Raw genomic sequence first — 52,025 nt, 5'->3', positions numbered from 1 at the left:
CCGAGATAAAGCACCCCGAGACCGGGATAAGCGGGGGCGAGACCGAGATAAAGCACCCCGAGACCGAGATAAGCGGGGGCAAGACCGAGATAAGCGCCGTCAAGCCCGAGATAAACGCCTCCAAGCCCCAAATAAACCCCTCCCAATCCTTATACCTCTCGCACTTTCCCGTTCCCGACGGCAAAATGAGCGCAAAAAAGCCACCCGCCAAAGCGGGTGGCTGGCCTTCATGAGGCGAAGACGCTTTTCTCAATCTGCTTTAATTCATAAAAGTAACCGTGTGCTTCCATCAATTCCGCGTATGAACCGTTCTCCGCGATGCGCCCGTTTTCCATGACGATGATCTGGTCCATGTGCTCCAGCCCGGTGAGGTCGTGGCTGACAATGACGAACGTGTCATCCGGCCGCATCCGGAACAGTCGGGCATAAATGGAGCGGGCGGTGGCGGCATTGACGGATGACACCGGCTCATCGAGCAGCCAGAGGCGGGCGCCTTTCAGCATGGCGCGCGCGATGGCGAGCCGCTGCTTTTCGCCGCCGGACAGGTTCCCGCCTTTCTCCCCGACTTCCTGGGAAAGAGAGAAGGCGCCGAGTCCGACAGTTTCCAGCGCTTCCTGCAAGGCTTCATCCGGCGCATCTTCGTCGGCGATCAGCAAGTTGCTGCGGATGGTGCCGTAGAAGAAGTGGTTATGCTGTAAAACTGTGTTCATCCGGCTCCACAGTGATTCCGGATCGAGTGAATTGAGTTTCCTGCCGCCGATTGATGCTGTTCCGCTGTCCGCAGGGAGGATGCCGAGCAGCACCTGGAGCAGCGTCGATTTGCCGGAGCCGCTCGGACCAACGACCGCTGTCTTCGTGCCCGGTGAAATGCGGAAAGAGACGTCCCGGAGCGCCGGCCGTTCCTCTCCGGGATACGTGTATGCCAGCGTCTCGGCCTCCAGTCCCCAGGCGCCTTCCGGCAGCTGGCCAGACCCTGTTTCAGGGACCGGCCGTTCCGTGATTTGATTCAGTCGGGCCGCCGCCTGCCGGCTTTCCTCATAGTGGGAAGGGAACACGGCCATCGGCGCGATATTTTCGAACAGGGCGAGTGAAATCATGACGAGCATTGCCAAATACAGCCCGTCGAGTTCGCCTGCCGCGACGAAATAGGCGCCGAGGGCGAGTACAGTCCACGTAGTGAGGATTGCGATGAACGAATTGACCGACTGCATGAAGGTGTTCTGCAACCCCTCTTTCCGCTTTTCTTCCTCGTATGATTCAGCGAATGACTGGAGCTGCCGCTTTCTTGCATCCGCCTGCTGATATATTTTCAAATCACGGAAGCCATACAGGAACTCCGCGGCTTCCGCCGACAGGTCAGCCCGGCTGTCCCGGACGGCGGGCTTCGTCTTCCGTTTGCGCCAGGCGAATAAACCCGGAACCGCCACGACTGTCAGAAGCAGACCGGCCAGCAAGACGAAAGCGATGGCGGCCGAAAAGAAGGACGTGAAGAAAATCGTACTCGTGAAAACGAGCAGCAGCACGACAGGTGGGTACAGGACCCGCAGCAGCAAGTTTTGTAAGCTTTCAACATCGCCGACGATCCGCGACAGCAGATCCCCGCTCCGGTATTCATGAAAGATCCGGGGCGCGAGGGGCGACAGCTTGCCGAAGAACGAGACCCGCAGATTGCCGAGCATCGTGAACGTCGCCCGGTGCGAGAATAGCCGCTCTCCGTACCGGCTCACAGCTGCGGCGAGCCCGAACAGCTTCAGGCAGGCACCGAGCGCGACGAGGATGACCATCTGGGCGGCCAGCGCCGCCTGCGAAATCAGGTAGCCGCTCGAGGCGAGCAGGGCGACGCCCGCAAGCCCTGCAAGGAATCCGCAGAGGATCGCCAAGGTGATGTCCCGCCGTTCCCGCAGCGTCATGGAAATCATAGTTTTCAGCTCACTCACAGTGCCTCATCTCCCTGCTGGACCGCGATCGCTTCCCGGTAGGGCTTGAACGTGTCCATTAATGACGCGTGGCTGCCGGCAGCGAGCAGCGTGCCGCTGTCGAGGTACAGAATGACGTCCGACTGCCGGATCGTATGCAGCCGGTGCGCCACCGTAATGATGGTGGCGGATTTCCCGAGCTCATCAAGGGACGCCTGCAAAATCCGTTCCGTTTTCAAGTCCAGTCCCGTCGTCGGCTCATCGAACAGGATGACGGACGGTTTTTTCAGGAACGCCCGGGCGAGGGCGATGCGCTGCTTTTCGCCGCCGGACAGGCCACGGCCGCCTTCCCCGATCCGTGTATCGAATCCGTGCTCCAGCGACAGCACCATATCCGCGATGCCGGCTTTTTCCGCCGCCTCGCGCACTTCCTTGCGGGACGTTTCCCGATCCGCGCCGATCGCGATGTTCTCTTCGATGGTCCCCGCGAATAAATAAGGATCCTGCGAAATGTAGCCGAGCTGGCCGAACCACGATTTTTCGCTGATCATCTCCCTCGGTACGCTGTTGACGGTCACATTGCCCCGTGAAGCGGGCAGGAGGCCGGCAATCAGATGCAGCAGTGTCGTTTTGCCCGAACCGCTAGCGCCGATGATGGCGGCGCGGCTGTACGGCGGGATTTCCGCCTGTACCGGCCCGAGCGCGAAGCCGTCTCCGTACCGGAAACCGACCCCGTTGAGTGAAAGATGGGGCGGGACGGCGGACAGGGTCTCCCGGCCCCATACCACCGGCTGCCGTTCTTCCCGGAGCTGGCCGGCCAGCTGCTCGGAAGCGGCCACGCCGCCTCTGCCGCTGTGGAACGCGCTGCCGAAGTCCTTCAGAAGCGCGAAGAACTCAGGGACGAGCACCATGACGAAAAAGGCTGTGAAAAACGAGATGCTCTCGAACGCGATCAGGCTCATCCCGATTTCAAGTGCGATGATGCCGATGCTGAGCATGGAGATGTATTCGAGCGCGAACGAAGACAGGAAGGCGGACTTCAGGACGTCCATCGTGGCATCCCGGAAGTTCAGGCTGTTCGTCCGGATCACTTCCGCCTGTCCGCGGACCCGGCCATAGAGCTTGAGTGTCGTGAGTCCCTGCAGCACATCAAGGAAATTGCCCGAGAAGTGGCCGAGTTCCTCCATCTGGCGGTCCGCTTTCGTTTTCGTGCGTTTGCCGACGATCGCCATGAACAGGGGAATGAACGGCGCCGTCAGCAGGATGATGACGCCCGTCGGCCAGTGGAGGAAGAAGATGACCGCGAGCAGGATGAACGGAATGATGTAGGTCTGCATCAGCTGCGGAATATACAGGCTGAAAAACCCATCCGTCTCATCGACCGCATCCAGCAGCAGGCTCACTTTCCGGCCCGACTGCCCCCGTGCGGAAGCAAGCAGCGGACTGTCCGCGAACGAAGCGATGAGTTCCGAACGCAGCTCCTTCTTCACAGCTGCCGCCAGATTGCGTCCGGTGCGGCCGATCGCATAACCGCTGGACACCCGGAGAAGGATGGCTGCGAGCAGGCCGCCGAGCAGCGGGATGATGTCCCTGAAAGACGCCCCGTTTAAAAACACGCGGTCTGCGACCATGACGAAAAACAAGGCTTGTCCGACCATTGCGAGCCCTTTCAGGACGGATGCGGCCATCAGCAGGCGCACCATGCCTTTCTTTGCGAATGCCAGCTGTTTCAGGTTATCCATTACCGGTTTTCCCCCTCGGTTACTGTTATCTTTATTATAGGAGTTAACGGGCTGAAATCCGAAACAGACGCCTGTGATGCGGCGGGGGATGCGGCCGTTTATTACGAAGTTGTTCACAAATCACAGATTTTTCAGGCGGTGTTGGTGCCTGACGCTTGATTCCGTCTGGATTCCCGGAAGAAGCGGCAGGATGGAACGCAGAAAAGCCTTTCCCGGCAGAGACGGGAAAGGCTTTTCGATGATGCCGGGTTTATTCGGCTGGACTGTAGGACGTTTCCGGAATCGTTTCGTACACTTCCGGGTCAAGCTCGTAGACCGAGCCGTCCGCCACGCTCTCGATGATGCCGGTCAGGCCGCGTTCGACCGCTTTGACAAGTTTTCCTTTTTCACGGTGGCCGAGCGTGTGCGTCTGTCCGCGCACTTCAAAGAGTACGGTGCCGCTGCCGTTCAGCGCATAGGTGGCAAGCGCTGTGCCCGGGAGGTCAAGGTCCTGCTGGTACAGCGTGATGTTCGAGAACACGGAATTGCCATGCGACTGCAGCGACTCGTATGCGGCCACATTCAGCTGACGCGAGAAGTCGTAGTTGTACGTGTCCGCGAATTCCGCATATTCTTCGCCTTCCGCCGTGCTCGGATCCGGCACGAACTGACCGGACAGCGACAGTGTCACCGGATCATCGGTGCCTTCGACATAATAGAGCCCCTGGTGGTGCAGGTCGATGAACACGTCGACATTGCCGAATTCTTCCTGGAGGCCGGTGTAGACATCGCGGGATGTCTGCGCTTCACGGGTGATGAACCAGCCCGGGTCGCTCGACTGGCCAGGGAAGTCTTCCGCCTGCGGCACGTAGTCGAGATCCGGGTTGAAATCGCGGTTCACGTCGAAGCCCGGGTTTTCGCTGTAATCATACTGCTGAAGTGTCCGGGTATAGTAATTCCACGACGGTTCCGCGCCGGCGAGCTGCGGGAAGTCCGCCACGACGTCGGCCCATGTCATGCTGTTGGCCCGCTTGTCGCCTGCTGTGGCATCCGGATTCATCATCGGCATGGCGACGAGTGTGATTTCTTCACGGATGGCGCGGGATTCCGGTGAATTGTTCGACAGTTCCTTCAGCAGGTTGAGGAGCGCGATCGTCCCGGTCTTCTCATTGCCGTGGATCTCGCTCTGGATGAGGATGACTTTGTCACCCGTTCCGACGCGAGCGGTGTAGATGTCGCGGCCTTCAAACGACTGGCCGGCCACGTCGACTTCCACAACGCCCTTGCTCGTCTTCTCGATCTGGAACAGCTGCTTCTGCATTTCCTCATAACTGAGGAAACCGGAAATCGCCTGGTCGTGATGGTGCGTTTCAGGCTGTGCCGTATTGTCCGCGGCGTAAACCGGCATGACAAGCGCTGTGCACATTCCGAGAACACCGAGTGTCGTAAAGAACTTTTTTCTGATCATCATTCATCCACTCCTCTTTATCCAAATTGTTCGGCAGCCGAAATAGACTGTTGCCATAAAGAATAGCAGGAAGAGACAGAATGGTAAATACTTTTTAAAATTTCAGTTAATAGGTACCGGAAAGAGGAGGGGACGGGTGGGACTGAAGGCTGGCAAGACAGGAATCCCGGCACGGAATCAGAAGAGGGACAGGAAGTAAAGTACCAGGGAATGAACGTCCGCAGCCGCAAAGAAAAAAGCTTCCGGTGTCGAACCGGAAGCTTCCCCTGCGTCACTTTTCTGCTGCTTTTTCGGAAATGGGCCTCTTCGGAATAAAGTCGAAGATCTCGTGCGTATCGAACGCATCGATGAGCCGGCCGAGCCAGTCATAGTACTCCAGGCCGTCTTCAAGCTTCGAGAGGTCCTTATCGATCTGCTCGAGCGTCTCCCGGTCCGTTTCACCATGTGCTTTGAGGGCATTCAGCTCATCGATCGACTTGCGGAGGGCGACTTTCTTCGGCCCGATCACTTTCCGCCAATGGTAGCCGAAGTATTTGAAGAAGCTCTCGTAGTTGTCCATCTCCACGCGGTACAGGTCCTTCCGTTCGCCTTTGCGCCATACCTTCTCGACGAGGCCCATTTCATCCAGCTCCCGCACCGCATTGCTCATGCTCGCTTTGCTCATGCCGAGCAGTTCCGTCATCTCATCGAGCGTCATCGGTTTTTCGTTGTAGTACATCACCGACATCAGCCGCCGGACAGTCGGGGACATGCCGAACAGCGTCTGGCTTTCCGAATTCTGGTCGATGATCTTCCCGCGCGCTTCCTCGAATTTGTCGTTCACGTCCACTCCACCTTTTTCTCTGTGTCTGCTTCTTTCATTCTACCTCAATAGCGGCAGGAAGTGGCGTTTAAACCGGTTCAGCTGTTATCCAGCACCGCGGAGACGAACACTTTGCCGGCGAGCGGCATCGATTTTTCATCGACATCGAATTTCGGGTGATGGTGCGCATAGATGGCATCGATATCCGGATTGCCGCCGCCGACCCAGAAGAACGAGCCCGGCACTTTATCGACGTAGTAGGCGAAATCTTCGCCGCCCATATCCGGCGGCTTCACGACGACCTGATCTTTTCCCACAATGTCCTCGGCGAGCCGCTTGATTTTCGCGGTCTCTTCCGGATGGTTGTAGAGCGAAATGTAGCCGTGCTGGAAATCGACATCGATCTGCGCGCCGAACTGTTCGCCGGTCGTCCGGCAAATCAGTTTCAGTTCCTGTTCGGCCTGGCGCCGTACGTCCTGGTCGTACGTACGGATCGTGCCTTTCAAAAACGCTTTGTCCGGAATGACGTTGTGCGCATCGCCGCTCTGGAAAGCGCCGACTGTCACGAGCGCCGGATGGAGCGGATCGATCCGGCGGCTCACGATATTCTGCAGGTTCACCACGAGATGGCTGCCGACGACGAGCGGGTCGACACTGCGGTGGGGTTCGGCCCCGTGGCCCCCCTTGCCGCGGATCGTGATGTCGAACGCGTCGGAGGAAGCCTGCACATAACCTGTTCCGACAGCGACCTGGCCGACGGGGAAGTTCACTTCGACATGCACACCGTACACTTCATCGACACCGTCGAGGCAGCCGTCTTCCACCATCGCTTTTGCGCCGCCCGGAGCGAGTTCTTCCGCATGCTGGTGGAGGAAGACGACCGTCCCCGGCACTTCCTCCCGCATGCCGCTCAGCACTTTCGCCGCCGCCAGCAGGGAGGCGGTATGGATGTCGTGGCCGCACGCGTGCATGACGCCGGGAACTGTCGACTTGTACGGAACGTCTTTCTCGTCTTCGATCGGCAGCGCGTCAAAGTCGGCCCGGAGCGCCACGGTCCTGCCGGGTTTGCCGCCCTTGAGCGTCCCGACGACACCTCCGCCGCCGACGCCCGTGCGGACTTCGATGCCGAGTTCTTTCAGGTAGCCGGCAATAAAGGCGGGTGTCCGTTTTTCCTGGAACGAAAGTTCGGGATGCATATGCAGATCGCGGCGGATCTCCACCATTTCGTCATACAGGCCGTCGAGTTCCTCGAATGCCTGCTGCAATGCGTTTTTCTCTGTCATTTTTGTCAATGCGGAACGCCTCCTGATTCAACAAACCGGGCGCTGGCCGCCCGGTTTTCCTGGTTTATTCGAAATCGATGTTCGTAGTGATGACGCGGCCGGTCGGGTGCGGATCGAAGCCGGTGACGGACTTTTTCGCCGCAAGGGCCGGAGATGTGTGGACGAGCGGAATGATCGGCGCGTCCTCATGCATGATCTCCTGCGCCTGGCGGTACAGTTCATTGCGCCGCTCCTGGTCCGTGATCGTCCGTGCTTCCTCGAGGATCGCATTCAGTTCCGGGTTGTCGTAATGCGTCGAGTTCAGGGAGCCGATGTTGTCACCGTGCCACAGCGAATAAATGAAGTCATCCGCATCCCCGTTCGTGCCGGTCCAGCCAAGCAGGAATGCATCCGCCTCACCGTTCTTCGCTTTTTCGAGATAGGTCGCCCATTCGAATGTGACGATTTCGGCGGTGACGCCGATATCAGCGAAGCTCGACTGCAGGTATTCCGCAACGCGTGCGGCATCCGGCATGTAGGGACGGGCGACCGGCATGGCAAACAGTTCCATCTCGAAGCCGTCCGGGTAGCCCGCTTCCGCAAGCAGTTCCTTCGCTTTTTCCGGGTCGTACGGGTACGGATCGATATCGTCATTATACCCTTCGACTGCCGGCGGAATCGGATTTTTCGCCGGAATTGCCTGACCGCCGAAGAACGCGTCGATCATCGCTTCCTTGTCGACAGCATGGCTGAGCGCGCGCCGCACGAGCGGATCATCGAACGGTTCCCGTGTCACCGTCATGCCGAGGTAACCGATGTTGAGCGGAGGACGGGAGTACAGTTTCAGTTCCGGGTTGTCCTTGATCTGCTGGATATTTTCCGGGTCGACGCCGTCAATCATGTCCACTTCGCCGCTCAACAGCGCGTTCAGGCGGGCGGAGTTTTCCGGGATGGTCCGGAAAATGACTTGCTCGACTTTCGGGTGGCCGTCCAGCCAGTAATCTTCGTTTTTCGTCAGGACGATACGGTCGTTGCGTTTCCATTCTTCGAAGATGAACGGACCGGTGCCGACCGGGTTGCTGCCGTACTCCTCGCCGTGTTCTTCGATCGCTTCCGGGCTCGAAATGGAGAACGGAGTCAGCGCAAGGTCCTTCAGGAACGTCGGCTGCGTTTTCGTGAGGGTGAATTCGACGGTGTTGGCGTCGAGGGCTTCAACGGACGCGAAATCGTGCTCCTCGTCCCCTGCATATCCGCCGAACACGTTGCCATACATCGGAAAGTCTTCCGCGGAGCCATTCGCCCAGCGTTCGAAATTATAAACGACGTCTTCTGCCGTAAATTCCGTCCCGTCATGGAACACGACGTCTTCTCGCAGTTCAAACGTGTATGTCAGGCCGTCTTCCGACTCGGTCCATTCCGTGGCGAGCATCGGTGCGACTTTCGTCGAGCCTTCTTCAAAAGTTGTGAGCGTTTCCAAAATGCTTTGCGATACGTTTTCCGATTCGCTGTCGGTCACTTCCGACGGATCGAGGGAGACGGCGTCGCCGCCCCGGGCGAAGATGAAGGTTTCCTGTGCAGCCGCTGCAGTCGCTTCGCCTTCCGCTTCTTCGCCTGCACAGGCGCCGAGCGCAAGTGCTGAAACTGAAACCGCTGCAAGTAAGAGAGGGGATTTCCTTTTTCTCATTGTTCGTTCACTCCTAGTGGTCATGTAGTGCCTGCCGGAAAACGGGAGGCCGGGCCAAAAACGAGTCGGACATTGATGAAAGGTCTGCCGGAGAACCGGCGGTGGGGATGGATCGATAATGGATTATGAAGGATGATGGCGGGAAGCGCGGATCATATTGCCGAGATGCTTCTTTCTCCTGTAGCTGTCCATGCGAAAACCTCCTTCGTTTATTTTATTTAATACGTTTAATAAAAACTAAACGATTCAATATTCAGTATAGTACATGGCGGGACTGAATGGTAGGTTTTTTTGAATTTATTGAAAACGGGCACGTGTTAAGGGGTATGGGGAAGGGGGGGAGAATGACAATTGGCGCTGCAGCCGCAAAAATAGGACAGCCGAACATGCGAAAAAACCTCCTGCCGCAAAGAAAGCTCCGCTTGCGGTCAAGAGGGGAGAGGCTGGGCGTGCAAAAGGGGCATTCGGGATACGCCTGTTTATTTTGCATTTTTCAGTTGCCGTCGCCGGTCTGCTTCTTTCATGACAGCAACGTAGATTTCCCCGAATTCCTCACGCGTCATTTCTTCATAAGGCACCGGCTGCTGCCGAACGATCGGGGCGGCATCCGCCGGTCCGGGCATGAGATCGTTGAGCGGCCGTCCGGCAATCATCGCTGCCACTTCAGCTTGTTCAATGAAACTCGTCAGTTCCTGCGCAATTTCATTCATTTCATCCATTCCAAGCATTTTTTTCACTGTCTGGATTTTCGAACGGTCGGAAGTGACCATCGTGACGGCACCGGTCGGCGTTTTCTCTCCCGGTCCCATGGCAATGGTGAACGTGAACTGGGGTTTTCCGTTATAGATTTTGAAATCGAGTGTCGTTTTCACAGAAAAAATAGCGCCATCGGTTATCCGCTGCCCATAGTTTTCGACGGACCACTGCTCTCCCTGCCTCAGCCATTGCTTCGTCACTTGGCCGTTGCGCACTTGATGCATCCACACCTTTATTTTCGCTTTCGGGATATTCGACTGGAGGAACTGAGTGCGGTCGCCGTGTTCTGTGATCGATATGCGGATGCTCCCTTTATAGACCAGTTCGTTCGATTTGTTCTGTTTCCAATAGTGGAGATTCGACTGAAAATCGACGGTCGACTTCCTGTTCGACTTCTTGATGATTTTAATCCGCTGCATCGCGATTCCCGCCTTTCCGAATAAGAACGTTTGTTCTATTATACACGATTGGCCGGGGAAATCGACTGAAAATATATGTTCATTATCTTAAAGCGGGTACTCGGCGTTTTCTAAGACGGCAAACCTGCAGGTTCAGGCGTTTTGAAGAGCGGACCGCCTTTTTAGCTGTGTCCTGCTTCCTTCCATGATGTAAAACAGCGATCGGCGCTGTTTCGCAATCGATCGCTGTTTCATTGCCGGAAGAGCTGGCCGTCAGGAGCCGTTCTTATGCAGAAGGGGATTCGTCTCTTTTTCTTTTTTTATTTCCTCGATTAAGAAGGCATAGTCTGCCTGCGCCGCATACGTCTTTTCCACGGCTGTCAGCGCTTTAGTGTAGGCGGCACCAAACGCTTCATCAGCCGGTATTTCTACATCGGGCTCCACACCGGTTCCATCCCAATTCGAGCCTGTGAACGGACTGACCGGCATGCCGCTTGGGATAAACAGCCGAATGTTCTCGGTCACTTGATGGTAATTTCCCGCGTTCGCTCCGCCGCCAGTCCGTTCTCCGATGATTTCTGCCCGGTTCAAATGCTTCAGCGCGTAACTGAACAGTTCCCCGGCAGAAAACGTCTGCCTGCTCGTCAGGATATAGAGCGGTTTATCCCCATACAGAATGCCTGGAACGTAAGGGAGTGTCCAGATCTGTGAATGGCTGTCTTCGTCACGGCGGTAAAATGTATCGATATGGGTGGGTTCGCTGACAAAGTAACTGGCGAGAAACGCCACCATGTAAGGAGTCCCGCCGAGGTTCTTCCTCAGATCGATGATCAGGGCATCCGTATGAGCCAGCGCATTCATCGCATGTGCGGCGGTTTCGGAGGCGATTTCGTTCTCATAAAATACACGGAGATCCAAATACCCGATATTTCCGGGCAGCCGTTCGATGCGGTGGAAGCCGTAATTGGTCTTCCGGGCCTTCAGCTGGTGATCATCCAGCACAGTATCCGGTGAGATTTCCGTATGGGTCTCTGTCTGGTAGAAGATATGCAAATGTTTATCGTGATTGACGCTTTGCATCGCTTGTTCCACGGTCTGTTTGAATTCAGTCCGGCTGATTCCTTTGCTGAGATCCAGCTGTTTCACTTGCTCAGCCAGCTGGCGACAGATACTGTCCGCAGCTTCCGGGTAAACATAATTCTGCTTTAACAGTTCCATCCCTTTGTCATAAAACGCCAGCACTTCTTCTTTATTCAGTATCTCTTTCATTGAAGGTCCTCCTGAGTGGATTTGCACTATGTTTTCACAACAGCATTCTGAACAATTTAGGTTCCTTGAATTTCTAACGGAAGGTATTTCCGCAGCTTTTGCAGAAGAAATTCTGCCGTCTGCTTTGGGATTAACAATTTTCAAACAGTTTGTTCACAGTTTATAAACAATTGTACTCCATAATTGAATTATCCCGGAAATAAGGGGCCGGCATAATCCTGTACATATAGACCAAAGCTGTTCCGCCAGCTGAAAATGCCCGTAAGGAGTGACGGAAAAATGAGAATCATTAAATTGCAGAGTAAAAAGAAAAGTTCTGTCGAACAGATAGTGGATATCCTGCTCGAAAAAGGGGTGAATGCCGAACGTTGTAAAAGGCCATTACTGGCAGCAGAGAGAGCGATGGACAGCGGAAGGCAGCCGGTTCTCCTGAGGAAACAGCAAGAAAACACGACCGGCCTGACATAGGAACAACACAAATTCCGCTCCTATGATACAAGCGCCTTTTCAGGAGTTCCGCTGATTGCATCAACAGAGATAAAAAGCAAAAAAAGAGCCGGCTGCAGTACCAGCCGGCTCTTTTTGCTGTTCACATTCCTCAGTAAGCCCGGGCAAACCACACGGCATGTTTCGCTTCTTCGCCGCAGCAGATGCACGTGTTTTTCTCTGCCGGCGGGTTGAATGGAATGTTCCGCGTCGTGAATTTCGTTTCCTCTTTCACTTGCTCTTCGCAGGCGTCGCTGCCGCACCAGCCGGCGAGAATCCAGCCGGCGACCGTTCCGTTTTTCTCGGCTTCCGCGATGTGCTGCTTCAGATCATCCAGCGAATTGAGATGCGTATGCGAATTGTCGTCGCGGAACGCTTTCGCCTTGTCGTACAGGCGCTTCTGCATCATTTCGAGTTCCTTTTCGACGTGTTCGACAACCGCATCGAGCGGCACCGCAATTTTCTCGTCCCCGTCGCGCGCTTTCATGAGCGCCTGGCTGTTGTCCAGGTCGCGCGGCCCGAGTTCGATGCGCACTGGCACGCCTTTCAGTTCCCATTCGTTGAACTTGAAGCCCGGCGACTGGTCGGAATCATCCAGCCGCACGCGGTAGCCTTTCGCTTTCAGTGCCGCGAAGACTTCATCCAGCTTTTCAATGATAGCCGGATTCTTTTTCCACGGGCCGACCGGGATGAGCACGACTTGCGTCGGCGCGATTTTCGGTGGCAGCACAAGTCCCTGGTCGTCGCCGTGGACCATGATGACCGAACCGATCAGCCGGGTCGAGGTGCCCCATGACGTCGTGTGCACATATTCATGCTTGTTTTCTTTATTCAAGTAGCGGATATTGAACCCTTCGGCGAATTTCGTGCCGAGGTAATGCGACGTGCCGGCCTGCACCGCTTTGCCGTCCTGCATCATCGCTTCGATGGAGAACGTATCGACCGCACCGGCGAAACGCTCAAGCGGTGTCTTCTGCCCGTCGTAAACCGGAATCGCGAGCAAGTTTTCCACGACTTCTTTGTAGATGTCGAGCATCTGCATCGTTTCCGTGCGCGCTTCTTCCTCATCTGCATGCGCCGTATGGCCTTCCTGCCAAAGGAATTCGGATGTGCGTATGAACGGCAGCGTCTTCTTTTCCCAGCGGAACACGTTCGCCCACTGGTTGATCAGTACCGGCAAGTCCCGGTAGCTCTTGATCCAGTCGGAATACAGCTGGCCGACCATCGTCTCCGACGTCGGGCGCAGCGCTAGCCGCTCCTCCAGTTTTTCGCCCGCAGCCTCCGTGACCCACGGCAGTTCCGGTGAAAAGCCTTCAATGTGCTCTTTTTCCTTCTGGAAGAACGACTCCGGAATCAGCATCGGGAAGTACGCGTTGCGGTGGCCGGTTTCCTTGAACCGTTTATCCATCGCCGCCTGGATGTGCTCCCACAATTCGTAGCCGTCCGGCTTGAACGCGATGCAGCCGCGGACCGCCGTATAATCCATCAGGTCCGCCTTTTGAATCGTTTCGATGTACCATTTCGTGAAATCATTCGTCTTTTGAGACATGGTCTTCTCCTCCTGTTTTTGGGAATAAAAAAAGCATAAAGCGTCCAAAAGGACGTCTTTATGCGTAAGACGCGGTACCACCTTCGTTCAACAGGATCAAGCGGCGATCCTGTCCTCCAAACCGCCGATAACGGGACGGGCCGGCCAGTCTTTCGTCTGGCATCTCCGCGGGAGGGTTCAATAAGAAGGGGTGATATAGCTTTCAGCCGAGGCTATATTCTCTGGATCACGATTCTTATTTACTGAGCCGCATCATCGAGTCGGTATGAGTTGTTCCGGATTTCCTGAGACTACTATACCACGGCGGTTCGCAGCCGGGGAACTGCTTCGTTTCGTTTTAAAATGATTTTTTTTATTAAACAGCGGCGGATTGGCGGAACAGCAAAATGTTTTGTTGACAGGGTCCCGGTCTGCTTCTACAATAAATGAAGCAATCACATATATCCGGTTTCCGGGAGAGGTTCATAGCGCATACCCTCTATAAAAAACTATGGATGACTGAAATTCAGCCGAATCCGTTGCGATTCGGCTTTTCTAATCCCGTTTTTTAACCCTCTCCTGTGCTGCCGGCATTCAGGAGGTTTTTTTATTGGCTGGAAGAGAAGAACAGTCGCTCGGTCACTTGTCACTGTTGGGCAATCAAAATACAGCTTACTCATTCGAATACGATCCGGACATTCTGGAAGCGGTGGACAATCTGCACACATCCCGCGACTTTTTCGTGAAGTTCAATTGCCCGGAATTCACATCGCTCTGTCCGATGACGGGGCAGCCCGATTTTGCGACGATGTACATTTCCTTTATTCCCGATCGGAAACTGGTGGAAAGCAAATCGCTGAAGCTGTATTTATTCAGCTTCCGGAACCACGGCGATTTCCATGAGGACGTCGTCAACATCATCATGGATGACTTGATCCGTCTGCTGGATCCCCGGTATATCGAAGTGTGGGGCAAGTTCACCCCGCGCGGCGGCCTGTCGATCGACCCGTACACGAATTACGGAAAACCCGGCACAAAATACGAAGAAATGGCGACGCACCGGATGATGAACCACGACATGTATCCGGAAACGATCGACAACCGATAAGGAGGAAAACACATGTTGCTTTATCTGAACGGCGCGTTCGTCGGCTTTTTGCTGCTGGCGAACATCCTGGCGGTCAAACTTTTTGCGGTCAATGAATGGCTGGTGCTGCCGGCTGCCGTCATCGTCTACATTTTCACCTTTCCGATCACCGATACAATCGCAGAAGTATATGGAAAGGAAGCGGCCCGCCGTACGGTCACGGCCGGTTTCATCGCCCAGCTTTGCGCGCTCGGGTTCATCTATGCGGCGATCCAGCTGCCGTCCGCTCCGTTTTTCACGGAACAGGCGTCGTTCGAAACGATTTTTTCAGCCGGATTCCGGGTGACACTTGCCAGTATCGTTTCCTACTTTATCAGCCAGAACTTGGACGTCACGATTTTCCATGCCCTTAAGAACCGGCACGGCGGCTCCAAGCTGTGGCTCCGGAACAACGCCTCCACGATGGTCAGCCAGCTCGTGGATACCGCGCTGTTCATCACGATCGCTTTTTACGGCACTTTGCCGCTGAGTGTCCTGCTGATGATGATCGTCAGCCAGTACGCGTTCAAATGGCTGGCCGCGGCTGCCGATACGCCGCTCGTCTATTTTCTCGTCTGGCTGTGCCGACGGGAGAATGCGAAAACTGGGGGGACTCTGCAGACCACTTAATCAGACAGGCAGCGCTTCCCCGCACAGCTTCATTTGTGGCGTATAGCTAAAATCCCTTCCAAACATTATAGAAGCCATCCTCGAAATCATTTGATTTCACTGAGGATGGCTTCTTTTGCAGATAGCTGCCGTATAAAACCGGAATCCCTGTTGCAGCATTCCGTCAGCTGTCCCGGACCACGACATGCCGTGGCTGGCCGTCCCGATCAATAGGATCCGCAAGTATTTATGCCGGTTTCGCAAGTAACAACCAAGCATTTGCAAGTATCGCCCTAAAGACGGCGGGACCCGGCAGCCGAATCCTTTTTCTCAAGTGGGGCGGACCGCATTTTGCCGGAACAGGTTTAAACCGAAATCCCGCGACAGATGCTTCAGCGCTTCCATGCCGGCTGTGCTGTTGCCGCCGCTGTTCAGGGCGGGGCCGAACAGGCCGATGCCCATGCTGCCGGTCGCTGTGCCGAGAATCCCGCCTCCGATGCCGCTTTTCGCCGGAATGCCCGCCTGGACGGCCATCTTTCCGGAATCATTGTATAAACCGGACGTCAGCATCACCGCTTTCATCATACTGACCTGTTCCGGATCGATCAAAGGTTCACTGTCGGGTTTCAGCCTGCCGTCCCGCGCGAAAAAGGCGCCGAGCCGCGCAAGTTCGACCGCGTTGATCTCGATCGACAGCCCCCGAAAATACAGATCCAGCGATTCTTCCACTTTGCCATATTCGATGACGCTCATGCTTTCCAGAAAATAAGCGAGCGCCCGGGATTTCGATCCGTCCCGTTTCGCTTCTTCATAAGCCGCTTCGCTCATGGCGAGTTTCGGATTGCCGGTGATCCGTTTAAGAAGATCCAGCGTCCGGCTGAACCGCTCCTTTCCGCTCGTGCCGGAAATCATGGCGGTCACCGCGATCGCGCCTTCATCGATGAACGGATTATATGGTTTGCGCCCGTCCGTCTCCATCAGGCCATGGACCGCATCGTACATCCGGCTTGTCGGTTCCATGCCGACCTGCTTGAAAACGGCATCCGCCCCGGCGTCATCGAGGGCCATCATCAGATTAACCAGTTTGGAAATGCTCTGCAGTGTGAACCGGTGTTCCGCGGCCCCTGCCTGATATTCTTTGCCATCAGCTGTGCAGATGGCGACGCCGAAACTCCCTTCGACCGACTTGTTGACGCCGGGCACCGTTTCCCGGATGCGGCCGTCGGCGGAGAAAGGCTTGCATTTCAAGACGAGTGTTTCCAAGTAGTCGTTCGTCAATTTTTCTGTCATTCCGTCCCCTCCCGCAATAGCTGTTAACTAACCTTACCCTTCGCCGGGAACGGGTGAAACAGATGGACGAAATCGTTGTGGAGAATATGTCGTTTGAAAAAGCGTCCGAACGGTATGAGAAGAAATCCAAGGCGCTTGCAGACCGTCAGCGGCTCCGAGTCACGCATGAAATTGTGAAGCGGGATTCCGTCGGGGGCTTGATGGAAGTGATGGATATGACGCAGTCCAAGCTGCCGCATCACTTGAAGGTTCTGATGGACCTGGGACTGCTGAGTGAAGAAATGGAGGAGTAGAGAAAGGTTCCCCGGTATGGAAAAACGACAGGATGTCATTCCTTGATTGAACTTAAATAAGCTCTGAATTATAATCTTAATAAGGAGCTGATCATCGTGTATCGAACTGTAAATGTTAAAATGTGCTCTATTTCTGAAGCAAAACGGAAGTTCTCGAAACTGGTAAAAGAAGCAGGTGACACAGGAGAACCTACTTTTATTTTCAACCATAACAGGCCGGAAGCTGTGATTCTGAGCAACGATGCCTATGAGACAATGGTAAGGAAGTACGAAGCGATGGAAGAAGAACTTTTCTACAGCCGGTTAAACCTCCGGGTCGAAGAAGGGCCGGGCGAATTGATCCCCGCGGAACAGGTGACAGGCAGTCAGCACAATCCCTTCCGGCAACTGACAGACGAGGAACTGTTCGACTGATGGCGGAAGTTGTTTTTTGGCGGGAAGCTGAAAAAGATTACCGCCAGCTGGACGGCAGTCTGCAGCAGTGGACAGATGCGGCTGTCGAAAGATTGCAATTGCGCGGTTCGGAAATCGGAAAGCCGCTGCGGAATAATTCTTATTCGAAGCTGTCCGGGTTCAAAGAACTTAAAAATCATAAGCTGGGTATTCGGCTCATCTTCAAACCAGTGGCCGGAGGAGCAGTGGAAATCATTGAAATTGCTGCGATTGGATCCCGTGAAGATGGGAAAGTATTCAAGGAAATAGAAAAAAGACGGCGGGACCGGTAAGTTCCGCCGTCTTTCTATTCTTTGTATCGTCCTTAGAGGCACTCTGGAAAGAAAAATCCAGTTAAGACAAAATCCAGACAGTGCACCTTTAGGGCTGCCGGCTTTCCGTTGGTTCACTCCGCAGTGCTTTAACGAGCGACCAAGCCATAAATAGCAAGATAACGGCGAACGGAAGCGCCACGATGACAGCGGCAGCCTGCAAGGCGTTCAGTCCTCCGCTTAACAGCAGGGTGGCCGCGATGCCGATAATCGCCACTCCCCAGATTGCCTGGATTTTTTTGGCCGGATGCAGCGTCCCTTTTGCCGACAGCACGCCGAGTACGTATGTGGCACTGACAGCGGATGTGATAAAGAATATACCGATTAGCACGAGCGACAGCAGACTGAGCACAAAGCCAAGCGGCAAGTGCTCCAGAAGCGCGAACAAGGCCAACTCCGGATGCCCTTCAGTCAGGCTGGCGATGTCTGCAGCGCCGCTCTTTTCAAGCCGGATGGCGGTTCCGCCGAACACGACGAACCACAGGCCGCCGAGAAGCGCCGGCAAAATCAATGCGCCGAAAATGTATTCCCGGATCGTCCGGCCTTTGGAGACGCGGGCAATGAACATACCGACGAACGGAGCCCAAGAGATGAGCCAGCCCCAGTAAAACAGTGTCCATTCCGCTTGCCAGTCGGTATTGCGGAACGGATACATCTCTAGGCTCATATAAGCGAAGTCTTCGATATAGCTGCCCAGTGCCACGAAGAAGTCCTCGATCAGCGACACCGTCGGACCGAGGATGAATACAGCAAGCATGAGAAGCGCGGCAAGACCGAGATTGACGTTGCTCAAAACGCGCATTCCTTTGTCGATTCCGGCGAATACGACGCCGAGGAAGAGCACGCCGACCGTACCGGCGATGATCAGCTGCACTGTGACGTTGTTCGGAGTACCGAACACCCGGCTTAGGCCGCCGCTCAGTTGCATGGCGCTGAATCCGAATGTCGTCGCGATTCCGATGGCGGTCGCCACAGTGGCGATTATGTTGATGGCCATGCCGCTGGTGCCGCCTGCCCGTTTACCGATCAGCGGGTAAAAAGCCGAGCTGATTTGGCTCGGGCGATCTTTGCGGAATTCGAAATAGGCGATCGCCATGCCGACAATCGCATAGATAGCCCAAGGTGTGATGCCCCAATGGAAAAAGCTGTACTTCAGCGCGGCCTGAGCCGCTTCCGCAGTCCGCGGTTCCACGCCGGGCGGCGGATTAACGTAATGATCGATCGGTTCCGCCGTTCCCCAAAAGACGAGTCCGACACCCATGGCCGCTGCAAACAGCATGCCGATCCAGGAGATGAACGAATACTCCGGTTTGCTGTCATCGTCTCCCAGTTTGATATGCCGGTATTTTCCAAATGCGAGGTACAGGCATAGAATGACAAAGAGCGCCGTCGTCATTACATAAAACCAGCCGAGTTCTTCCGTTATCCAATGGAGCCCGGCTGTCGTGACCCGGCTGAACTGATCCGTAGCAAAAACGCCCCATAGAACGACAGTCGCGATAATGAGAAGAGAAATGTAAAACACTTTTCCCGGTTTCATGCGCTTTTTCTTTTCCATGGCAGGACCCCCTTTTCGTTAAAGGCTCTATTACTAGGGTAACCCATCCGCGGAATCATAAACAAAACCCCTGCTTCCGCCTCTGCACGGCAGAGCGGGATAGGGTGTGTAATCGGCAAAATATAAGAACTTCCCTTCAGCGGGTCAGCTGTCCCGGACCACGACATGCCGTGGCTGGTCAGCAGGCAGTTGCAGCGCTTCCCGGAGAAAATCCGGTTTCAGCGGGAAATCGGCCAGCTCATGGACAGGCACCCACTGGTAAATGAGCCGCTCGCCTTCCGGTCCGTGAAAAGGTTCGCCGCCAAACAATGACGTATCGTCATTTTCCACTTCGTAATAAAACCCGATTTCATGGAACTTCTTTCCGTCGAATGTAAAAAAGTTCTCCGTGGAGAAGAGAAGACGTGATGCCCGGATGTCCGTCCCGAGCTCTTCCTGAAATTCGCGTACAAGACTGGCAGCGGAATCCTCGCCGATCTGCACCCGGCCGCCCGGAAGCGACCACTGTTCTTGGTCGTTCACATCGCGATGGACAAGGATGTGCCCGTTATGTATCCAAATTCCGACGACCCGGTAGTTAAAGACCGCATGTTCCATTTTGAAGACTGCGTCCATGTTCGACTCCTCCTGTTCTGTAAGAAAATTCATTTTACCACATTTGTTTCTGATATGATGGAAAGGAAAAAGAGGTGCGCGATGAAAGAACTGCAGGGGTTTTCCGACCGGCTGATGCGGGAGCTCGGCTGGGAAATAAACGAAGAAAATTTTGATAAGAGCCGGACGTCGATTCTCGGCACCTATATGCTGCTGATGACTGAAATCGGAGAAGTGGGAGAAGAGTTCCGGCGGCTGTTCACGTTGGTCGACGGCCACGTTTCCAAAGGATGCGGGCAGGAAGAAGCGTTCCGCCGGGCGATGGCGGAAGTCAAAATGGATCTTGGAAAAGAGCTGGCGGATTGTCTTGCCTATATCACGAAATTCGCCAACTTTTTTGATATTGATTTGGAAGAGAGCTTTTATTCGAAAATGGAAGAAGTCAGGAACCGGCGGAAACAGGAAGCGTGAGAAAGGCGAAACGGGCACTTAACGGAATACAAACCGTAATACGAAAATGGAAAGAGAGAAGGCTGCCCAACAATTGAGGCAGCCTCTTTTTGATTCTGAATGAAGGTGGGTTCACCGGGATACCCGATGGCAAGGGCGGTTTTTTGCCGTCTCCCTATTCATGGAGAAATCATATAAATTTCTTTAAATAGTCGTCGAAAATTTTGTGCATCACTTTAGGAGTGTTTTCTAAGTAAATGTCTATTTGCTCATGGTTCGATTCGAACTTATCCGAATTACTTTCTTCTTTTGGAAAATCGGATATCCCTTTTACGATGATGCACTCCACATCGTTCTTCTTACAGATATACGCGATGGCACCGGCTTCAGTATCGGCTATTATTATTTCGTTTTCTTTGAGTTCTAAATAGTCTTTCCACATAACGACCGCTTTATCAGCGGTGCCGATTGTGCCGGTATGGAAATCATTTTCATACTTCGATAGATCAATATCGACTACAAAAGACTGCTTGATGAAAGGCTCTATCTCTTTTACGGTGCAATCATACTGAACGGCTCGATCAGGCACCAAAATATCCAGCAGATTGAATCGGTCATCTATTCCGGCGCATGTTCCGGCAACAATGACTTTCGTTAAATGAAACTTGGAAATCATATACTGATTGCCGCCGACGCCATTTACTTTTCTGACGCCGGTGCTATAAAAAATCAGCTCACGACCGTTGATTGTCTTCATAAAATATTCCCCGTAAGGATAAGTGAAGCGTTCGTTAGCTTTCACACGGAAGTAATCCAGTGACGCTTCGAATTCCCACTTCGTCGCTATACTAATTCCAATCATAGACTAATCACCTGTTTCGTAAAATAAATGACCGTTATTCAGGCAAACATTTAAACCGGTTCTTCCGGAATCGGAGTGCTGGAGTTTTGCAGCATCCTATTTTGCATACTGCGCCTGCGAGCGTAGCCGTGCAATTCAACAGGAAAGGCGGATAAGTGTAGACGGTTCTGACTTTCATTTTTTTAGCCGGCCCATCATGACCGTATCGTAATAGTCCCCGTCGGCCAGCCGCTTATTGTCTTTCAAAACGCCTTCCGTCTCGAAGCCATACCGTTCGTAGAGCCGGATAGCCTTCTCGTTCGTGGCGAGGACGGATAATGCGATTTTATGGATGCCGTTCGAATCCGCCCAGGCGATGGATTCAGCGAGCAGGTTTTTGCCGATGCCGTATCCCCAAGCTTCCCTCAGCACGCCGACCCCGAACGTCACCCGGTGGGCGAGCCGCTGCAGTTCCGAGCCTTCGCAGCGCGCGAAACCGAGCAGGCCGGTTTCCGCTTCCGCCACGAGGAACAGATTCGTCGGCAGCGCGCTGTCCCGTTCGATGACTTCGCGAAAAGCGGCCGGATCCAAATGGGCTTCTCCCGGCACCCGGTCCAGGTTCTCCGTTTCGCCGTCTATTCTGAGACGCAGCGCCGACAATTCCGCGGCGTCTTCAGGCGCGGCAGAACGGATTACATAACGCAGGTCTTTTTCAATAAACGATTGTTTCCCGATCAGCACCGGCATCACCCGTTTCGTTTGTTTTATTGGCACAGAAGTCAATTCAGTTTAGCAGAAGACGGTGGGGGGAGGAAGAAAAATCCGGCAGGCGCGCCGCCGGCTGTTCCGTTTAAGCGGATCAGGCGGCGGGAAATAACACAAAGGAAGATAATACGGGCGGCTGCGCCAGTCCGTGAAAGGAGCGTTCTATTCATGAAAGCAGTTGTGATAGATCGATACGGAGGAAAAGAAGAACTGAAAGAACGGCAGATCGACCGCCCGAAAATCAAAGCGGATCAGGTCCTGCTGGAAGTATATGCGACATCGGTCAATCCGATCGACTGGAAGCTGCGGGAAGGCTACTTGCAGGAAAAGCTCCCGTTCGAATTCCCGATTGTCCTCGGATGGGATGCGGCCGGCATCATCGCAGAAACCGGTGCGGATGTGACCGGCTTCAAAGCGGGGGACCGGGTATTCGCGAGACCGGCCACCACCCGCCAGGGGACGTATGCCGAGTACACGGCAGTCGATGCGGATTTGCTGGCGCGCATGCCGGAAAAGATGACGTTTGAAGAAGCGGCAGCCATTCCGCTGACAGGTCTGACGGCCTGGCAATGCCTTGTCGAATTCGCGGCTATCCAAGAAGGGGATAAGGTGCTGATCCATGCCGGAGCCGGCGGGGTCGGAAACTTTGCCATTCAGCTGGCTAAAAGTTTCGGCGCATATGTCGCCACGACAGCGAGCAAGGAAAATGAGGAATTTGTGAAATCCCTCGGAGCCGACCGCTTCATTGATTACCAGAACGAAGCGTTCGAAGAGGTTCTGGAAGACTATGATATCGTCCTCGATACCATCGGCGGTGACGTGCTCGATAAGAGCTATCGTGTGCTGAAGAAGGGCGGACGGCTCGTATCGGTTGCCGGGCAGCCGTCGGAGGAAGACGCACAGAAACACGGCGTGAAAGCAGGCTTTGTGTGGCTTGAACCGGACGGGAAACAGCTGCAGAAACTGGCGGATCTGTACGAAGCCGGCGAACTGGAACCGGTGATCGGCGAGACGTTCGAACTGAGTGAACAGGGCGTCAGAGAAGCGCACGCGCTGAGCGAAACGCACCATGCAAAAGGCAAAATCGTCTTGAGGGTCAAATCGTGACGGCTGGCTGCAGCTCAATAAATGGCATACAGTGCCGCCGGCCAGATGGTAACGTTTTGATTTAGCGGATATAAAAACGGATTATCGCGGATAAATCCAAAATAACGCGGATAAATCCAGAATATCGCGGATAAATCCAAAATAACGCGGATAAATCCGAAATAACGCGGATAAATCTAAAATAACGCGGATAAACAGCAAAAACCTCCGGACATCCCGGAGGTTTTTTCAAATTTATTCCATTATTCGCCGAGCAGTTTCGCTTCGAGGTCATCGAGCATCAGGTTGGCCGCTTTGACGCCGCCAGCTGTGTTCCAGATCGTGTCGCTCACTTCGTACGCATTGCCGGCTTTGACCGCTTCGAGGTTCTGCCAGAGCGGGTCGTTGATCCATTCGTCTTCGACTTCCTGGCCGCCGCCTTCAGCAGGTTCGTACGTGAAGTAGAAGATGACGTCGCCGTCCATTTCAGGTACGCGTTCTTTCGTTACGCCTTTTGCCGCGAAGTCATTCACGTCCTGCGATGCGGGACGGGCGAGGCCGATTTCATCGAGAATGATGCCGGAGAAGGAATCTTTATGGTAAATCCGGACGTCATCCGGCATGAAGCGTACCATGGAGACTTTCGTGTCCAGTTTGCCGGCTTCTTCGAGCTGTGCGCTCAGTTCAGCGACGCGCTCTTCATAGGCGGCAAGCACTTCTGCGCCTTCTTCTTTCTTATTGACTGCTTCCGCGATCAGTTCGTAGTTCACTTTCCAGTCGCCGCGGAGCGTTTCTTCGAATACAGTCGGAGCGATGGCGCTGAGCGCTTCGTAATGCTCTTCCTGACGCATTTTGTTGCCGATGATCAAATCGGGTTCGAGGGCGGCGATCGCTTCAAGCGAGATTTCGCTTTCCGTGCCGACGACTTCGACACCTTCCATTTCTTCCGCAATGTGGTCATACCAAGGGTCGCCTGTCCACGACTGGACCGCTCCGACCGGCGTGATGCCGAGTGACAGCAGAGCTTCCGTTCCATGGTTCGTCAGGATGACGATTTTTTCGGGTGTCCCTTCGATGGTTGTGGAGCCCATGGCGTGTTCAACGGTATACGAAGATTCGCTCTTCGTGTCAGCAGGCGTAGCGGCGGCTTCTTCTTCGGCGCCGCATCCGGCGAGTGCGAGGACGAGTGCGGCCAGCAGGACGAGCAGGTAGATCGGCTGTTTCAACATGGGGTGGTGCCTCCTTAAGATGATTGATAATGATTTTCATTCACAAGTAGAATGATAATGGCTCTCAATACGGAAGTCAACAACATTCGGAAAAAAGTCGACTTAACATGACAGATGCCCCCGGTTTTATTGACAATGATTATCAGTTGCATTAATGTGGACAGTAGAAAATGAAGTTTTCGGACAGGGAAGGCAGGTACCATGATCCAGACAACTCCTCTCAGAATAGGCGGACTTGCGGCCGGTCTTTTGCTCATGCTTCTGCTCGTATGGGCGAGCATCGTGTTCGGGCTGACTGACATCACGACCCGTATGGTGGTCGATTCGGTGTACCGGTTCGATTCGTCCAATGAACATATCATCATCCGGGATGCCCGCATCCCGCGCGCGCTCATTGCCGCCGCTGTCGGCGCGAGCCTGGCGGTGGCCGGGGCGATCATGCAGGGGCTTACGAAAAACCCGTTGGCGTCACCGAGCATTTTCGGCATCAACGCCGGCGCGAGTTTCTTCGTCGTTCTCGGCATTTCGTTTTTCGGCACGGCTTCCTTGAATGCCTTTACTTGGCTCGCCTTCACAGGAGCAGCGCTCGCCGCGGTCATCGTCTACACATGCGGCTCCATGGGCCGCGACGGCCTGACGCCGGTGAAGCTGACGCTTGCCGGGGCGGCCATCGCCGCGCTGTTCTCATCGATGACCCAGGGGATTCTCACGCTGGACGAACGGGCACTGGATCAGGTGCTGTTCTGGCTCGCCGGTTCGGTCCAGGGGCGGGAACTCGAACTGCTCATCGCTGTCCTGCCGTATTTGCTGGGCGGCCTCGTATTCGCCCTATTCATGGGCAAGCAGATGAACGTGCTGCAGATGGGGGAAGACCTCGCGACCGGTCTCGGGCAGAAGACGATCCTTGTCAAACTGACCGGAGCGGCCGTCGTCGTGCTGCTGGCCGGCAGCTCCGTAGCGATTGCCGGGCCGATCGGCTTCATCGGCATCATCATCCCGCACATCGCCCGCTGGCTTGTCGGCATCGACTACCGGTGGGTCATTCCGTACAGCGCGCTGCTCGGCGCCATGCTGCTGCTGGCGGCTGACATCAGCGCCCGCTACATCATCATGCCGGCGGAAGTGCCGGTCGGCGTCATGACGGCCGCCATCGGTGCCCCGTTCTTTGTCTGGATCGCCAGAAGGGGGATCAGCGAATGAGCCGCCATGTCGTCATAAGAGCGGGCAAAGCCTCGTTCCTCATGAATAAAAAATCGATCTGGATCCTTACCGGGCTGACGCTCCTCACCGTTGCGCTCATCATCGTGAGCCTTGGGATCGGCCAGCTCGCGATTTCACCGGTCAACGTGGTGCAGGCAGTGTTCGGTGCCGGCACGGACATGGAAAATCTCGTCGTCCGGTCGTTCCGGATGCCGCGGATCCTGCTGGCTGTCTTTGCGGGTGCGGGACTGGCGATGTCGGGTGCCATTCTGCAGGGCATCATCCGCAACCCGCTCGCGTCACCCGATATCATCGGCATCACGGCGGGCGCGTCGTTCACGACGGTGGCGTTCCTGGCCTTGTTCAGCGACCGGAGCAACACGCTGACGGTCAGTATCCACTGGATGCCGCTCGCCTCGTTCATCGGCGCCGTCGCCATGGGCTTTCTCGTCTACTTCCTGTCGTGGAAGCGGGGCGGGATCGCCCCAGTCCGGCTCGTGCTGATCGGCGTCGGGCTGTCGGCCGCCATGCAGGCGATGACGACGATGATGATGGTGCTCGGGCCGATCTTCACCGCCTCACGGGCGAATGTCTGGATTACAGGCAGTGTCAACGGGACGAACTGGACGGAAGTGCTGACCGTCATTCCGTGGATTTTCGGACTGACCGCCATCCTGTTCTTTTATGCGAGGCGCCTCAATGTGCAGGAACTCGGGGAAGACCTGGCGGTGAACGCCGGCGCTCTCGTGCAGAAAGACCGCTTCGTGCTCCTGTTCCTCAGCAGTGCGCTTGCGGGAGGCGCGGTCGCTTTCGCCGGCGGCATCGGATTTGTCGGGCTGATGGCGCCGCATATCGCCCGTCAGCTGGTCGGTTCCTCGTTCGGCGCGCTCATTCCGGTGTCGGCGCTCATCGGCGGCATGATCGTACTCGTCGCGGATCTCATCGCACGTACGGCATTCGCGCCGCTGGAAATTCCGGCCGGCGTGTTCACCGCCGCAATCGGGGCACCGTATTTTATTTACCTGCTGTACCGTTCAAGGAATAAATGATGGAAAGACGATAAAGACGGACCGAAAGGGGAATCTCGCATGGAAGCATTATCGGCACGGGAACTGACGCTGGGCTACGGGGAAGGGACGATCATCGAAGGACTGGACCTGAAAATACCGAAAGGGGAAATTACGGTATTCATCGGCAGCAACGGCTGCGGAAAATCGACACTGCTCCGTTCCATGGCCCGCCTCCTGAAGCCGGAGGGCGGCGCAGTCGTCCTGGACGGCCAGGACATTTCGAAAATGGCGACGAAGAAAATCGCGCGGAAGCTGGCGATTTTGCCGCAGTCCTCGACCGCACCGGAAGGGCTGACCGTCCTGCAGCTCGTCAAGCAGGGCCGCTACCCGCACCAGAGCTGGCTGCAGCAGTGGTCGAAAGCGGACGAAAAAGCAGTGGACGATGCGCTCGAGGCGACCGGGATGAAGCCGTATGCCGACCGCAAAGTCGATTCCCTTTCAGGCGGCCAGCGCCAGCGCGCGTGGATCGCCATGACGCTCGCCCAGGATACGGACATCATCCTCCTCGATGAACCGACGACGTATCTCGATATGACCCATCAGATCGACATCCTCGATCTGCTGTACGAGCTGAATCAGACGGAGCAGCGCACGATCGTCATGGTGCTCCATGACTTGAACCTCGCGTGCCGCTACGCCGATCATATTGTTGCCATCCATGACAAGAAAGTGTTCCGGCAGGGCGACCCGGAGACGATCATCACGCCGGAACTGGTCCATTCGGTGTTCGGGCTCCGCTGCCAGGTGGCATGCGACCCGTTTTCGGGAACCCCGATGTGCATCCCGTTCAGCAAAGGGAAGCGGATGAAAGGCGGACTGCGGCGTGCGGAAGCTGCAAGCGGCTGAGGACCTGTCCGTCCTGCTCCGGGATTTCCGGGTCGTGGAGGCGGCGGAAGGGGAACGGATCTCCCTCGGCCGGTTTTCGGATCCGGATTTTCTCGGGTCATTCCTCGAAACGGTCGGTCCGGCGCTCCAGACGGACGAAGCGCGGGTGGCCGGTTCGCAGCTTGTAAAACGGCTCGGGTATTTACTGACGTTGCCGGCATTGTTCGCTGCCGCATCGGCGGACAAACTGATTCCGGTCCGGACCGGCTTTCTTGTGCCGGCCGAGGAGGACGGCAAGTGGCTTCCGAAGCTGCTCTTGCCTGAACCGGCAGCGGCTGACCGGATCAACGACGACCAATTCCGCGCCTACACGTGGGATTTGTTCGCGGGGCTCGCGCCGATTGTCCGGGCTGTCTCGGAAGCGGCGAACGTGCCGCGGCCGGTGCTATGGGAGAATATCGCGATTTACGTCTACTGGCTGTATGAAAAGAAACTGGCGGACTGCAGCCAGGCAGCCGCCGACTTCCAGTGGCTGCTCCACGGGCTGCCGGGTGAAGCGTTCGGGGAACGGCGAAACCCGCTGAAGACCTTTTACCGGGAAAAACCGGAAGGGGAAGTGCGCACACGAAAAACATGCTGTTTTTATTATGAAGGGGCGGGCTGCGGTTCTTACTGCGGGACGTGCCCGAAGAAGTGAAGCCTTCCGGAGCGGGAGGCTTTTTGCTGTTAAGGGGGAAGTGGCTTTTTGAAAGCATCAATGCCTGAGAAAAGTCGGTTTGGTCGCCCACACCGAAACATTCAATAACACTCAACTATGACAGAGGTTACTTTACAAAGAAATAATTTCGTAATACAATGTATTACGAAGAACTGAAGGAGGTTTTACCATGGCTACTATTTCCTTGCGTGTAAATGACCGTGACAGCAAACTCATCCGTGATTACGCTAAAATGAAGAAGACCTCCGTCTCCGATTTAATGCGGAACGCCACCATTGAAAAAATCGAAGACGAGATTGATCTGGAAAATTTCGATCGCGCACTTGCCAGTATGGAAAGAACCCATTCTTTGGATGATGTAAAAAAAGAATTGGGCTTATAACGAGAAATGTACGATGTTCATTTTTCAGATGTTGCTTTGAAGAAATTAAAAAAGATGGACCGGTACCAGTCGTCTCTCCTGATTGGCTGGATCGAGAAAAACCTGCAAGGTTCCAGCGATCCGCGGACGTTTGGAAAAGCTCTGGTGGCGAATCACAAGGGCAAATGGCGTTACCGTGTCGGTGATTACCGCATCCTGGCTCTGATCGAAGACGAAAAAATCATTATCACCATAATTGATATCGGACATCGGAAAGATATTTATGGATAAGCAAAGCAGGTACCTGTTCCCATTAAGGCAGTACCTGTTTTTTATCATTTTCGGCGAGAAGACGCCCACTTCAAAGACATTCAGTCCAGACCGGCTTTTTTCGGAAGCTGGCACCTTTTCCGGGATTCTTCTGCTATAATGTTGGAAAAATCAAGGGAGAAGGGAGCGGTAAGATGGAGGTCGTTTCAGCTTTATCGTTTTTGGGTGCGGCAGTGGTGCTGACGCTCATGCCAGGTCCGGACAACTTGTTCGTCCTCGGCCAAAGTATCGCGCAGAATAAACTGGCGGGAATCGCGACGGCGTTCGGTCTCTGCACCGGTCTCCTGGTCCACATCGCAGCCGCGGCGGCGGGCATTTCCGCCCTCGTCTATCAATCGGCGGCCGCTTTCATGATTGTGAAGTATGCCGGTGCCGCTTATCTGCTTTATCTGGCTTACCAGTCGTTCCGGGCGCGCGGGGGCGGTTTCGAATTGAAGACGGACCGCATGCTTGACTACCGGACGCTGTACAGACGGGGCATCATCATGAATCTCCTGAATCCGAAAGTTTCACTGTTCTTTCTTGCCTTGTTCCCGCAGTTCATCGACTACGGTGCCGGCAGTGTGAGCGGCCAGATGCTCGGCTATGGATTCATTTTCCTCATCCAGGCACTGATCATTTTCTCGCTGATCAGCGTATTTGCGGGAGAAGTGGGGCGCTTCCTCCGGAAAAGTCCGGCCATTTCCCGGAAACTGAACGTCGTACAGGGGGCGCTTTTCACACTGATCGGCCTTAGCATCGCTTTCGGGGAAAAATAAGCAAATGCGGAGGCATTTCCTGCAAACAGGACAGGGAGGCGGCAATATGAAAAAGGAAATCAGCGGCAACACACTCGAACTGATGACCGGTGACATTACGAAGCAGGAGACGGAAGCGATTGTCAATGCCGCGAACGGCACGCTGCTCGGCGGAGGCGGCGTCGATGGCGCCATTCACCGGGCTGCGGGCCCCGGACTGCTTGAAGAATGCAAAAACATCCGCCGGGAGCAGCTCGGAGGCGAAAAGCTGCCGACCGGAAAAGCGGTCATCACGGAAGGATACCGGCTGCCGGCGAATTTTGTGATCCACACGGTCGGGCCCGTCTGGAGCGGAAAAGAGGGGAAGAAGGAGCAGCTTGCCGACTGCTACCGCAACTCGCTGCAGCTGGCGTCCGACCGCGGAATCCGCAGCATTTCATTCCCGTCCATCTCGACCGGCATTTACCGTTTTCCGATCGAGCTGGCGGCTGACACCGCTCTCCGGACGATCAGCGCTTTTCTGGAAACCCGCGATTTCGGCAACGTAGTGATGACACTGTTCTCGGAAAAGGACTATCTGGTTTACGAAAACGCCCTGAAAAAAATCGGGAATGACTGAAAACGAAAAGTATAGGTTCACGGAAGCGGCTGCCTGATGAAGGCGGCTTTTTTCATTTTTTATTCCGGGATATCGGCGGCGGATTCGGGTACATAAAGTATAACTTACCTGCATGAAAGGGGCTTCGCACTTATGGGAAATGATCTGCCACGAAGCGGCCTGACCGCCGTCATCACCGGAGCATCGAGCGGCATCGGCCGGGGCACTGCAGAAATGCTGGCGGCGCAAGGGGCGAACGTCGTCCTCGCGGCACGCCGGACGGATGTGATCGACAAGCTGGCGCAAAGGTTCGGGCCGAACGCGCTTGCCGTCACCACAGATGTCAGCAAAGAACAGGACATGGAGGATTTGTTCAATAAAACCATCGCCGCCTTCGGGAAGATCGATGTGTGGATCAACAACGCCGGAGCCGGCGTGTTCGGCTCCTTCACGGAAGCGCCGCTGCGCGATCACCTCCGCACGTTTGAAACGAATCTCTTGGGAGAAATGTACGGAAGCCGCCTCGCGCTCCGGCAGTTCAAGGAACAGGGGTACGGCACGCTCATCAACGTCGTCTCGTTCGCCAGCAAGACCGCCATCCCGTTCGCGGCCGCTTACACCGGATCGAAGCAGGCGATCGCCGGGCTGACAGCCGGACTGTTTCAGGAAATGAAACTGGAAAAGCAAGAAGGCATCCGCATCTGCATGGTGCACCCGTGGCTCACGGATACGCCGTGGACCGCGCATGCCGCCAACTATACCGGACATGAAATCAGCATGGGACCGATGGATGATCCGGAAAAAGTCGTTGAAGCGATCATCGGGCTGATCGATGACCCGGAAGAAAGCGTGGAAGTCGGCACAAAAGTGGAAGGCGTTACCGTGGGCGGCAGCCTGATGCCGGGTCTGACCGCAAAACTCACCGGTAAAAACATGCTGGAAATGGAGCAGGACGCCCCGCCGGCAGCCCACACGTCCGGCAACCTGCATGAACCGGTGGCGGAAGGGACAGGGGTTTCCGGCGGCAATCGGGAACGGATGAACCGGGAAAAGCGGCAGGAATAAGACTGGAGGGGCACGTCATGTCAAACAGCAGTTTTCGGACCGGACTGACAGCCGTCATCACCGGTGCGTCGAGCGGATTCGGGAAAGGAATCGCTTTGCAGCTCGCGGAAGAAGGGGCGAACGTCGTGCTGGCTGCGAGGCGGACGCAGCTGATTGGGAAAATGGCCGCGGAAATCGGGCCGACCGCGCTGGCCGTGACGACCGATGTCAGTCAGGAAAAGGAAGTGGAGCATCTGATGGAAGCGGCTGCCGCCGAATTCGGACGGGTTGATGTGTGGGTCAATAATGCCGGCCTTGGCGCGCTCGGGTCATTCACTGACATCCCGCTCCGCGATCAGACCCGGATGGTGGAGACGAACCTCATTGGCATGATGATCGGAAGCCGCTGCGCGCTTCGCCATTTTAAAGAGAAGGGAAGCGGCACGCTCATCAACATGTCTTCCTTCGTCAGCCGGGTGCCGCTGCCGTTCGGCGCTGTCTACAGCGCGACGAAACGCGGAATCGACGGGCTGACTGCGGGACTCCGGCAGGAGATGAAACTGGAAGGGTACGACGGAATCCATATCGGTCTGGTCCACCCATGGGCTGCGGATACGCCGTGGACCGTGCACACGGGGAATTACACCGGACATGAGATCGATGTATGGCCGATGGACGACCCGAAGTCTGTGATCGATGCTGTGATCGGGTTTATTGACGGCCCGGAGGGGGACGTGGAAGTCGGAATCAAATCGAAAGGGGCGGTCGCCGGCCACAGTCTTATTCCGGGTTTCACCGACAGAATGACCGGCCGGATCCTTTGGGACATGATCCAGGCGGCGCCGCCTGCGGAACACACATCCGGCAGCCTTCATGAGCCTTCTGCAGAAGGCACAGGCGTTTACGGCGACAGCCGGGACAAGAAGCGGAAGGATGACGCGGGCAAGAAGAACGAATAGAAGGAGGCAGCAGGATGGCAGACAAAAAATCTCGCGAGGGGCTGACCGTCGTCATCGCCGGCGCTTCGAGCGGTATCGGCCGGGGAGTGACGGAACAGCTGGCACAAGTAGGGGCAAACGTTGTCTTCGCCGCCCGGCGGACGGAAGTGATCGAAGAGATGGCGGCCGCGCTCGGTCCGGATGCAGTTGCCGTGACAGCGGACGTCAGCCGGGAAGAAGACGTGCAGCGGCTTTATGACACGGCCATGGACAAGTTCGGCAAAATCGACGTCTGGATCAACAACGCGGCAATCGGGCTGATCGGCCCTTACACCGAAGTGCCGGCAGAAGATATGCGCCGGGTCGTTGAAATCAATGTGTTCGGTATGGTGATCGGCAGCCATTTCGCTCTCCGGCAGTTCAAGGAACAGGGATACGGAACGCTGATCAACACCGGATCGATCGCCAGCAAAATCCCGTTTCCGTATTATATGCCATACAGCGCGACAAAATTCGCGGTGACCGGACTGACGGAAGCGCTGCATGAAGAGGTCGCGCTTGAAGGCTATGACGACATCCATGTATGCACGATCCATCCGTGGGCGACCGATACGCCGTGGTTTATTCATACCGGCAACTATACGGGCCACCGGGCACAGCTGAAGCCGATGGACGGGCCGGAAGTGGTGGTCGACGCCTTGATCGGACTCATCGATAAGCCGCAGAAGAGCGTGGAAGTGGAGACGAAAGTGGAAGGGGCGATCCTGTCACACCGGTTCCTGCCGAAATCGACAGAAACACTGAACGCGAAATACATCCAGCAGCTGATCGAACGGGCGCCGCCTGCCGGTCCGACTTCCGGTGCGCTGCATGAGCCGATGGTGGAAGGGACCGGCGTTTCAGGCGGAATCCGGGAAATGATGGAGGAAGAAGATAAGTGAAGCGGTTTTTATGAAGAGGGCGGCAGAGCCGACCCTCTTTTTAAGGCTGACGAAAGTATATAATGCCGTTATGGGTTGAGCCACACGTTCCTGATGTTTTGTTCAGATCCAATGATGAAAAGATCGGTCTTCAAATCGTTGTAAAACAAGGGGACGCAATGAAGTCAGTCCAAAAGATGAAAAAACGGTTGCTTCCATCAAAGCTAGTGGGGATGGACTAAGCTGGTACCGCATGTTACGAGATGTCGATGAAGAGAGCTGACTCCTGCGCGGATGATGCAACTTCCATTTGCCGATGCGCGTCTTTCATCAGGGATAGGAGAGTGGGTGGCAAATGATAGAAGCAGTGGTATTCGATTTTGATGGACTGATCATCGATACGGAAGTGGCGTGGTATGAAGCATACCGGGAAACACTTGCTTCATACGGAGCGGATCTGCCGCTCGCCCGGTTTGCAGAATGTGTCGGTACAAGTGATGACGTGCTCAGGAAGATCTTCCGGGAACTGACCGGTGGACTGTGCAGGTTTGAAGAGATTGAAGCGCAGGCCGCCCAAATTGTTGATAAAAAGATGAAAGAGCCTCTCGCACGTGAAGGGGTGACTGGGTATTTGGCGGAAGCGAAGCGGCTCGGATATCGGATTGCACTGGCAACAAGTTCTTCACGGGGTTGGGTGACCCGCTATCTGGCTGAACTCGAGTTGATTTCATATTTTGAGGCAATCGTTACAAAAGAGGATGTCCACAGAGTAAAACCGGCACCGGATTTGTATGTAAAAGCGGTTGAAGCGCTGGATGTCCGTCCGGAACAGGCGGTAGCGTTCGAGGACTCCTTAAACGGCTGCCGGGCAGCGGTGGCGGCTGGTCTCCAATGTGTCATTGTGCCGAGTACCGTTACAGCGGGATTGCCCTTTGAAGACTATGCGTTACGGCTGAACTCAATGGGAGAGAAAAGTCTTAGTGACGTAATCAAGCTTATTGAAGACTCGCCGGTCGCTAAAAAGCGAACTCTTGACAGAGCCGCTGCCCGGAATGGAAAGGCTTTTTGAAAGAAAGGGAAAACGTATAACTCCGTTGTGCCATGATTGCTTTGCTCATGGCGTTTTTTATTTTGGAAGTACCCCGATGAAATCCCCTCCAATCATCAACTGCCCCGCTAAATATTCCGGCGGATCAGCCGATGTAACCCCTGAGACTATTTAGGGGGAACCAGACATTGAGACAGAGGAAACAGTCACTCAAAAAATCATTGACCTTTTTGATTTTCATTTTGATCACGGGCCTGTTCGTGTTCGTCGGTGCGTTCATGTTTTTCAATTCGAAGATGGCGATCGACAACACGATCAAGGAAACGGCGATCCTGCATGCACAGCGCGTGGCGGACAGCATCGATCCGGCGCTGTATGCGGAATTCATGGAAAATCCGACGAAAAATGAGACATATGAAGAAATGCGCATCGCGCTGAACGATTACCGTGAAAAAATCGGCGCGATGTACGTCTATACATTGCAAGTGACGGACGGCGATGGGCTGGAAATCATCGTTGACGGCATGCCGACAGCGGAAGAAGCGGTAGCGGTCGGCGAACCGACGACGGCAACGAAATTCGAGGACGTCGAAGGGGCGCTGGCCGGCGGCACATCGAGCACGGATATCGTGGAAGACCCCGAGTTCGGCAATTACATGTCCGCCTTCGCGCCGATCACGGATGACAGCGGCACTGTCATCGGCATCGTCGGCATCGATATGGGCGCGGATATCGTCAGCAAAATCTCGGCGGATGTGCTGGAAAGTTCACTGCCCATTCTGATTGCCGGCGCGCTCGTCGTCTTTGCGCTGATCCTTTCGGCGGTCTACTATTTCCTCGGCCGGAAACTGAACCCGCTGACCCGCATCAACGAAGCGACAAAATCCATTGCCGGCGGCAACCTGAAGGAAGCGAAAGCGCACATCGCCGGCCTCGACGTGAAGACGCAGGATGAAATCGGCGTCCTGAATGAATCGGTGCTGAAAATGGTGTCGACACTCGAAGGCATGATCACGGGCATCCAGGACAGCTCGGCATCCGTGCGGACGCAGAGCGGCAGCCTCCATGAGACTTCTGCACAAGTGAAGGAAGCGGCCGAACAGATTTCCGCTACGATGGAGGAAATGGCGGCGGCTATCGAACTGCAGGCGGGCTCGGCGGTCGATATATCGGAGGATATGACCGGCTTCTCGGAACTGATCGCCAAAACGGCGGAACAGGGCCGGACAGCGGCGGAATCGGCTGCCGTCATCAACGAACGCACGCATAAAGGAACGGAGCTGATGGCGCATTCCCGGCGGAACATGGACGGCATCTACGAGATGGTGGAAGGCGGCGTGGCGAAAGTCCGCGAGCTGGAAACGAAGACCGGAGAAGTGACGTCGCTTGTTTCATTCATCAGCGACGTGGCGAGCCAGACGAACCTCCTCGCACTGAACGCGGCGATCGAAGCGGCGCGGGCGGGAGAAGCGGGCAAGGGGTTCGCAGTCGTGGCCGATGAGGTCCGGAAGCTGGCGGAGCAGGTCTCGACATCTGTCCAGGACATCAACCGGATCGTCAGCAACGTCAAACTGACATCCGCTGAAATGGCCGAGTTCCTGGAAAACGGCCTTGAGGATGTCGTGAAAGGGAAAGACAGCCTCCGGGATACGGGGGAAGCGTTCGGCGATATCTCGTCCGAGATCGGATCGATGAACGGACTGATCGCCTCCATGTCCGATCAGCTGCAGCACGTGCTCGGAAAGCAGGACCACATGAAAGCGGCGCTGTCGGAAATCGCGGCTGTATCCGAAGAGAACGCGGCCGGCATCGAACAGGTGACGGCGTCTTCACAGCAGATGAATTCCCTGTCGTATCTGACCCAGGACCAAGTCCGGGAGCTGCACGAAATGTCGGAAACGCTCGACCGGCTCAACAGCCAATTCACATTGAAATAAAGGATGGAGTCCGCTCACGGAGCGGGCTCTTTTTTCGTCAAAAAAAATTAACATTCTCTCAACACACGCTTAACAATGCCGATTTATAATATAAGGCGAAACAAGAAAGGGGAACTAATGTGGAGACGCTGATTGCGCACCGCGGATGGTCAGGGATTGCGCCGGAGAATACATTGAGCGCCATCAGACTGGCCTTGGAAGAACCGAAAATCAAAGCGATTGAAATTGATATAAATATGACGAAAGACGGGATTCCGGTCGTCTTTCATGATAAAGACGTCGACCGGACGACAAACGGCACGGGCGCTGTGAAGGACTTGACGCTCGCTGAACTGAAGACGCTGGACGCGGGAAGCTGGTTCGGTCCTGAATTTGCAGGGGAGCGGGTTCCGACACTGGAAGAAGTGCTGGCGCTCGTGCAGGGTGAAAAGCACCTGTACATCGAGCTGAAACAGCTCGGCGATCTGTATTGGGGCCTGGAGCTGAAGACCATCGAACTCATCAAAAAGTTCGGCTTAGAGGACCGCTGCAGCCTCATCTCCTTCGATCACAGAAGCCTGCAGACCTGCATGAAAATCGCGCCGGAAATCCGCCGGACACTCGTCATGGTCGGATCGCCGCTTTTATTGACTGAACAAGTGAATGAAATCGGGGCGGCGGCGGTGTCGATGAAATCGGACTATGTCGATCAGCTGATGGTCGACAGTCTCGTCAGGAACGGCACGGAAATCATCGTCTGGACAGTGGACGACCCCGAAGAAGCGGACCGGCTGGCCGCATTCGGCGGCCACGTGAAATTCACATCGAACCACCCGGACCGCCTTTGGGCACGTGAAGAAGTGGCGGTCTGACGGACAGAATACAGAAAAAACAGGATCCGCTGCGGGCGGCATCCTGTTTTTTTACGTTAACGATTGATTTCCCGTGCCGGTTTGGCCGCTCAGCCGCTGAACAGAACAGCGGCCTGGATGAAAACCTGGACGAGGAGGTAGAATGCCGCCGCGTACGCCAAGTTGAAGCGGATCCCGTTCTGGACACCGCTCAGGCCGTTGATGCTGCTCAGGATGATGAGCGGCATGACGACAGGCGACAAGATGATCGAAATAACGCTTCCGGATGTGATGGACAGCACCACGAGTTCCGGCGGATAGGGCAAGGCGACGTCCTGCAGAATTCCTGTGACGAGCACGATGACCGCAAGCGGGCCGAGACCGACGAAGCCGAGAGCGATCATGATGAACGGGAGCAGGAACAGGATGTTGAGGACAGGCACCACATTCGTCAGGCTGTTCATCCATCCGATGACATAGACGCCCGCCCCCGACTGGTTCAAGGCGAGGATCAGGAGACCCGCCGCCAGCAGGATGCTGAACTGCCTGCCCTGCCTCGGAATCCCTTCGGAAAAATAAACCCGGGTATTCTCGGCGAAATGATTCAGCCGCCCTTTAATGAGGAAATAAAGGAACGTCCAGCCGATGATGACGAGCGGAATCGTCAGCAAAAATTCCAGCCCGGTCCATTCGTGGACAAGGAAAATGGTGCCGAACAGCGATGCGAATAAAACAATGAATTCGATCGTATCCCGGTTCCACGGCCTGTCATTGCGCGAATTCTTCATCGCTTCGTCGATTTCCCGCTGCAGCGTCGCCGAAAAGTCCGCATGGTACTTCTTTTCCTGGACGCGTGAGAACAGGACAGCGAGAAGCGTGCCGGCGAATGCGAACGTGAAGCCGAGCAGCATCGATTTCCACAGTTCGGAGCCGAGCGCTTCCACCGCGAATACGAAACTCGGAATGCTGATGACCCACATCGTCGATAAAGCGAAGCTCCGGAGGATCGCGGTGCCTTTGAAGTTCTCCCAAGCTTCGTCGTTATGCTCGTGCAGGAATGTATCGATGAACCGGTACATCATCGGAACCGATCCGAACAGCAGGAAATGGGTGATGACCTGTGTCATCGCCATCAGGCCGAAATAGAATTTCTGGCTCTGATTCAGCAAGTTATGGGCGGCACTCATGATCTCTTCGATGTACGGCTCTTCCCTCAGCACCCAGCTGATCATCGGCACCACAAGGAGGAGACCGATCAGGCTGCGCATCAGCCGCATGCCTTCCAGCAGATCATTCCAGAGCGAATCGCTCGTGAACAGCAGCACAAGCAGCGCGGCGGCAATCAGGAAAAACTGCAGCTGGAATTTATTGAACGGCAACAGCAGGCCGGCGAAGAGCAGCGTCGCGATGCCGGTTATCGACAGCAGGAAAATCAGCAGTTCCGCTTCGAAAAAGTATGTAACAAAATGGAGCAGTGCGTAGATGGATACGGAGGCAGTAAATCCTCTGGCAGCAGTCACTTTCGGCTGGTCTCCCCTTTCTGTGCGCTCTGCCTTGATTTTACACGGATGGACAGAAATGTACCAACCACTCGAAGCGGTCCGGCTTAAACGAGGGAAGAAATAGGGTTTTTTGCGAGGGTAATTCTTGCTTCACGGGCAGGAGAAAGTGCCGGAAGAGTTGGTCTCGAACCTTTTGCCACTTTTCAACGAGCAGGCTGTACAGAATCCTTTCAATTAATTTTCAGGAGTTGCGAAACTATATAAGTTTACGGCTGTCGTCATTTATTCCTCCCGGTTGAGTTTGAATTTTCATTCTGAAAGAAACTGAGGTGGGAGTCTTTTGCGGGAAAATGATAAAATATCGTTTCCTTTGTTGGTATTCAAAACCTCGCACTCCCTTATGTATTTCTTTTGCCCAGCCAATAGTTCCAAGCGTCCACCGAAACAGCCAGTAACAGGAACATACCGAGAATGACGGAAAACAGCATGATGAGAACAATATCGAAAATCACGTCATTGCCTTTAGAGATAAACACATATTTGGCGAGTACAACGAGAATGCCGACAGCCGCCAGCATGGCCGGTAAATAAAGGTGGAACCGTTTAGTACGCTGCTTGGCAATCCACAAGATGCCGGCAACTGAAAAAACGGCAGCAATCAGAGTGAATACGGATGTATTCATTTTTCACAGCCTCTCAACTGAATGATGTGGGACTGTCACTTTAATCAGTAAACGCAAAGCAGGGGCAACCGTCATTTCTTGAGATTTCTGCACCTGAATTCGCAGTCTGTCACTCTTTTTTCAGAGAATCGATACCGTTCATCCGGTGCGGGATAGCACCGTTTTATCTGCCAAATAAAGAAGCCCGCCCAATAGTGCATACACTGCAAGGAGCGGCCAGAATGACAACTGTTCATTTAGATAGATGACCAGAAGCAAAGCGCCGAATACTGCGGCGAGGCCAGCGATGTTCCAGTTAGTTCTTGTGAAAAATCCATACTCTGCAAACAGGGCCGCCAGCATCAGATAAAAGAAAAGTTCATTTCCCGTAACTGATTCCAGGAATATGCCTGCTGCAATTGTGATCACAATCACCTTATTCCGATCAGCTGATTCCATGCGTCTTTTCAATTCGTTTTCCCCCTCTTTCCGTGTGCTGAGCTGACGAGTCAGTCATTTCGATGGGCTCCTATCAGTCAAATCACTTATTCTTGATTACTTTCTCTTTATTCGCCCGGAGAGTGTATCCTAAAAATAGACCACTCAGAATACCGATAAGCAGTGTGTCCTCAAAATCTCCCTAAAAAAGCCGATTGCGAACCAGGCGGTCAACACACCGAGGACCGTAAAAATCCATGATTTCAACCTTATGGACACTCCTTGTAAAACGGCTTCGCCAGCTTGGTTCCCTCGCAGCTCAAGCCATGCGCCGCCAGTATTTCACTGCTTTTTGAATGCCACTGTCCAAAAGCGCTCCGTAAGTGGCATAAAGCAAAATGTACAATAGTGCCCCAATAATATTCAATTGGTAGCTTACAGCCTCATAGACATTCAGAAAGGGATCAATTAGCATTACAAGTCTGTGGAACAGCGGATCGATGAAAAATATATCTTTGATGGGATTGGCAGCAAGTTCGATCCACATGACAGCGGATGAAAAGACGATGAACCAAAACGAAAACCGACTCAGGAATCGCATGGCAGCCATCCTTCCGGTACAGAATTTTTATTCAGCTTTAATCGGTTGGTGTCCCCTTCTTAAATGGCTTCATTTATCCAGTTTTTTCTAGATTACTCACAGTATAGCTGAAAATTCTAAAAAGTGCATGTTAAAGTTAATGTCATTAAGTAAATTGAAAAGCGTGAAGACACACGGCGCTAGAATACAGGTGCAGGCTTATTCAGCTTGATACAGATTGCTTCCGGTGCCCTGGTTTTACTTGAAAACGGCTATGGAATCGCGGGCATTATCGAAGATATCCGACTGAAGGCAGCAGCCGGTATTACTTACATAAGAAATTAACCCAATAAAGGCTGTTTACTTTCCGGCTGATTATTCGTTGTAAGAAGGGGGGAGGGTGGCAGATGGGCGGTTCACAGATGGAGCGGCAGCTTGCTGGAAGGCTGGAGCGAATAAAATCAGTGCTGACGAAAATGGGCGCTTCGCGGGAAGACGCTGAGGATATCGCTCAGGACACGGCTTATAAGTTCATTTTATATGTGGAAGCGATTGACCCGGAAAAAGCGGAGAGCTGGCTGTTCCGGGTGGCGGTAAACGGCTATTACAACCTTTACCGGAAGCGGGTCCGGCGGGATGAAATTGTGCGGTTCAATTTCCGGCGTCTGTATGACGACCATACACCGGAAGGAGAAGTGCTCATACGCGAACAAAACAGCCGTATACGGGAAGTGCTGGATGGTCTGAGACCGAAGTTCCAGGACCTGCTGCTCCTTAAATACAGTTTTGAATTATCGGTCCGGGAAATTGCTGAGCTTTACGGCATGAAGGAAGATTCCGTGAAAACGACACTGTATCGGGCGCGTCAGGCCTTTATCAGCCAGTATAGGAGGGATAGTGATGACTGAAGAACATACACCTTATTCTGCAGATACAGACTTCACAAAGACAATCAGACGGGCGAAGCGAAAAGTGCTTTTACGGACGGTGTCCATATCATTCATTGTCAGTGCGGTGCTGCTCGCCTGCCTGTACGCCCTTGGCACATGGCTGATGCACGACCGGGTAGAAAGGGAAAGTACGCTTGATTTTGCATGGTCGGCTGTCCAAGGCGCGAACATTGAAGCGGTAGGGACCGGTTACAGTTACACACCTTTTTCCGCTTCTGCTGACACGCAGCTGATCAAACCGGTCGGCAGTGTCCAAATACCTTGGGGAGAGCTGGAAAAAACATTCACTGTTTTTGGAACTTCCCATGAGGCGCCGAGAAATTTTGGAATCAGTTCAGGGAGCACCGGAATGGAAAGAGCCCCACTCTATTTCAATGGGGAACGGGTGATTGAGTTATATCATCCGGAGTTGTCTTATGCATCATTGCCGGATGACCGTACCCTCTTGCCCGAGATTTCGGAAGATAAATACGTGGAGATGGCGCTGTCTTTTGATGCCGTCTATACCATGGAGGAAGTTCAGAGTCTGCTCGGTGAATCCGTCGACTGGTATTGGGCGGACACACTTCGAGAGACAGACAGGACCGGCGCCTTTCCGATACCCGGTCGCTTCGCCTTCGGTTTCCGTGATACAGAAACCTCAGAAGAAAGTGCAGAAATCTTTCTTCAGCAGCTCAAATGGTTATCTGAGAATGATTCGGAGCGCCGGGAAGAAGCGGCAGCACGGTATGAGCGTTTTGCGGATTCAGAAGGAATCGCCGGCGTTGTCGTGACCGGAACGCCTTCAGAACTGGCGGAACTCACCGACATTCCAGAAATTCGGGCGGCTGTGCTGGGCGCTACCGCTGATCAGTATTGAATTCGTTTTCTCCTTGTCTGCCGCAGCACCGTAATGATGAATAGGAAGAGTTCAGAGATGAGCTCTTTTTTTGTTTACTAACGTGTTTTTTAACCGTTTTAGAATGGAAGATGGACAGGGAGGATGAATGAAATGGGCAATAGAAGTGCTTGGAGGAACACCATCAGAACAGCCAGGAGACAGGCGTTTTTAAGGACTGTTCTGATTTCGGCAGCAGTTTTTGTCACAATGAGAGCGGCAGGAAGGGGTGTGGGGAGATGGGTAAAGTGAAAGGGGTATTGGCTGTATGCGGCGCAGCGGGAGCGTTCGTCCTGGTCTATGGCACGGCAGTCATGCTGCAGCTGCTGTTCAGCAGCTATCCGTCGGCTTTAAGAGACCCGAATTTAGCGATTCTTGCTGTTATATGTGCCGCTCCTTTTGCTGCAGGAAGTCTGTTGACTTACAGGGAGACAAAGGGCCAGCTTGTCTTCGGTATGGCCGTCAGTGCGGGGCTGTTCGCTTTGCTGTTCATCATTATCCAATTGCTGATCGCGACTGCAGCCGACCCTGCAGAAGACATAAATCGGAGGCTATGGATTGTGCTTGCTGTTTCGGCCACAATGATTATTGCGGCGGTACGCAGCGCCGGAGCAAGGGAATCTTAACACTTCTGCGGACGGTGTTAATTAACCGGTACAATGAATGCAGAAAGAATTGGGAGAAACTGGATGGCGGAAAGTACTGCCGGTATTGCCTTTCGTTTTCTCTTAATGACTATGATTTCGGTGCAACCGCCCAGTTTCGGCATACCGGGCGGTTTTGCTTTTTTCTGTAGAATGAGTTAAAAGTAATATGAGCATTGAACTGCTCGAATTCATAAAAACGTAAAAAGAGGAGTTGAAAGTTTGAGGAAAATGGGAGCAGTGTTACAAAAAATGATTTTGAGTGTTCTTTTCACCGGAGCGTTCTTCTCTCCAGGAGCCCTTGCGGTAAGCGCGGACGGCGGCGCATCTTCAGTAAATGTCCAGGAAGCGCAGGACACAAAGTATGACAAGCATGTGATGCGCAGTCTCCGGGAGAGCTTCGGGATCAGCAAACACGCGACGCACTTGGACGGGCAGATCGAAGCGATGCCGCAGGTCGACGTAATGGATGCTTATCTTGGTTCATTCGGTAAAAAGGTGAAGGGGAAAGAAGTGCGGGAAGCCGTCCAGGATGTGTTCGACATCGACTTGGACCTCATTTCTGAACAAAACTACGGCAGCAAGCTGTCGGCTTATGCGCCTGACGTGATGGAAGCGCTGCGCGTGTCGCTGAGGCTGGAGCCGGATGATGCAAGCCGGGATGATTTCATCATGGACCTGCCGAAATCCGAAGTCATGGACCGGTATATCGGTGTACACGGATACGACTTGACGGGCGCGGAAAGCCGGATTCTCATCAATCAGATCTTCGGCGTGAACCTGGACGGCATTTCAAAACTGGAACATGCCCAGCTCGGCATTTCTTCCAAAGGACAGTGGATCGTCCGCAGTGAAACCGATCTGTTCCTGATCACTTCGACGCTGGATGATGTGGGGGTTTACGTGGAGACGACGGATTATTATGAGCAAGTGACAGGCACGGACGAAATGCCTGAATCCCTGAAGGACAGCCTCCTCAGCAGCGGCTTTGTGTATGACGCGGCAACGGACCGCTACTTTTACTCGAATCCGACGGGGGAATCCGTACCGGATGCATTCAAAGGCAGAACGATCGGCATGCTGCTCGGGGCAATCCAACAAATCAATCACAACTTCTGACGAAGAGGCCAAGAAGTGATATTCTTGGCCTTTTTTGGTGTGGATTTTGACGTTTACTACCGGATGCACCCTCTTTACTGCCACTTCCTTGGCTATGCAGCTCCGCAGCCGCTTCCGCAGGATGAACCGCATGACGAGCCGCAGGACGATCCATCGGAATCCGCCCCGCCGGCATCCCCTGCGACAACGCCCGCGCCGGCTCCCGCTGCCGCCATGTCATCCTCGTCATCGTGACCGAGCGAGCGCCCATAATCATCCGGTTCGTGCAAAGCGAGCCAAAAGACGTAGGAAAGCGCGAGCATCGTATAGTCCTCCTGCGTTCGGCGGTTTCCGGGACTTCTGAGTTCATCCCGGAGCGTCCGGAACTTGTCCGCATGAGACGGCGACACGGCTTCCTGAAGCGATTGCCGGATGCGGGGAATGAGGGCGAGCGCCATGTCGTGCGCCGGCTCCGTATTAAAGAAATAGCGGGATTCGAGCTCCTCCGCACTGGCCGTCTTCCATTCTTCCAGCAATGCGCCGCTCGGACGTTTGCTGAAAAAACGCGCGCCCCAGGCTGCCGCGGAGAACGGCATTTCCTCGAACAGCTCTTTATAGAACATGTCGAATAAAAACCGGCTGTCTTCCGGATCTGTCCCGGCCACATTTGGTTCGTGGTGAATGAACTGCCCGGCGAAGCCTTTCGTAAAACATTCATAATCCTGGGTGAACATCAGGAGTGTGTGCCAAACTTCATCCACTTTGTGCGAGAACATCGGCACCCGTTTCAGAAAGGCCGCCATGAGGAGGAACCGTTTCTGTTCGAAAAGCAGCTCCAGCAGTTCCTCTTCGCTGAAAGTTGTTTCCTTCACCATCCGGTTGTAGACGTTGACCTGATAACTGACAGGAAACGCATTCTCCAGTTTTTCTGCAAACGGACGGGCGAACGGAGCGGTGGTTCCGACGAAATCGAGCCCCGATTCCTTCTGCCGCTGAATGAAAGACGTTTCGTCGTGCAGAAGCTTTTCCCGCTGCCGCCGCCGTTCTTCCGTTTCCTGCAGCCGACGCCGCTCCGCGTTTCCGGGTAGATTGCGGAGGACGAAAATTCCTCCGACAACGAGTGCTGCAAACAGGATCCATTCCATGATTCACATCCCCTTTCACTATTTCTGAATATTCCATCCCTCTTCAGTATACCGGATTCATTCGCAAGTGCTAATTCCCAAGGCCGCTTCCTGCCAGGATTTCCTCGGCATCGAGCGCCATCCATTCTTCGACGGGCATATCGGGATGATGTTCAAGAAATGCCTGCATCACTGTGTAGCCGATTGTGTAGCCGGTCCAGATCGGAATCTCTTCCCGAGGATTGCCGTAAAGTATTTCCTGGACAGCTGCAGAGTTTGCCGCCTCTTTATTCGCTTCGAATGCCTTCCAAGCGATTTCTTTATTCGTTTCCGTAAACGGCTGTGTCCAAGGCGTTTCGATTTTTGGATAAAGGAGATTTGCGAACGAATCCGCTTTTCCTTCTTTTAAGACGGCATCAAGCACCGTGTCTTCGCTTTCTAAAGCATCCTCCGAATCCACTGTATGAGCATATTCATGCGCCACTGTATGTTTCAAATGTTTCGCTTTTACAGACGGAGTGACGAAGATGACCAGTGAATGCTCATTGAACACCACACCGGTCGCATGGTTCATAGCCGAGAGTTCGCGTGAAAGGACTGGATCGGCGGGAAAGAGGTGAACAGTTTTTTCACCGCCTGTCAGCATTTCGGCCGATTCCCGCAATGCCTCTTCAATCGATTGGATGAGTTCGTGCTCCCGTTCTTCCAGTGATGCAACAGCTCCTTGCAGGGCAAGGAGTTCTTCGGACGGCGCAATCATCCAGTAGGCGAGGTAACCGACACCGTCGCCGGCAGATTGGGAGTTGTTATTATACTGCTTTTCAACTGTGGCGGCATATACTTCAGCCAGCTTGTCCGGCTGCTCCTTCGCCTGCTGTATGTAATCCTCATAGGCACTGAAGTACGTGTAAACCTCGAACTTTTGTCCGTTCTGTTCAAAAGTGACAGGCTGTTCCTCCGTTCCGGTCTGTACGTTCTTGGCTGCCGCTTCAACCGGTTCCGCTGTTTCGGCAGCTTCCCCTGAACAGCCGGCAAGCAGGAATATCATCGACGCTGCTGCAAAGTATCTCTTCAATATGATAACCTCCTCTTGCATCATCACGAACTGCTCATGACTGCGCGGACAATTCTCGCCGCTCCCTGCAGCAGCCACCAAGCGATGCGGAAGGGCAGAAGCAGCAATTCCGGGGCGGCTGCGACAGCCAATTCGGAGAACGCCCCGCTGCCCAAACGGTCTTTTTTTCTGGATTCATCGGATCGAGCCATTTTTTTCTCTCCTTTGTGATGGGTTTTCTGTTTCTTGAATTGAAGATCTGTCTTAATTTACGGAATCCTTTTCCAGAAGTTTCATTTTTTTGTGGAAGTTAAGGCAGAAGGGCATACAGGAGGAACCATTTGCTGAATTTCAGCTGGTAAATTGAAATCCTTTCTATACGAAAAAGGACTCGGCCCATTTAAGCCAAGTCCCTTTTTTTATTACCCTTGAACGCTTTCCTCTTCATCCTGATAGACCGGCACCCAGCCTTCCGTCGTCACGAAAATGCGGACGGCGACGACTTTGCGGTCATCGGCGAGCGTGAAGTAGTGCGTGATGTTCGGCGGCACAGAAATGAGATCGCCCGGATCCAGGTGGACTTCAAAGAACTTGTCGTCTTTGCCCTGGATGATGAACACGCCATGGCCGCTCACGATGTAGCGCACTTCGTCATCGGTGTGGATGTGCTTGCGCTGGAAATTTTTCAGCAGTTCATCCAAGTTCGGATTCGAGTCCGACAGCGAGATGACGTCGGCCGCTTTATAGCCGCGGCGCTCGGAGATGTCATCGATTTCCGGACGGAACGCCTCTAAGATCTGTTCTTTCTCTTCATCGGTCAGGTCGAACTTCTCACGGAGATTCTCCGGCAGTTTGTTGATGTCCCAATGCTCGTAGATGACTTCCTGCTGTGCGAGGAACGTCGCGACGTTGTGCTGTTCTTCGATTGTTTCGTTTGTGTCCTGGATTTTGATGATGGCCAAGTGAAATCTTCCTTTCTTTTATCGGTTTAGTTGATGTAAAGCCAATTGGTATTGGAATAAAAACTCGCTTGCTTCCAGCAGTTTCGTCGCTTCGAATCCGCTGAGTCCCCAGACGGTGATGCCGTGATTGCGGATGAGGACAGCGCCGGCATCAGCGTTCACGTGCTTTTTGAATTCTTCAGCCAGCGCCGGGATGTGCGCCGGGTTCGGGATGATCGGGATGGTGAGCACATCATCGTCTCCCCATAGCCCGAACGCCTTAATGAGCTCCTGGCCTTTGAATTCAATCTTGCCGGCATCGCCGTACAGTTCGGAAATGACATTGTTCGCCACCGTATGGACGTGGAGGCTGCAGCCGGCATCCGTTTGTCCGTATACGGCGCAATGAAGGAGCGTTTCCGCCGATGGTTTCAGATGCGTCTCATCGACCGGTTTGCCCTCCGCATCCACCAGTAAAAAATCCTCCGGCGTCCGTTTCTTTTTATCCTTGCCGCTGGCGGTGACCAGAAACTGGAGCGGCTCGTCATGCACCTTGATGGCGAGGTTGCCGCTTGTGCCCGTGAACCAGTCGCGGGCGGCGAGTTCATCCTTAATGTCCGCAAGCTCCGTCCAGCGTTCGTCGAGGATGCTCATACCCGGACCTCCAGCTTCCGTTCGAGAATAGCCGTCACGTCATGGAATGTTTCGAACGGCTCGTACGGGATGCCGAGCTCCTCACATTTCTCGACCAGGAAATCGCGGGCAATGACGAGGTCCGCGCCTTTGGCCGCCTGGAGATCCGTGATCGAGTCGCCGATGACGATGCTGAACGTGTCCTCGTCCGACAGCTGCCGGATGACCGTCGGCTTACACATGCCGCAGCCTTGGCTTTCGCACTGCTCGTCACAGCCGTGCGGGAAACGGATCTGAATGCGGTCTTCCGAGAAATCCGCTTCATTGCAATAAATCCCGGCGAGCGGTCTGTACGGTTCAAGGAGCGGCCGGACGAAAAAGTCGATTCCGCCGCTCGTGATATACAGCGGAATATCTGTCCGGTCGGCAAACGCGACGAAATCGGCGAAGCCTTCACGGATTTCCGCCGCATCGAGTACATATGAAATGATCTCGTCCTTCTTCGATGACGGGAGGAGCGAGAACATCTCCGCCACACCTTCACGTATCGTAATCCTTTGGTCGAGGATCGCATCTTTGATCGGCTCCCATTCCGGCGGCGCGAATTCCTTCATGATGTTCATGATGTTGTCGCGGTCTGTCACCGTGCCGTCGAAATCGCAGAAAATGACCGGTTTTTTCACATTACTCACCCCCATAGCTCGAGTGCCGCCTTTAATTCGCTGTGTGATTTTGCCGCTTCCTCAAGGGAAGTGCCGGCAAGGACGGCGTCGACCGCCTGGCGGAACGCTTTCCCGCCGCCTGCCGCGCCACCCGGATGCCCGTGGACACCGCCGCCCGCGTTGATGATGCTGTCGGTGCCGAAGTCTTCAATCAGAAGCGGGACAAGTCCCGGATGGATGCCGGCGGATGGGACAGGCCATGTTTTATTCACCAAACTTTCAGCTGTCAGTTCTTTCCCGAGCGCGACCGCCGCCTGTTTCTCAAGCGCCACACTGCCGTATGGGGAAGGGAACAGCGAGAAGTCCGCGCCGGCGATACGGACCAGTTTACCGAGCGCCAGTTCCGTCGCCACGCCATAGAACGGGGAGGACGTGAACGCGCCGCTGAACGCCGGATGCGCCATGAGCGGGAGCGCGATTTCGTCGTCTTCCGCGAGCTCCTGCAGCACATCGAGTCCATACGTATGGACATTGAACAAAAGCGCATCGGCGCCGAGTTCAAGCGCCCGCCGTGCTTTGTCGCGAAGACTTGACGTGCGGCCGGTCAAGTTCACTGCGTAAAGCGTGCGATGGCCGGTTTCGGCATATACTTGCTCCAGCACTTCCTTGCCGGCGGTGATCCGCTTTTCGAACGGTGTCAGCGGGTTGTCGAATAAAATCTCGTCATCTTTCACAAGATCGACGCCGCCGAGTGCCTGCTCGCGGAGCTGGTCTTTCATGTAATCGAGATCGCGGCCGATGACGCCTTTGAAAATGCTCATGACGAGCGGCCGGTCATGGACACCGAGTTTATTTCGGATGCTGTCGATGCCGAAACGGGGTCCCGGGAAGTGTCCGAGCAGCTTTTCGTCGAATTCGAGACCCAGCAGTTTCACTTCACCGTCGAGCGACAGCTTGCCGAACGCTGTCGTCAAAATCGCCGGAAGGTCCGCTGAAAAATTCGCCGCCGGATAGCGGATGTCGACTTCGGCACGGACCTGATCCGGTTTTTCCGGATGCCGCACGTCATCGAATTCCCGGATCGCCGCGACGGTCCCTTTATGTTTTTTCAGCTGCTCCTGCTCAAGCCGCGGCAGATCGGTCCAGGACCCCACCGTGAGACCGAGCGCAATCCCTTCCGCTTTCTTTTCAAACGAGCCGGGCCGCCCGTACAGCTGATAGCGGGCTGTCAGTTCACTCATTTCTTCACACTCCAATTCTCGGGCAAATAAAAAACCTCTTCACAAGAAGAGGCCGTCAGTTACCATCTTCTTATTTCCCAGCCTTCGCTTGTAGGCTGCAAGAATTAGCACCGTGTCATCATCGACCGGTTGCCGGGCTTCGTAGGGCTTGTCCCTCCACCTGCTCTGAATAAGAATCGCGTATTTAATTTTTCGGGAAATTAAGACTGATTATTTCATGCGGTGCAGGTTCTGTCAATTAAAAATGTGAAAGCTTTGATGGCCAGTAACGGCCGCGTGTGTGCCGAAATCCAGAACTAGTGTAATTCAAGGGCAAACTAGTGAAACTCGGAGCCCGACTAGTGAAATTCAATACCAAACTAGTGAAACTTAAGCAGGAACTGATGGAACCGGAAGGGTTTAGTGGAATTCAAGGGGAACTTTGTGGAACTCAGCCGGAGTTTAGTGGAATTCAGCAGCAATTTAGTGGAATTCGAAGCCAAGTTAGTGGAACTCGCGTAATTCAAAGCTCGATTCGCGTAACTCAAAGCCTGATTCGCGTAACTCGCCCTCAAACCGGTCAGAATTTCCTCTGCCATCGATGTCTACATAAATTTTCGAAATAATCATTGCACTTCTTTTCGAACCGTGATAGCATTCATTTCAGACTTTATCAATTTCATATTTTTAACACTCTTATCAAGAGCAGGCAGAGGGATATTGGCCCGATGAAGCCCAGCAACCGACCGTAATACCGTTGTGAGACGGGGCGCGAGCAATTTGCGCCGGAATGATTTTATTCCGTAAGGCACGGTGCTAATTCCACCGGAAGGATTTTTTCCGGAAGATAAGAGGTGACGGATCTGACTTTCTGCGCCTCTTTTCGAAGAGGCGCTTTTATTTTTGATTTTTTTAAGTGAAAGGATGAACAGCGATGCCAGCAACTGAAACAAAGGGGTATGAACCGCTGACGGAGGAAACGGCAATCCGGCTGGCCGAACGCCTCCGTTTCTTCCCTGAAGGTGCCGCACTCTCCGGCCGGGAAATCGGCGACGGCAATCTGAATTATGTTTTTCACATCACCGACGGATCCGGAAAAGGTGTCATCATCAAACAGGCCCTGCCGTATGCGAAAGTCGTCGGGGAGAGCTGGCCGCTCACATTGAAGCGCGCGCAGATCGAGGCGGACGCACTGAAAAAACACGGTGAATACGCACCCGGCCTCGTGCCGGAAGTTTACGCAACCGACGGGCCGCTCGCTTATACGGTAATGGAAGACCTGTCGCGCCTGACCGTGGCGCGCGCGGGACTCATCGATGGGGAAGCGTATCCGAAACTGTCGGATGATATCGGTGAGTACTTGGCCCGGACGCTGTTCCATACGTCAGACTTCGCGCTCCACCCGTTCGACAAGAAACGGTTGGCCGCGGCGTTTTCGAATCCGGAACTGTGCAAGATTACAGAAGACCTGATTTTCACGGATCCGTTTTTCGACAGCGACACGAATGATTTCGAAGAAGCGCTGAGATCCGATATCGAAGCGATATGGCAAAACCCGCAGGTGCAGCTCGAAGCCGCAAAACTGAAGAAGAGCTTTATGACCGAAGCGGAAGCGCTGCTCCACGGCGACCTCCACACCGGCAGCATCTTCGCAAGCGAAACCGAGACGAAAGTGATCGACCCGGAGTTCGCCTTTTACGGCCCGATCGGCTTTGACGTCGGCCTGTTCCTCGCGAACCTCGTGTTCCAGTCGATTACGCGGGAAGGGGAAGGGCGCGAAACCATCCATCGCCACATCGGGAACACGTGGAAGGTGTTCGAGGAACGCTTCAAAAACTTGTGGGACGCGCACGGTACGGATCCGTTCCGGAACACAGCCGGCTACAGGGACTTCATCCTCAACAAGATTTTCCGCGACGCCATCGGTTTTGCAGGCTGCGAACTCATCCGGCGCACAGTCGGTCTTGCGCATGTCGCGGACTTGGACGGAATCAAAGAGGGAGAAGTCCGCGTCGCCAGGAAGCGCCAGGCGCTCAAGACAGGAGAAGCATTCATCCTGCAACGCGGAGAGCTTTCATCGATCCAGGAAGTGCTCGTGATCGTGGAGGCGAACCGTCCATGAACGTTCCGGTATCCGTTACATGGCAGGACGGCAGACTGACGATCCTTGACCAGCAGAAGCTGCCGCACGTCACGGAATTTATTGAGCTGGAAACCATTGAAGATGTGTACGATGCGATCCTTGCATTGAACGTGCGCGGTGCGCCGGCGATCGGCATCACCGCCGCATACGGGCTCGCGCTGGCAGCCGCTCGTCATGGGACGGACGAGCTGGATGCATTCGAAGCGCTTGTCCGGAACGACGCGGCGTACCTTGCCGGTTCACGCCCGACGGCAGTGAATCTCGCGTGGGCGCTCGAACGGCTGCTCGGCACGCTGCCGAATGCCCGGTCCGTTGCGGATGCGAAGGAGCGGCTGGTCGCAGAAGCGGAAGCGATCCGTGCGGAAGACGAGGCCGCCTGCCGCAAAATCGGGGAGTATGGACTCGAGCTGCTCGAAGGCAAAACACGCATCATGACAATCTGCAATGCGGGATCGATCGCGACGGCGAAATACGGCACGGCGCTGGCCCCGTTCCACTTGGGTAGCGAACGCGGCAGGGCATTCGAAGTGTTCGCCTGTGAAACGCGTCCGGTCTACCAGGGCTCGCGGCTGACCGTCTGGGAACTGCAGCAGTCGGGCGTTGATGTGACGCTCATCACCGACAGCATGGCAGCTCATACGATCGGCGCGAAAGGCATCGAAGCGATCATCGTCGGCGCGGACCGCATTGCGGCGAACGGCGATACAGCGAATAAAATCGGCACACTGAATCTGGCCATTCTCGCCCAGGCATTCGGCATCCCGTTTTATGTGGCGGCGCCGGTCTCGACGTTCGACCTGTCGCTTGAAAATGGCCAGGACATCCCGATCGAAGAACGCAAGGCGGAAGAACTCACCCATTTCGGGAAAGCTCCCATCGCGCCTGAAGCGACAGCCGTCTACAATCCGGCGTTCGACGTGACGCCTTCCGATTACATCACGGCCATCATCACCGAAAAAGGCATCATTGAACCGGATTTCAGCCAGAATATTCCCAGGCTCCTCGCGGCAGCTGCAGGAAGATGATAAAACCCGGCAATTGCCGGG

The 52,025-nt window shown here is 54.5% G+C and carries 54 protein-coding genes, 3 riboswitches and 1 other annotated feature; of the genes, 28 read left to right on the top strand and 26 right to left on the bottom strand.

Annotated elements, in window-relative coordinates; genetic code table 11:
- Positions 1 to 227: 227 nt before the first annotated feature.
- The 8 genes from cydC to CCE92_RS14260 form a co-directional block, all read right to left on the bottom strand.
- The gene (cydC, locus tag CCE92_RS14295) at positions 228 to 1,937 is read right to left on the bottom strand and encodes a thiol reductant ABC exporter subunit CydC (RefSeq protein WP_088009126.1); all 1,710 of its coding nucleotides are present in this window, start codon (positions 1,935 to 1,937) and stop codon (positions 228 to 230) included.
- Positions 1,934 to 3,658, bottom strand: a complete 1,725-nt coding sequence (gene cydD / locus CCE92_RS14290) for a thiol reductant ABC exporter subunit CydD (protein ID WP_088009123.1) — start codon at positions 3,656 to 3,658, stop codon at positions 1,934 to 1,936. Before cydD ends, cydC begins: the two co-directional genes overlap by 4 nt.
- Positions 3,659 to 3,908: 250 nt before the next feature.
- Complete coding sequence (locus CCE92_RS14285) at positions 3,909 to 5,105, bottom strand: M14 family zinc carboxypeptidase (RefSeq protein WP_088009132.1); 1,197 nt, start codon at positions 5,103 to 5,105, stop codon at positions 3,909 to 3,911.
- A gap of 271 nt (positions 5,106 to 5,376) precedes the next feature.
- On the bottom strand, positions 5,377 to 5,928 hold the full coding sequence (locus tag CCE92_RS14280; RefSeq protein WP_088009122.1) for a GbsR/MarR family transcriptional regulator: 552 nt from the start codon (positions 5,926 to 5,928) through the stop codon (positions 5,377 to 5,379).
- 77 nt (positions 5,929 to 6,005) lie between these two features.
- On the bottom strand, positions 6,006 to 7,190 hold the full coding sequence (locus CCE92_RS14275) for a M20 family metallopeptidase (protein WP_088009130.1): 1,185 nt from the start codon (positions 7,188 to 7,190) through the stop codon (positions 6,006 to 6,008).
- A gap of 64 nt (positions 7,191 to 7,254) precedes the next feature.
- Entirely contained in the window at positions 7,255 to 8,853 is a 1,599-nt protein-coding gene (locus CCE92_RS14270; RefSeq protein WP_088009120.1) for an ABC transporter substrate-binding protein, read from the bottom strand.
- 479 nt (positions 8,854 to 9,332) lie between these two features.
- Positions 9,333 to 10,028, bottom strand: coding sequence for a hypothetical protein (locus CCE92_RS14265; RefSeq protein WP_088009118.1), 696 nt, complete (start codon positions 10,026 to 10,028; stop codon positions 9,333 to 9,335).
- Between the two features lie 252 nt (positions 10,029 to 10,280).
- Complete coding sequence (locus CCE92_RS14260) at positions 10,281 to 11,276, bottom strand: S41 family peptidase (protein ID WP_088009116.1); 996 nt, start codon at positions 11,274 to 11,276, stop codon at positions 10,281 to 10,283.
- 279 nt (positions 11,277 to 11,555) lie between these two features.
- Between CCE92_RS14260 and CCE92_RS14255 the strand changes: the two genes are divergently transcribed.
- A complete protein-coding gene (locus tag CCE92_RS14255; protein WP_088009114.1) occupies positions 11,556 to 11,744 on the top strand; it encodes a hypothetical protein in 189 nt (62 codons plus the stop codon).
- Between the two features lie 130 nt (positions 11,745 to 11,874).
- On the opposite strand, the gene proS is transcribed toward CCE92_RS14255, so the two are convergent.
- Positions 11,875 to 13,311 (bottom strand): proline--tRNA ligase, encoded by a 1,437-nt coding sequence (proS, locus tag CCE92_RS14250; RefSeq protein WP_088009112.1) that lies wholly within the window; start codon positions 13,309 to 13,311, stop codon positions 11,875 to 11,877.
- 45 nt (positions 13,312 to 13,356) lie between these two features.
- Positions 13,357 to 13,576 (bottom strand) — a binding site (T-box leader).
- Between the two features lie 186 nt (positions 13,577 to 13,762).
- Positions 13,763 to 13,809: riboswitch (PreQ1 riboswitch) on the top strand.
- A gap of 91 nt (positions 13,810 to 13,900) precedes the next feature.
- Here proS and queF point away from each other — a divergent pair.
- Entirely contained in the window at positions 13,901 to 14,398 is a 498-nt protein-coding gene (gene queF, locus CCE92_RS14245; protein ID WP_088009110.1) for a preQ(1) synthase, read from the top strand.
- A gap of 12 nt (positions 14,399 to 14,410) precedes the next feature.
- Positions 14,411 to 15,046 (top strand): queuosine precursor transporter, encoded by a 636-nt coding sequence (locus CCE92_RS14240; RefSeq protein WP_088009109.1) that lies wholly within the window; start codon positions 14,411 to 14,413, stop codon positions 15,044 to 15,046.
- A gap of 309 nt (positions 15,047 to 15,355) precedes the next feature.
- On the opposite strand, the gene glsA is transcribed toward CCE92_RS14240, so the two are convergent.
- Entirely contained in the window at positions 15,356 to 16,315 is a 960-nt protein-coding gene (glsA, locus tag CCE92_RS14235) for a glutaminase A (RefSeq protein WP_088009107.1), read from the bottom strand.
- A gap of 62 nt (positions 16,316 to 16,377) precedes the next feature.
- Here glsA and CCE92_RS14230 point away from each other — a divergent pair, with 62 nt between their 5' ends.
- The 3 genes from CCE92_RS14230 (at position 16,378) to CCE92_RS14220 (ending at position 17,333) form a co-directional block, all read left to right on the top strand.
- Positions 16,378 to 16,608: an ArsR/SmtB family transcription factor gene (locus tag CCE92_RS14230; RefSeq protein ID WP_088009105.1), complete on the top strand. Its 231-nt coding sequence runs from the start codon at positions 16,378 to 16,380 to the stop codon at positions 16,606 to 16,608.
- A 96-nt stretch (positions 16,609 to 16,704) separates the two neighbouring features.
- Positions 16,705 to 17,022 (top strand): type II toxin-antitoxin system Phd/YefM family antitoxin, encoded by a 318-nt coding sequence (locus tag CCE92_RS14225; protein WP_144391035.1) that lies wholly within the window; start codon positions 16,705 to 16,707, stop codon positions 17,020 to 17,022.
- The gene (locus CCE92_RS14220) at positions 17,022 to 17,333 is read left to right on the top strand and encodes a type II toxin-antitoxin system RelE family toxin (RefSeq protein ID WP_088009101.1); all 312 of its coding nucleotides are present in this window, start codon (positions 17,022 to 17,024) and stop codon (positions 17,331 to 17,333) included. The genes CCE92_RS14225 and CCE92_RS14220 overlap by 1 nt, the downstream gene beginning before the upstream one ends.
- A gap of 88 nt (positions 17,334 to 17,421) precedes the next feature.
- Here the strand turns inward: CCE92_RS14220 and CCE92_RS14215 are convergent, their stop codons facing one another.
- Together CCE92_RS14215 and CCE92_RS14210 are read right to left on the bottom strand one after the other, a co-directional pair.
- Positions 17,422 to 18,930: a BCCT family transporter gene (locus CCE92_RS14215; RefSeq protein WP_088009099.1), complete on the bottom strand. Its 1,509-nt coding sequence runs from the start codon at positions 18,928 to 18,930 to the stop codon at positions 17,422 to 17,424.
- Between the two features lie 144 nt (positions 18,931 to 19,074).
- Positions 19,075 to 19,545, bottom strand: a complete 471-nt coding sequence (locus tag CCE92_RS14210; protein ID WP_088009097.1) for an NUDIX hydrolase — start codon at positions 19,543 to 19,545, stop codon at positions 19,075 to 19,077.
- A gap of 81 nt (positions 19,546 to 19,626) precedes the next feature.
- Here CCE92_RS14210 and CCE92_RS14205 point away from each other — a divergent pair, with 81 nt between their 5' ends.
- Positions 19,627 to 19,995 carry a MazG nucleotide pyrophosphohydrolase domain-containing protein gene (locus tag CCE92_RS14205; RefSeq protein WP_088009095.1) on the top strand — a complete coding sequence of 123 codons (369 nt, stop codon included), beginning with the start codon at positions 19,627 to 19,629 and terminating at the stop codon, positions 19,993 to 19,995.
- A gap of 169 nt (positions 19,996 to 20,164) precedes the next feature.
- Here CCE92_RS14205 and CCE92_RS14200 read toward each other — a convergent pair whose 3' ends face one another.
- Positions 20,165 to 20,836 (bottom strand): 5'-methylthioadenosine/S-adenosylhomocysteine nucleosidase family protein, encoded by a 672-nt coding sequence (locus CCE92_RS14200; protein WP_088009093.1) that lies wholly within the window; start codon positions 20,834 to 20,836, stop codon positions 20,165 to 20,167.
- 174 nt (positions 20,837 to 21,010) lie between these two features.
- A complete protein-coding gene (locus tag CCE92_RS14195; protein ID WP_175578107.1) occupies positions 21,011 to 21,556 on the bottom strand; it encodes a GNAT family N-acetyltransferase in 546 nt (181 codons plus the stop codon).
- Positions 21,557 to 21,748: 192 nt separating this feature from the next.
- Here CCE92_RS14195 and CCE92_RS14190 point away from each other — a divergent pair, with 192 nt between their 5' ends.
- The gene (locus CCE92_RS14190) at positions 21,749 to 22,687 is read left to right on the top strand and encodes an NADP-dependent oxidoreductase (protein WP_088009089.1); all 939 of its coding nucleotides are present in this window, start codon (positions 21,749 to 21,751) and stop codon (positions 22,685 to 22,687) included.
- Between the two features lie 242 nt (positions 22,688 to 22,929).
- Here CCE92_RS14190 and CCE92_RS14185 read toward each other — a convergent pair whose 3' ends face one another.
- A complete protein-coding gene (locus CCE92_RS14185; protein WP_088009088.1) occupies positions 22,930 to 23,895 on the bottom strand; it encodes an ABC transporter substrate-binding protein in 966 nt (321 codons plus the stop codon).
- 201 nt (positions 23,896 to 24,096) lie between these two features.
- On the opposite strand from CCE92_RS14185, the gene CCE92_RS14175 reads away from it, so the two are divergent.
- The 14 genes from CCE92_RS14175 (at position 24,097) to CCE92_RS14110 (ending at position 36,472) form a co-directional block, all read left to right on the top strand.
- Positions 24,097 to 25,095, top strand: coding sequence for a FecCD family ABC transporter permease (locus CCE92_RS14175; RefSeq protein WP_088009084.1), 999 nt, complete (start codon positions 24,097 to 24,099; stop codon positions 25,093 to 25,095).
- The gene (locus tag CCE92_RS14170) at positions 25,092 to 26,144 is read left to right on the top strand and encodes a FecCD family ABC transporter permease (RefSeq protein ID WP_088009082.1); all 1,053 of its coding nucleotides are present in this window, start codon (positions 25,092 to 25,094) and stop codon (positions 26,142 to 26,144) included. The genes CCE92_RS14175 and CCE92_RS14170 overlap by 4 nt, the downstream gene beginning before the upstream one ends.
- A gap of 39 nt (positions 26,145 to 26,183) precedes the next feature.
- Positions 26,184 to 27,011: an ABC transporter ATP-binding protein gene (locus CCE92_RS14165; RefSeq protein WP_088009080.1), complete on the top strand. Its 828-nt coding sequence runs from the start codon at positions 26,184 to 26,186 to the stop codon at positions 27,009 to 27,011.
- Positions 26,989 to 27,687: a (2Fe-2S)-binding protein gene (locus CCE92_RS14160; protein ID WP_088009078.1), complete on the top strand. Its 699-nt coding sequence runs from the start codon at positions 26,989 to 26,991 to the stop codon at positions 27,685 to 27,687. Before CCE92_RS14165 ends, CCE92_RS14160 begins: the two co-directional genes overlap by 23 nt.
- 190 nt (positions 27,688 to 27,877) lie before the next feature.
- Positions 27,878 to 28,090, top strand: coding sequence for a type II toxin-antitoxin system RelB family antitoxin (gene relB, locus CCE92_RS14155; protein ID WP_088009075.1), 213 nt, complete (start codon positions 27,878 to 27,880; stop codon positions 28,088 to 28,090).
- Positions 28,091 to 28,096: 6 nt separating this feature from the next.
- Complete coding sequence (locus CCE92_RS14150) at positions 28,097 to 28,360, top strand: type II toxin-antitoxin system RelE family toxin (protein ID WP_088009072.1); 264 nt, start codon at positions 28,097 to 28,099, stop codon at positions 28,358 to 28,360.
- Between the two features lie 173 nt (positions 28,361 to 28,533).
- Positions 28,534 to 29,157, top strand: a complete 624-nt coding sequence (locus tag CCE92_RS14145; protein ID WP_088009069.1) for a LysE family translocator — start codon at positions 28,534 to 28,536, stop codon at positions 29,155 to 29,157.
- Between the two features lie 46 nt (positions 29,158 to 29,203).
- Positions 29,204 to 29,755 carry an O-acetyl-ADP-ribose deacetylase gene (locus CCE92_RS14140; RefSeq protein ID WP_088009066.1) on the top strand — a complete coding sequence of 184 codons (552 nt, stop codon included), beginning with the start codon at positions 29,204 to 29,206 and terminating at the stop codon, positions 29,753 to 29,755.
- A 132-nt stretch (positions 29,756 to 29,887) separates the two neighbouring features.
- On the top strand, positions 29,888 to 30,799 hold the full coding sequence (locus CCE92_RS14135) for an SDR family NAD(P)-dependent oxidoreductase (protein WP_088009063.1): 912 nt from the start codon (positions 29,888 to 29,890) through the stop codon (positions 30,797 to 30,799).
- A 17-nt stretch (positions 30,800 to 30,816) separates the two neighbouring features.
- Positions 30,817 to 31,737: an SDR family NAD(P)-dependent oxidoreductase gene (locus CCE92_RS14130; RefSeq protein WP_088009060.1), complete on the top strand. Its 921-nt coding sequence runs from the start codon at positions 30,817 to 30,819 to the stop codon at positions 31,735 to 31,737.
- Between the two features lie 14 nt (positions 31,738 to 31,751).
- Positions 31,752 to 32,657: an SDR family NAD(P)-dependent oxidoreductase gene (locus CCE92_RS14125; protein WP_088009058.1), complete on the top strand. Its 906-nt coding sequence runs from the start codon at positions 31,752 to 31,754 to the stop codon at positions 32,655 to 32,657.
- Between the two features lie 334 nt (positions 32,658 to 32,991).
- On the top strand, positions 32,992 to 33,705 hold the full coding sequence (locus tag CCE92_RS14120) for an HAD family hydrolase (protein ID WP_088009056.1): 714 nt from the start codon (positions 32,992 to 32,994) through the stop codon (positions 33,703 to 33,705).
- Between the two features lie 167 nt (positions 33,706 to 33,872).
- The gene (locus tag CCE92_RS14115) at positions 33,873 to 35,621 is read left to right on the top strand and encodes a methyl-accepting chemotaxis protein (protein WP_088009052.1); all 1,749 of its coding nucleotides are present in this window, start codon (positions 33,873 to 33,875) and stop codon (positions 35,619 to 35,621) included.
- Between the two features lie 119 nt (positions 35,622 to 35,740).
- A complete protein-coding gene (locus CCE92_RS14110) occupies positions 35,741 to 36,472 on the top strand; it encodes a glycerophosphodiester phosphodiesterase (RefSeq protein WP_088009050.1) in 732 nt (243 codons plus the stop codon).
- Between the two features lie 89 nt (positions 36,473 to 36,561).
- Here the strand turns inward: CCE92_RS14110 and CCE92_RS14105 are convergent, their stop codons facing one another.
- From CCE92_RS14105 to CCE92_RS14090, 4 genes are all read right to left on the bottom strand, one after another.
- The gene (locus CCE92_RS14105) at positions 36,562 to 37,971 is read right to left on the bottom strand and encodes a hypothetical protein (RefSeq protein WP_088009047.1); all 1,410 of its coding nucleotides are present in this window, start codon (positions 37,969 to 37,971) and stop codon (positions 36,562 to 36,564) included.
- A 380-nt stretch (positions 37,972 to 38,351) separates the two neighbouring features.
- Positions 38,352 to 38,636: a hypothetical protein gene (locus CCE92_RS14100; protein WP_088009045.1), complete on the bottom strand. Its 285-nt coding sequence runs from the start codon at positions 38,634 to 38,636 to the stop codon at positions 38,352 to 38,354.
- Positions 38,637 to 38,774: 138 nt separating this feature from the next.
- Positions 38,775 to 39,086, bottom strand: a complete 312-nt coding sequence (locus CCE92_RS14095; RefSeq protein WP_088009043.1) for a hypothetical protein — start codon at positions 39,084 to 39,086, stop codon at positions 38,775 to 38,777.
- Positions 39,087 to 39,372: 286 nt separating this feature from the next.
- Positions 39,373 to 39,654, bottom strand: a complete 282-nt coding sequence (locus tag CCE92_RS14090) for a hypothetical protein (protein ID WP_088009041.1) — start codon at positions 39,652 to 39,654, stop codon at positions 39,373 to 39,375.
- A gap of 386 nt (positions 39,655 to 40,040) precedes the next feature.
- Between CCE92_RS14090 and CCE92_RS14085 the strand changes: the two genes are divergently transcribed.
- From CCE92_RS14085 to CCE92_RS14070, 4 genes are all read left to right on the top strand, one after another.
- Positions 40,041 to 40,541 carry an RNA polymerase sigma factor gene (locus CCE92_RS14085; RefSeq protein ID WP_088009039.1) on the top strand — a complete coding sequence of 167 codons (501 nt, stop codon included), beginning with the start codon at positions 40,041 to 40,043 and terminating at the stop codon, positions 40,539 to 40,541.
- A complete protein-coding gene (locus CCE92_RS14080; protein ID WP_088009036.1) occupies positions 40,534 to 41,442 on the top strand; it encodes an anti sigma factor C-terminal domain-containing protein in 909 nt (302 codons plus the stop codon). Before CCE92_RS14085 ends, CCE92_RS14080 begins: the two co-directional genes overlap by 8 nt.
- A 257-nt stretch (positions 41,443 to 41,699) precedes the next feature.
- Entirely contained in the window at positions 41,700 to 42,086 is a 387-nt protein-coding gene (locus tag CCE92_RS14075; protein WP_144391031.1) for a hypothetical protein, read from the top strand.
- 270 nt (positions 42,087 to 42,356) lie between these two features.
- Complete coding sequence (locus CCE92_RS14070; protein WP_241536066.1) at positions 42,357 to 43,223, top strand: hypothetical protein; 867 nt, start codon at positions 42,357 to 42,359, stop codon at positions 43,221 to 43,223.
- A gap of 92 nt (positions 43,224 to 43,315) precedes the next feature.
- On the opposite strand, the gene CCE92_RS14065 is transcribed toward CCE92_RS14070, so the two are convergent.
- The 7 genes from CCE92_RS14065 to CCE92_RS14040 form a co-directional block, all read right to left on the bottom strand.
- Positions 43,316 to 44,347, bottom strand: coding sequence for a UCP032817 domain-containing protein (locus CCE92_RS14065; protein WP_088009031.1), 1,032 nt, complete (start codon positions 44,345 to 44,347; stop codon positions 43,316 to 43,318).
- Between the two features lie 70 nt (positions 44,348 to 44,417).
- A complete protein-coding gene (locus CCE92_RS14060; protein WP_162287888.1) occupies positions 44,418 to 45,401 on the bottom strand; it encodes a DUF2268 domain-containing putative Zn-dependent protease in 984 nt (327 codons plus the stop codon).
- A gap of 23 nt (positions 45,402 to 45,424) precedes the next feature.
- Positions 45,425 to 45,592 carry a hypothetical protein gene (locus tag CCE92_RS15900; protein WP_155522843.1) on the bottom strand — a complete coding sequence of 56 codons (168 nt, stop codon included), beginning with the start codon at positions 45,590 to 45,592 and terminating at the stop codon, positions 45,425 to 45,427.
- A 210-nt stretch (positions 45,593 to 45,802) separates the two neighbouring features.
- Complete coding sequence (mtnD, locus tag CCE92_RS14055) at positions 45,803 to 46,342, bottom strand: acireductone dioxygenase (protein WP_088009024.1); 540 nt, start codon at positions 46,340 to 46,342, stop codon at positions 45,803 to 45,805.
- 18 nt (positions 46,343 to 46,360) lie between these two features.
- Complete coding sequence (locus CCE92_RS14050; RefSeq protein WP_088009021.1) at positions 46,361 to 46,975, bottom strand: methylthioribulose 1-phosphate dehydratase; 615 nt, start codon at positions 46,973 to 46,975, stop codon at positions 46,361 to 46,363.
- On the bottom strand, positions 46,972 to 47,637 hold the full coding sequence (locus tag CCE92_RS14045; RefSeq protein ID WP_277621527.1) for a 2-hydroxy-3-keto-5-methylthiopentenyl-1-phosphate phosphatase: 666 nt from the start codon (positions 47,635 to 47,637) through the stop codon (positions 46,972 to 46,974). The genes CCE92_RS14050 and CCE92_RS14045 overlap by 4 nt, the downstream gene beginning before the upstream one ends.
- Positions 47,638 to 47,642: 5 nt before the next feature.
- Positions 47,643 to 48,857, bottom strand: coding sequence for a 2,3-diketo-5-methylthiopentyl-1-phosphate enolase (locus tag CCE92_RS14040; protein ID WP_088009016.1), 1,215 nt, complete (start codon positions 48,855 to 48,857; stop codon positions 47,643 to 47,645).
- A 67-nt stretch (positions 48,858 to 48,924) separates the two neighbouring features.
- Positions 48,925 to 49,033, bottom strand: a riboswitch (SAM riboswitch).
- A 496-nt stretch (positions 49,034 to 49,529) separates the two neighbouring features.
- Positions 49,530 to 49,690, top strand: a riboswitch (SAM riboswitch).
- Between the two features lie 80 nt (positions 49,691 to 49,770).
- On the opposite strand from CCE92_RS14040, the gene mtnK reads away from it, so the two are divergent.
- Both mtnK and mtnA read left to right on the top strand, forming a co-directional pair.
- Entirely contained in the window at positions 49,771 to 50,958 is a 1,188-nt protein-coding gene (mtnK, locus tag CCE92_RS14035) for an S-methyl-5-thioribose kinase (protein ID WP_088009013.1), read from the top strand.
- Positions 50,955 to 52,004 (top strand): S-methyl-5-thioribose-1-phosphate isomerase, encoded by a 1,050-nt coding sequence (gene mtnA / locus CCE92_RS14030; RefSeq protein ID WP_088009010.1) that lies wholly within the window; start codon positions 50,955 to 50,957, stop codon positions 52,002 to 52,004. Before mtnK ends, mtnA begins: the two co-directional genes overlap by 4 nt.
- Positions 52,005 to 52,025 lie beyond the last annotated feature (21 nt).

The organism is Indiicoccus explosivorum (assembly GCF_002167005.1).
GTDB classification, from domain to species: Bacteria; Bacillota; Bacilli; order Bacillales_A; family Planococcaceae; genus Indiicoccus; species Indiicoccus explosivorum.
The sequence above is the reverse complement of the archived record's forward strand: the minus strand, read 5'-3'. Positions and strand labels throughout refer to the sequence as shown.

Coding starts and splice junctions, on each gene's coding strand:
- cydD (WP_088009123.1), bottom strand. CDS start 3,658: ATGGATAACCTGAAACAGCTGGCATTCGCAAAGAAAGGCATGGTGCGC.
- CCE92_RS14285 (WP_088009132.1), bottom strand. CDS start 5,105: ATGATCAGAAAAAAGTTCTTTACGACACTCGGTGTTCTCGGAATGTGC.
- CCE92_RS14275 (WP_088009130.1), bottom strand. CDS start 7,190: ATGACAGAGAAAAACGCATTGCAGCAGGCATTCGAGGAACTCGACGGC.
- CCE92_RS14270 (WP_088009120.1), bottom strand. CDS start 8,853: ATGAGAAAAAGGAAATCCCCTCTCTTACTTGCAGCGGTTTCAGTTTCA.
- CCE92_RS14265 (WP_088009118.1), bottom strand. CDS start 10,028: ATGCAGCGGATTAAAATCATCAAGAAGTCGAACAGGAAGTCGACCGTC.
- CCE92_RS14260 (WP_088009116.1), bottom strand. CDS start 11,276: ATGAAAGAGATACTGAATAAAGAAGAAGTGCTGGCGTTTTATGACAAA.
- CCE92_RS14255 (WP_088009114.1), top strand. CDS start 11,556: ATGAGAATCATTAAATTGCAGAGTAAAAAGAAAAGTTCTGTCGAACAG.
- proS (WP_088009112.1), bottom strand. CDS start 13,311: ATGTCTCAAAAGACGAATGATTTCACGAAATGGTACATCGAAACGATT.
- CCE92_RS14240 (WP_088009109.1), top strand. CDS start 14,411: ATGTTGCTTTATCTGAACGGCGCGTTCGTCGGCTTTTTGCTGCTGGCG.
- glsA (WP_088009107.1), bottom strand. CDS start 16,315: ATGACAGAAAAATTGACGAACGACTACTTGGAAACACTCGTCTTGAAA.
- CCE92_RS14230 (WP_088009105.1), top strand. CDS start 16,378: ATGGACGAAATCGTTGTGGAGAATATGTCGTTTGAAAAAGCGTCCGAA.
- CCE92_RS14220 (WP_088009101.1), top strand. CDS start 17,022: ATGGCGGAAGTTGTTTTTTGGCGGGAAGCTGAAAAAGATTACCGCCAG.
- CCE92_RS14215 (WP_088009099.1), bottom strand. CDS start 18,930: ATGGAAAAGAAAAAGCGCATGAAACCGGGAAAAGTGTTTTACATTTCT.
- CCE92_RS14210 (WP_088009097.1), bottom strand. CDS start 19,545: ATGGACGCAGTCTTCAAAATGGAACATGCGGTCTTTAACTACCGGGTC.
- CCE92_RS14205 (WP_088009095.1), top strand. CDS start 19,627: ATGAAAGAACTGCAGGGGTTTTCCGACCGGCTGATGCGGGAGCTCGGC.
- CCE92_RS14200 (WP_088009093.1), bottom strand. CDS start 20,836: ATGATTGGAATTAGTATAGCGACGAAGTGGGAATTCGAAGCGTCACTG.
- CCE92_RS14190 (WP_088009089.1), top strand. CDS start 21,749: ATGAAAGCAGTTGTGATAGATCGATACGGAGGAAAAGAAGAACTGAAA.
- CCE92_RS14185 (WP_088009088.1), bottom strand. CDS start 23,895: ATGTTGAAACAGCCGATCTACCTGCTCGTCCTGCTGGCCGCACTCGTC.
- CCE92_RS14175 (WP_088009084.1), top strand. CDS start 24,097: ATGATCCAGACAACTCCTCTCAGAATAGGCGGACTTGCGGCCGGTCTT.
- CCE92_RS14170 (WP_088009082.1), top strand. CDS start 25,092: ATGAGCCGCCATGTCGTCATAAGAGCGGGCAAAGCCTCGTTCCTCATG.
- CCE92_RS14165 (WP_088009080.1), top strand. CDS start 26,184: ATGGAAGCATTATCGGCACGGGAACTGACGCTGGGCTACGGGGAAGGG.
- relB (WP_088009075.1), top strand. CDS start 27,878: ATGGCTACTATTTCCTTGCGTGTAAATGACCGTGACAGCAAACTCATC.
- CCE92_RS14150 (WP_088009072.1), top strand. CDS start 28,097: ATGTACGATGTTCATTTTTCAGATGTTGCTTTGAAGAAATTAAAAAAG.
- CCE92_RS14145 (WP_088009069.1), top strand. CDS start 28,534: ATGGAGGTCGTTTCAGCTTTATCGTTTTTGGGTGCGGCAGTGGTGCTG.
- CCE92_RS14140 (WP_088009066.1), top strand. CDS start 29,204: ATGAAAAAGGAAATCAGCGGCAACACACTCGAACTGATGACCGGTGAC.
- CCE92_RS14135 (WP_088009063.1), top strand. CDS start 29,888: ATGGGAAATGATCTGCCACGAAGCGGCCTGACCGCCGTCATCACCGGA.
- CCE92_RS14130 (WP_088009060.1), top strand. CDS start 30,817: ATGTCAAACAGCAGTTTTCGGACCGGACTGACAGCCGTCATCACCGGT.
- CCE92_RS14125 (WP_088009058.1), top strand. CDS start 31,752: ATGGCAGACAAAAAATCTCGCGAGGGGCTGACCGTCGTCATCGCCGGC.
- CCE92_RS14120 (WP_088009056.1), top strand. CDS start 32,992: ATGATAGAAGCAGTGGTATTCGATTTTGATGGACTGATCATCGATACG.
- CCE92_RS14100 (WP_088009045.1), bottom strand. CDS start 38,636: ATGAATACATCCGTATTCACTCTGATTGCTGCCGTTTTTTCAGTTGCC.
- CCE92_RS14090 (WP_088009041.1), bottom strand. CDS start 39,654: ATGCGATTCCTGAGTCGGTTTTCGTTTTGGTTCATCGTCTTTTCATCC.
- CCE92_RS14085 (WP_088009039.1), top strand. CDS start 40,041: ATGGGCGGTTCACAGATGGAGCGGCAGCTTGCTGGAAGGCTGGAGCGA.
- CCE92_RS14080 (WP_088009036.1), top strand. CDS start 40,534: ATGACTGAAGAACATACACCTTATTCTGCAGATACAGACTTCACAAAG.
- CCE92_RS14075 (WP_144391031.1), top strand. CDS start 41,700: ATGGGTAAAGTGAAAGGGGTATTGGCTGTATGCGGCGCAGCGGGAGCG.
- CCE92_RS14070 (WP_241536066.1), top strand. CDS start 42,357: ATGATTTTGAGTGTTCTTTTCACCGGAGCGTTCTTCTCTCCAGGAGCC.
- CCE92_RS14065 (WP_088009031.1), bottom strand. CDS start 44,347: ATGGAATGGATCCTGTTTGCAGCACTCGTTGTCGGAGGAATTTTCGTC.
- CCE92_RS15900 (WP_155522843.1), bottom strand. CDS start 45,592: ATGGCTCGATCCGATGAATCCAGAAAAAAAGACCGTTTGGGCAGCGGG.
- CCE92_RS14050 (WP_088009021.1), bottom strand. CDS start 46,975: ATGAGCATCCTCGACGAACGCTGGACGGAGCTTGCGGACATTAAGGAT.
- CCE92_RS14040 (WP_088009016.1), bottom strand. CDS start 48,857: ATGAGTGAACTGACAGCCCGCTATCAGCTGTACGGGCGGCCCGGCTCG.
- mtnK (WP_088009013.1), top strand. CDS start 49,771: ATGCCAGCAACTGAAACAAAGGGGTATGAACCGCTGACGGAGGAAACG.
- mtnA (WP_088009010.1), top strand. CDS start 50,955: ATGAACGTTCCGGTATCCGTTACATGGCAGGACGGCAGACTGACGATC.